The 54,737-nt window shown below is 70.6% G+C and carries 50 protein-coding genes, 1 tRNA gene and 1 pseudogene (1 of these 52 running past the window's edge); 18 read left to right on the top strand and 34 right to left on the bottom strand.

All coding sequences use genetic code 11. From position 1 onward, the window contains the following. Nucleotides 1-897: the 3' portion of a glycosyltransferase family 2 protein gene (locus tag ACIDOCELLA78_RS91635; RefSeq protein WP_283770849.1), read on the top strand. The gene continues 66 nt to the left of window position 1, outside the view; only the last 897 of its 963 coding nucleotides appear in the window; the start codon falls outside the window, past its left edge; it ends in the stop codon at nt 895-897. On the opposite strand, the gene ACIDOCELLA78_RS91630 is transcribed toward ACIDOCELLA78_RS91635, so the two are convergent. From ACIDOCELLA78_RS91630 to ACIDOCELLA78_RS91620, 3 genes are read right to left on the bottom strand one after another with little or no spacing between them, the layout of a single operon-like run. Continuing rightward, entirely contained in the window at nt 892-1,329 is a 438-nt protein-coding gene (locus ACIDOCELLA78_RS91630; protein ID WP_201729124.1) for a SufE family protein, read from the bottom strand. The two genes, ACIDOCELLA78_RS91635 and ACIDOCELLA78_RS91630, sit on opposite strands and share 6 nt — an antisense overlap. After that, nucleotides 1,326-2,579 (bottom strand): tyrosine--tRNA ligase, encoded by a 1,254-nt coding sequence (gene tyrS / locus ACIDOCELLA78_RS91625; protein ID WP_201729123.1) that lies wholly within the window; start codon nt 2,577-2,579, stop codon nt 1,326-1,328. The genes ACIDOCELLA78_RS91630 and tyrS overlap by 4 nt, the downstream gene beginning before the upstream one ends. 43 nt (nt 2,580-2,622) lie before the next feature. Then, nucleotides 2,623-3,864, bottom strand: a complete 1,242-nt coding sequence (locus tag ACIDOCELLA78_RS91620; RefSeq protein WP_249676170.1) for a glycosyltransferase family 87 protein — start codon at nt 3,862-3,864, stop codon at nt 2,623-2,625. Between the two features lie 99 nt (nt 3,865-3,963). Here ACIDOCELLA78_RS91620 and ACIDOCELLA78_RS91615 point away from each other — a divergent pair, with 99 nt between their 5' ends. Next, complete coding sequence (locus ACIDOCELLA78_RS91615; RefSeq protein WP_201729138.1) at nt 3,964-5,040, top strand: anhydro-N-acetylmuramic acid kinase; 1,077 nt, start codon at nt 3,964-3,966, stop codon at nt 5,038-5,040. 24 nt (nt 5,041-5,064) lie between these two features. On the opposite strand, the gene topA is transcribed toward ACIDOCELLA78_RS91615, so the two are convergent. The 6 genes and pseudogenes from topA to ACIDOCELLA78_RS91585 form a co-directional block, all read right to left on the bottom strand. Further along, a complete protein-coding gene (topA, locus tag ACIDOCELLA78_RS91610) occupies nt 5,065-7,731 on the bottom strand; it encodes a type I DNA topoisomerase (RefSeq protein ID WP_201729122.1) in 2,667 nt (888 codons plus the stop codon). Between the two features lie 19 nt (nt 7,732-7,750). Next, entirely contained in the window at nt 7,751-8,872 is a 1,122-nt protein-coding gene (dprA, locus tag ACIDOCELLA78_RS91605) for a DNA-processing protein DprA (protein ID WP_201729121.1), read from the bottom strand. Then, the gene (plsY, locus tag ACIDOCELLA78_RS91600; RefSeq protein ID WP_201729120.1) at nt 8,869-9,447 is read right to left on the bottom strand and encodes a glycerol-3-phosphate 1-O-acyltransferase PlsY; all 579 of its coding nucleotides are present in this window, start codon (nt 9,445-9,447) and stop codon (nt 8,869-8,871) included. The genes dprA and plsY overlap by 4 nt, the downstream gene beginning before the upstream one ends. Continuing rightward, nucleotides 9,444-10,729 (bottom strand): annotated as a pseudogene (locus ACIDOCELLA78_RS91595) (dihydroorotase). The gene plsY and the pseudogene ACIDOCELLA78_RS91595 overlap by 4 nt, the downstream one beginning before the upstream one ends. Then, nucleotides 10,722-11,657 (bottom strand): aspartate carbamoyltransferase catalytic subunit, encoded by a 936-nt coding sequence (locus ACIDOCELLA78_RS91590; protein ID WP_201729119.1) that lies wholly within the window; start codon nt 11,655-11,657, stop codon nt 10,722-10,724. Before ACIDOCELLA78_RS91590 ends, ACIDOCELLA78_RS91595 begins: the two are co-directional and overlap by 8 nt. 45 nt (nt 11,658-11,702) lie before the next feature. Continuing rightward, complete coding sequence (locus ACIDOCELLA78_RS91585; RefSeq protein ID WP_201729118.1) at nt 11,703-12,512, bottom strand: helix-turn-helix transcriptional regulator; 810 nt, start codon at nt 12,510-12,512, stop codon at nt 11,703-11,705. Nucleotides 12,513-12,665: 153 nt separating this feature from the next. Here ACIDOCELLA78_RS91585 and ACIDOCELLA78_RS91580 point away from each other — a divergent pair, with 153 nt between their 5' ends. After that, nucleotides 12,666-12,896 (top strand): hypothetical protein, encoded by a 231-nt coding sequence (locus ACIDOCELLA78_RS91580; RefSeq protein ID WP_201729117.1) that lies wholly within the window; start codon nt 12,666-12,668, stop codon nt 12,894-12,896. Between the two features lie 63 nt (nt 12,897-12,959). Further along, nucleotides 12,960-13,763, top strand: coding sequence for a carbon-nitrogen hydrolase family protein (locus ACIDOCELLA78_RS91575; RefSeq protein WP_201729116.1), 804 nt, complete (start codon nt 12,960-12,962; stop codon nt 13,761-13,763). Here the strand turns inward: ACIDOCELLA78_RS91575 and ACIDOCELLA78_RS91570 are convergent. Continuing rightward, on the bottom strand, nt 13,760-14,971 hold the full coding sequence (locus ACIDOCELLA78_RS91570; RefSeq protein ID WP_201729115.1) for a DNA methyltransferase: 1,212 nt from the start codon (nt 14,969-14,971) through the stop codon (nt 13,760-13,762). The two genes, ACIDOCELLA78_RS91575 and ACIDOCELLA78_RS91570, sit on opposite strands and share 4 nt — an antisense overlap. 520 nt (nt 14,972-15,491) lie before the next feature. On the opposite strand from ACIDOCELLA78_RS91570, the gene ACIDOCELLA78_RS91565 reads away from it, so the two are divergent. Then, the gene (locus tag ACIDOCELLA78_RS91565; RefSeq protein ID WP_214006285.1) at nt 15,492-15,686 is read left to right on the top strand and encodes a hypothetical protein; all 195 of its coding nucleotides are present in this window, start codon (nt 15,492-15,494) and stop codon (nt 15,684-15,686) included. A 27-nt stretch (nt 15,687-15,713) separates the two neighbouring features. Here the strand turns inward: ACIDOCELLA78_RS91565 and ACIDOCELLA78_RS91560 are convergent, their stop codons facing one another. From ACIDOCELLA78_RS91560 to ACIDOCELLA78_RS91545, 4 genes are all read right to left on the bottom strand, one after another. Further along, complete coding sequence (locus ACIDOCELLA78_RS91560; RefSeq protein ID WP_201729114.1) at nt 15,714-16,730, bottom strand: ribonucleotide-diphosphate reductase subunit beta; 1,017 nt, start codon at nt 16,728-16,730, stop codon at nt 15,714-15,716. 299 nt (nt 16,731-17,029) lie between these two features. After that, nucleotides 17,030-17,839: an ABC transporter ATP-binding protein gene (locus ACIDOCELLA78_RS91555; RefSeq protein WP_201729113.1), complete on the bottom strand. Its 810-nt coding sequence runs from the start codon at nt 17,837-17,839 to the stop codon at nt 17,030-17,032. 3 nt (nt 17,840-17,842) lie between these two features. Continuing rightward, nucleotides 17,843-18,823 (bottom strand): ABC transporter permease, encoded by a 981-nt coding sequence (locus ACIDOCELLA78_RS91550; protein ID WP_249676167.1) that lies wholly within the window; start codon nt 18,821-18,823, stop codon nt 17,843-17,845. Next, nucleotides 18,792-18,866, bottom strand: a tRNA-Gln gene (locus ACIDOCELLA78_RS91545). The genes ACIDOCELLA78_RS91550 and ACIDOCELLA78_RS91545 overlap by 32 nt, the downstream gene beginning before the upstream one ends. A 142-nt stretch (nt 18,867-19,008) precedes the next feature. Between ACIDOCELLA78_RS91545 and ACIDOCELLA78_RS91540 the strand changes: the two genes are divergently transcribed. Beyond that, complete coding sequence (locus tag ACIDOCELLA78_RS91540) at nt 19,009-20,211, top strand: pyridoxal phosphate-dependent aminotransferase (protein WP_201729112.1); 1,203 nt, start codon at nt 19,009-19,011, stop codon at nt 20,209-20,211. Between the two features lie 321 nt (nt 20,212-20,532). After that, entirely contained in the window at nt 20,533-22,407 is a 1,875-nt protein-coding gene (locus ACIDOCELLA78_RS91535; RefSeq protein ID WP_201729111.1) for a ribonucleoside-diphosphate reductase subunit alpha, read from the top strand. Between the two features lie 118 nt (nt 22,408-22,525). Here the strand turns inward: ACIDOCELLA78_RS91535 and ACIDOCELLA78_RS91530 are convergent, their stop codons facing one another. The 4 genes from ACIDOCELLA78_RS91530 to argH are packed head-to-tail and all read right to left on the bottom strand — an operon-like array spanning nt 22,526 to nt 27,730. Continuing rightward, entirely contained in the window at nt 22,526-24,847 is a 2,322-nt protein-coding gene (locus ACIDOCELLA78_RS91530) for a DUF4175 family protein (protein ID WP_201729110.1), read from the bottom strand. Continuing rightward, nucleotides 24,847-26,163: a diaminopimelate decarboxylase gene (gene lysA, locus ACIDOCELLA78_RS91525; RefSeq protein ID WP_201729109.1), complete on the bottom strand. Its 1,317-nt coding sequence runs from the start codon at nt 26,161-26,163 to the stop codon at nt 24,847-24,849. The genes ACIDOCELLA78_RS91530 and lysA overlap by 1 nt, the downstream gene beginning before the upstream one ends. Beyond that, entirely contained in the window at nt 26,160-26,288 is a 129-nt protein-coding gene (locus ACIDOCELLA78_RS91520; RefSeq protein ID WP_283770848.1) for a hypothetical protein, read from the bottom strand. Before ACIDOCELLA78_RS91520 ends, lysA begins: the two co-directional genes overlap by 4 nt. Then, nucleotides 26,285-27,730, bottom strand: a complete 1,446-nt coding sequence (gene argH, locus ACIDOCELLA78_RS91515; RefSeq protein WP_201729108.1) for an argininosuccinate lyase — start codon at nt 27,728-27,730, stop codon at nt 26,285-26,287. The genes ACIDOCELLA78_RS91520 and argH overlap by 4 nt, the downstream gene beginning before the upstream one ends. Here argH and ACIDOCELLA78_RS91510 point away from each other — a divergent pair. The 3 genes from ACIDOCELLA78_RS91510 to ACIDOCELLA78_RS91500 all read left to right on the top strand — a co-directional run bounded on the left by ACIDOCELLA78_RS91510 (nt 27,729) and on the right by ACIDOCELLA78_RS91500 (nt 30,473). Continuing rightward, nucleotides 27,729-28,331: a TlpA disulfide reductase family protein gene (locus ACIDOCELLA78_RS91510; RefSeq protein ID WP_201729107.1), complete on the top strand. Its 603-nt coding sequence runs from the start codon at nt 27,729-27,731 to the stop codon at nt 28,329-28,331. The two genes, argH and ACIDOCELLA78_RS91510, sit on opposite strands and share 2 nt — an antisense overlap. 75 nt (nt 28,332-28,406) lie before the next feature. Next, nucleotides 28,407-29,636 (top strand): argininosuccinate synthase, encoded by a 1,230-nt coding sequence (locus ACIDOCELLA78_RS91505; RefSeq protein ID WP_201729106.1) that lies wholly within the window; start codon nt 28,407-28,409, stop codon nt 29,634-29,636. Between the two features lie 276 nt (nt 29,637-29,912). Further along, on the top strand, nt 29,913-30,473 hold the full coding sequence (locus ACIDOCELLA78_RS91500) for a YMGG-like glycine zipper-containing protein (RefSeq protein WP_201729105.1): 561 nt from the start codon (nt 29,913-29,915) through the stop codon (nt 30,471-30,473). Between the two features lie 65 nt (nt 30,474-30,538). On the opposite strand, the gene der is transcribed toward ACIDOCELLA78_RS91500, so the two are convergent. Genes der through ACIDOCELLA78_RS91480 form a run of 4 tightly spaced genes read right to left on the bottom strand, consistent with a single transcriptional unit; the run spans nt 30,539 to nt 33,916 of the window. Further along, nucleotides 30,539-31,894: a ribosome biogenesis GTPase Der gene (der, locus tag ACIDOCELLA78_RS91495; protein ID WP_201729104.1), complete on the bottom strand. Its 1,356-nt coding sequence runs from the start codon at nt 31,892-31,894 to the stop codon at nt 30,539-30,541. Further along, nucleotides 31,891-32,262 carry a PQQ-binding-like beta-propeller repeat protein gene (locus tag ACIDOCELLA78_RS91490; RefSeq protein ID WP_249676177.1) on the bottom strand — a complete coding sequence of 124 codons (372 nt, stop codon included), beginning with the start codon at nt 32,260-32,262 and terminating at the stop codon, nt 31,891-31,893. The genes der and ACIDOCELLA78_RS91490 overlap by 4 nt, the downstream gene beginning before the upstream one ends. Next, entirely contained in the window at nt 32,205-33,251 is a 1,047-nt protein-coding gene (locus ACIDOCELLA78_RS91485; protein ID WP_249676164.1) for a PQQ-binding-like beta-propeller repeat protein, read from the bottom strand. Before ACIDOCELLA78_RS91485 ends, ACIDOCELLA78_RS91490 begins: the two co-directional genes overlap by 58 nt. Continuing rightward, entirely contained in the window at nt 33,248-33,916 is a 669-nt protein-coding gene (locus ACIDOCELLA78_RS91480) for a tetratricopeptide repeat protein (RefSeq protein WP_201729103.1), read from the bottom strand. The genes ACIDOCELLA78_RS91485 and ACIDOCELLA78_RS91480 overlap by 4 nt, the downstream gene beginning before the upstream one ends. 283 nt (nt 33,917-34,199) lie before the next feature. Here ACIDOCELLA78_RS91480 and ACIDOCELLA78_RS91475 point away from each other — a divergent pair, with 283 nt between their 5' ends. After that, a complete protein-coding gene (locus ACIDOCELLA78_RS91475) occupies nt 34,200-34,412 on the top strand; it encodes a hypothetical protein (protein ID WP_249676162.1) in 213 nt (70 codons plus the stop codon). 164 nt (nt 34,413-34,576) lie between these two features. On the opposite strand, the gene rpsA is transcribed toward ACIDOCELLA78_RS91475, so the two are convergent. After that, nucleotides 34,577-36,304, bottom strand: a complete 1,728-nt coding sequence (gene rpsA / locus ACIDOCELLA78_RS91470; protein ID WP_201729102.1) for a 30S ribosomal protein S1 — start codon at nt 36,302-36,304, stop codon at nt 34,577-34,579. 382 nt (nt 36,305-36,686) lie between these two features. Between rpsA and ACIDOCELLA78_RS91465 the strand changes: the two genes are divergently transcribed. The 3 genes from ACIDOCELLA78_RS91465 to ligA are packed head-to-tail and all read left to right on the top strand — an operon-like array spanning nt 36,687 to nt 41,329. Then, nucleotides 36,687-37,595: an outer membrane protein assembly factor BamD gene (locus ACIDOCELLA78_RS91465; RefSeq protein ID WP_249676160.1), complete on the top strand. Its 909-nt coding sequence runs from the start codon at nt 36,687-36,689 to the stop codon at nt 37,593-37,595. A gap of 18 nt (nt 37,596-37,613) precedes the next feature. After that, complete coding sequence (recN, locus tag ACIDOCELLA78_RS91460; RefSeq protein ID WP_201729101.1) at nt 37,614-39,293, top strand: DNA repair protein RecN; 1,680 nt, start codon at nt 37,614-37,616, stop codon at nt 39,291-39,293. Continuing rightward, nucleotides 39,290-41,329: an NAD-dependent DNA ligase LigA gene (gene ligA / locus ACIDOCELLA78_RS91455; RefSeq protein ID WP_201729100.1), complete on the top strand. Its 2,040-nt coding sequence runs from the start codon at nt 39,290-39,292 to the stop codon at nt 41,327-41,329. The genes recN and ligA overlap by 4 nt, the downstream gene beginning before the upstream one ends. 31 nt (nt 41,330-41,360) lie before the next feature. Here the strand turns inward: ligA and dksA are convergent, their stop codons facing one another. Then, nucleotides 41,361-41,777, bottom strand: coding sequence for an RNA polymerase-binding protein DksA (dksA, locus tag ACIDOCELLA78_RS91450; protein ID WP_201729099.1), 417 nt, complete (start codon nt 41,775-41,777; stop codon nt 41,361-41,363). Between the two features lie 121 nt (nt 41,778-41,898). Then, a complete protein-coding gene (locus tag ACIDOCELLA78_RS91445; RefSeq protein ID WP_201729098.1) occupies nt 41,899-42,294 on the bottom strand; it encodes a flagellar assembly protein FliX in 396 nt (131 codons plus the stop codon). Nucleotides 42,295-42,414: 120 nt separating this feature from the next. On the opposite strand from ACIDOCELLA78_RS91445, the gene ACIDOCELLA78_RS91440 reads away from it, so the two are divergent. The 4 genes from ACIDOCELLA78_RS91440 (at nt 42,415) to ACIDOCELLA78_RS91425 (ending at nt 45,463) form a co-directional block, all read left to right on the top strand. Then, on the top strand, nt 42,415-43,569 hold the full coding sequence (locus ACIDOCELLA78_RS91440; RefSeq protein WP_201729097.1) for a flagellar basal body P-ring protein FlgI: 1,155 nt from the start codon (nt 42,415-42,417) through the stop codon (nt 43,567-43,569). Next, a complete protein-coding gene (locus tag ACIDOCELLA78_RS91435) occupies nt 43,566-43,976 on the top strand; it encodes a rod-binding protein (protein ID WP_201729096.1) in 411 nt (136 codons plus the stop codon). The genes ACIDOCELLA78_RS91440 and ACIDOCELLA78_RS91435 overlap by 4 nt, the downstream gene beginning before the upstream one ends. After that, a complete protein-coding gene (locus tag ACIDOCELLA78_RS91430; RefSeq protein WP_201729095.1) occupies nt 43,973-44,380 on the top strand; it encodes a hypothetical protein in 408 nt (135 codons plus the stop codon). The genes ACIDOCELLA78_RS91435 and ACIDOCELLA78_RS91430 overlap by 4 nt, the downstream gene beginning before the upstream one ends. Before the next feature lie 66 nt (nt 44,381-44,446). Next, a complete protein-coding gene (locus ACIDOCELLA78_RS91425; protein ID WP_201729094.1) occupies nt 44,447-45,463 on the top strand; it encodes a glycosyltransferase family 4 protein in 1,017 nt (338 codons plus the stop codon). A 21-nt stretch (nt 45,464-45,484) separates the two neighbouring features. Here the strand turns inward: ACIDOCELLA78_RS91425 and ACIDOCELLA78_RS91420 are convergent, their stop codons facing one another. The 9 genes from ACIDOCELLA78_RS91420 to ACIDOCELLA78_RS91380 form a co-directional block, all read right to left on the bottom strand. Further along, entirely contained in the window at nt 45,485-47,338 is a 1,854-nt protein-coding gene (locus ACIDOCELLA78_RS91420; RefSeq protein ID WP_249676156.1) for an ATP-binding protein, read from the bottom strand. A gap of 95 nt (nt 47,339-47,433) precedes the next feature. After that, a complete protein-coding gene (locus ACIDOCELLA78_RS91415) occupies nt 47,434-48,066 on the bottom strand; it encodes a VC0807 family protein (protein ID WP_201729092.1) in 633 nt (210 codons plus the stop codon). Then, nucleotides 48,063-49,988: a S9 family peptidase gene (locus ACIDOCELLA78_RS91410; RefSeq protein WP_201729091.1), complete on the bottom strand. Its 1,926-nt coding sequence runs from the start codon at nt 49,986-49,988 to the stop codon at nt 48,063-48,065. Before ACIDOCELLA78_RS91410 ends, ACIDOCELLA78_RS91415 begins: the two co-directional genes overlap by 4 nt. 158 nt (nt 49,989-50,146) lie before the next feature. Then, nucleotides 50,147-50,938, bottom strand: coding sequence for an ABC transporter permease (locus ACIDOCELLA78_RS91405; protein ID WP_201729090.1), 792 nt, complete (start codon nt 50,936-50,938; stop codon nt 50,147-50,149). Further along, nucleotides 50,935-51,534, bottom strand: coding sequence for an ATP-binding cassette domain-containing protein (locus ACIDOCELLA78_RS91400; protein ID WP_201729089.1), 600 nt, complete (start codon nt 51,532-51,534; stop codon nt 50,935-50,937). Before ACIDOCELLA78_RS91400 ends, ACIDOCELLA78_RS91405 begins: the two co-directional genes overlap by 4 nt. 4 nt (nt 51,535-51,538) lie before the next feature. After that, complete coding sequence (locus ACIDOCELLA78_RS91395) at nt 51,539-52,942, bottom strand: dipeptidase (protein ID WP_201729088.1); 1,404 nt, start codon at nt 52,940-52,942, stop codon at nt 51,539-51,541. A 63-nt stretch (nt 52,943-53,005) separates the two neighbouring features. Then, nucleotides 53,006-53,293 (bottom strand): 4a-hydroxytetrahydrobiopterin dehydratase, encoded by a 288-nt coding sequence (locus ACIDOCELLA78_RS91390; RefSeq protein ID WP_201729087.1) that lies wholly within the window; start codon nt 53,291-53,293, stop codon nt 53,006-53,008. After that, nucleotides 53,290-53,931 carry a uracil-DNA glycosylase family protein gene (locus ACIDOCELLA78_RS91385; RefSeq protein ID WP_201729086.1) on the bottom strand — a complete coding sequence of 214 codons (642 nt, stop codon included), beginning with the start codon at nt 53,929-53,931 and terminating at the stop codon, nt 53,290-53,292. Before ACIDOCELLA78_RS91385 ends, ACIDOCELLA78_RS91390 begins: the two co-directional genes overlap by 4 nt. Continuing rightward, complete coding sequence (locus ACIDOCELLA78_RS91380) at nt 53,928-54,587, bottom strand: glutathione S-transferase family protein (RefSeq protein WP_201729085.1); 660 nt, start codon at nt 54,585-54,587, stop codon at nt 53,928-53,930. Before ACIDOCELLA78_RS91380 ends, ACIDOCELLA78_RS91385 begins: the two co-directional genes overlap by 4 nt. Nucleotides 54,588-54,737: the final 150 nt, after the last annotated feature.

The following is a 54,737-nucleotide window of genomic DNA, read 5'->3' as shown; positions in this document are numbered from 1 at the left end:
GTGGCGCCGCTTTACGAGCGGCTCGCCGCCGTGCTCGACGGCAGCGGCGAGAGCTGGGAGCTGGTCTGCGTGAATGACGGCAGCCGCGACGCGACGCTCGGCGCCCTTCAGGGCCTGGTTGCGCGCGATGCGCGGGTGCGGGTGATCGACCTGTCGCGCAATTTCGGCAAGGAGGCGGCGCTGACCGCCGGGCTCGACCATGCGCGCGGCGCGGTGGCGATTCCACTCGACGCCGACTTGCAGGACCCGCCCGAGGCGATTCCGGCGCTGCTCGCGAAATGGCGCGAGGGCTACGACGTGGTCAACGCCACGCGGGTCTCGCGTGAGGGCGACGGCGCGGTGAAGCGTTTCACCGCGCATATGTTCTACCGGGTGATGAACCGGCTGAGCGACGTGCCGATCCCGCGCGATACCGGGGATTTCCGCCTGATCGCCCGGCCGGCGCTGGAGGCCCTGAAGCGGCTGCCGGAGCGGCGGCGGTTCATGAAGGGGTTGTTCGCCTGGATCGGCTTCCGCACCACCACCATCACCTATCACCGCGCCCCGCGCCATGCCGGGCGGACGAGCTGGACCTACTGGAAGCTATGGAATTTCGCGCTGGAGGGGGTGACCTCGTTTTCCAGCGCGCCGCTGCGGCTGGCGTCCTATCTCGGCTTCGCCGTTTCGCTGTTTGCCTTCGTCTATGCCGCGGTGACGATCTTTCGCAAGCTCGTCTATGGCAATCCGGTGCAGGGCTATCCCTCGCTGCTGGTCGCCATCCTGTTCCTCGGCGGGGTGCAGCTCATCGCCCTCGGCATGATCGGCGAATATCTCGGCCGGCTCTATGAAGAGAGCAAGCAGCGGCCGCTCTATATCGTGCGCGGGATCAGCGGCGGCGATTCGTCGCCGGGGTCATGAGGCGGCGAAGCGCTGGATGCGCTCGGCCATTGCCGCAACACCGTTGCCGCGATTGCCGGACAGGGCGCCGATCAGCCCCCAGTCCTTGAGGAAATCCGGCGGTGTCGCGCGGATCTCCGCCGGTGTGCGGCCGGAATAGACCTGCAACAGCATGGCGACGAGGCCGCTGACGATGGCGGCGTCCGACGCGCCGGCGAAATAGAGTTTGCCGCCTTCGAGCTTCGGCTCCAGCCAGACCCGGCTCTGGCAGCCGGGCACCAGCCGCTCCTCGGTCTTCAGCGCCTCGGGGAAGGCGGGCAGCGCCTGGCCCAGCTCGATGATGAACTGGTAGCGGTCCATCCAGTCATCGAACAGGAACAGCTCGTCGCGCAGGGCGGCGATCGCCGCGGAAGCACTTTCCTGCGCGGGGACGACGAAGGGCGGCGCGCTCATGCCAGGCGGACCAGGCGGTGATGCTTCTTGCCGGCCGAGAGCTTGGCCGCGCCGTCGATCACGTCGGCGAGGGTGACCGTGTGCGCCTCGTCGGCGATCGGGGCGTCGTTCAGCCGCGCGCCGCCGCCGCGGATCAGCCGGCGCGCCTCGCCATTGCTGGCGGCAAGACCGGCGCGAACCAGCAGGGCGAAGGCGGGAATGCCGGCTGCAAGCTCGGCGGCGGGAATGTCGATCCCCGGCAGCGTCTCCGCCGCCTCGCCGCCCTCGAAGGTGCGGCGCGCGGTCTCGGCGGCGTCCTCGGCGGCCGCGCGCCCGTGGCAGAGCGCGGTCGCCTCGGTGGCGAGGATCTTCTTCGCCTCGTTGATCTCGGCCCCTTGCAGCGCCTCGAGCCGGGCGATCTCGCCGAGCGGCAGGTCGGTGAACAGGCGGAGGAAGCGGCCGACATCGGCGTCCTCGGTGTTGCGCCAGAACTGCCAGTAGTCGAACGGGCTGCGCCGTGCGGCCGAGAGCCAGACGGCGCCGGCCGCGGTCTTGCCCATCTTCGCGCCCGAGGCGGTGGTGATCAGCGGCGCGGTCAGGCCATAGACCTGCTTGCCGTCGGTGCGGCGGACGAGGTCGATGCCCTGGACGATGTTGCCCCACTGGTCCGACCCGCCCATCTGCAGCACCACGCCATGGCGGCGGTTCAGCTCGCGGAAATCATAGGCCTGCAAAATCGAGTAGTTGAATTCGAGGAAGGTGAGGCCCTGCTCGCGCTCCAGCCGCGAGCGGACCGAATCGAAGGAGAGCATGCGGTTGACGCTGAAATGCACGCCGACCTCGCGCAGCAGGTCGATATAGCCGAGCGTGTCCAGCCAGTCGGCGTTGTTGACCATGATGGCGTCGGACGGGCCGTCGCCGAAGCGCAGATAGGCGGCGATATTGTCGCGGATACCGGCCATGTTGAGCGCGATCTGCTCCTCGGTGAGGAGCTGGCGGGCTTCCTCGCGGAACGAGGGGTCGCCGATGCGGGTGGTGCCGCCGCCGAGAATGGCAACCGGCTTGTGCCCGTGCTTCTGCAGCAGGCGGAGCATCATGATCTGGATCATGTGGCCGACATGCAGGCTGTCGGCCGTGCAGTCGAAGCCGATATAGCCGGCGATCGGGCCGGCGCGCATCGCCTCGCGCAGTCCCTCGGTGTCGGTGCACTGGAAAATGTAGCCGCGCGCTTCTGCCTCGCGCAGGAAATCGCCGGTATCGCTCATGGGCATGGTTCCGCCGTGGTCGGGGTGGCCGCAATCGGCCTGTGGGTCTTCAGATGGGCGCGGGGTAGCACGCGGGGGCCGGCGTGCCAATTCCGCCGGCCGCGCGGGCGGCGCGCAGGGCGCCGAGCAGGATCGCGAGCGGGGCGACCTCGGCATGCGCGAGGCTCGCCATCAGCGGGCCGAGCACCGGCCAGAGCCAGAGCAGCGCATCCGCCGGCTCCAGCCGGCCGCGCCGCCAGGCGAGCCACGCGGTCATGACCGAAACCCCGGTCATGTCGTTCACATAGGCATAGGGCGTGACGAGCAGCGTGAGGCAGACGGTGAGTGCGGCGCGGGCAATCGGGTCCGGCGCCGGGATGCGCCAGGCCCGCCAGCACCAGCGCGCGGCAGCCAGCGCGGCGGCGGCCTGGGCCGCGCCGGCGAGCGTCACGCCGGCGCCGAGGCTGCGCGCCATCCAGAACACCGAAACGCCGTTCAGCTCGTAGCCCGCCGGGAACGGGGCGATGAGATGGGCGTGCGCCGCCGCCATGCCCCGGCCGAGCCACGCCGCCCAGATCGCCGGGCCGGTGACCAGGGTGATCGCGCCGGCGAGGGCGGCGGCCAGCGCCGCGCCGGTGGCAAGGCCCCGCCAGTCGCCGCGGGCGAGCAGCACGACCGGGCCGAGCAGCCCGGCCTGCGGCTTGAGCGAGAGCAGGCCGAACAGCGCCCCCGCGTCCCTCCGCCGCGCCGATGCGGCGGCGAGGGCGGCGATGAACAGGCAGCCCGAGAGCGGGCCGAATTCGCCGATCGACACGCCGGTGAGCGAAGCGGGCCCGAGCAGCCCCGCCGCGATCACCGGCCAGGGCGCGCCGGCGCGGCGCAGCAGGAACGGGCAGGGCAGGGCGATCAGGATCGTCCACATCAGCAGGCCGGCGCCGGGCGCGAGCGGGGCCAGCGGCAGCATCGCGAGTAGCGCCGGCGGCGGGTAGAAGAACTGCATGAAGCCCGGCAGCCCCGGTCCCACATGTGCCGCGGTCCAGCCGAGAAAGCGCGACGGCGTGTAGAGCGACGCCGGCGCGGCCGAGACGGCGATATGCGCGGCCGGCCAGAAGGCGAAGAAATCGCTCGGCAGCACCGCCGGCACCACGTGCCGGCCCGCCAGCACGGCGGCGGCGATCACGCCCAGCAGATGCAGCGTCGCCCGCGCCGGCGCCAGCCAGGTGAGGCTGGCGATGCCGAGCACCAGCCAGGGCAGGAAGGTTCGCCCGTTCACCGCCGGGCGGAAGCTGCCGCGCGCCGCGCGAGGGTCCACGTCCGATCCTTTGTTCCACTGCTTGTAAACCCCGCCGCCGCGGCGGATAAGCAAGACATGCCCGAAACAGGTTTCCAGACCGCTAACGACGGCGCCGCGTTGCACGCGATCGGCCTGATGAGCGGCACCTCGCTCGACGGGGTCGACGCCGCGGTGATCCGGACCGATGGCGAGCGCATCCTCGCCACCGGCCGCTCGGCGACTCTGTTCTACGAAGAGCCGCTCCGCGCCCGGCTGCGCGCCCTGCTCGATGCCGCTCCAGGGCTTGCCGCCGACGACCCGGAACTCCGCGCGCTCGACCGCCTGCTGGCCGACCGCCATGCCGAGGCGGTGGCGATGGTGGCGAGCCGGGCGGATGTGGTGGGGTTCCACGGCCAGACCATCCTGCACGACCCCGACCGGCGGCGGACCTGGCAGATCGGCGATGCGGCGCATCTCGCGCACAAGACGCGGCTGAAGGTAGTGCATGATTTCCGCGGCGCCGATGTCGCCGCCGGCGGGCAGGGCGCGCCGCTGGCGCCGCTGTTTCACGCCGCCCTCGCCGCGGCGCTGGAGAAGCCGCTGCTGGTGGTCAATATCGGCGGGGTCGCCAACATCACCTGGCTCGGGCCGCGGGGCGAGGTGCTCGCCTGCGACACCGGCCCCGGCAACGGCCCGCTGGATGACTGGGTGCGGCTGCGCACCGGCGCCGCCTTCGACGCTGACGGCGCCATGGCCGCCGCCGGACGGGTCGATCAGGCGCGGCTCGCGCGGCTGATGGACGATCCCTGGTTCGCGAGGCCGGCGCCGAAATCGCTCGACCGGCTGCACTTCTCACCCCGCCTCGCGCACGCGATGGAGGGATTGTCCGCCGAGGACGGCGCGGCACTGCTCGCTTCCTTCACCGCCGCTTCGATCGCGGCCGCGCCGCTGCCGGCGCCGCCGCTGCGCGTGCTGGTGGCCGGCGGCGGGCGGCACAATGCCGCGATCATGGACGCGCTGCGCCGGCACTTCGCCGCCCCGGTCGAGCCGGTCGAGGCGGCGGGTTGGGATGGCGACGCGCTGGAGGCGCAGTGCTTCGGGTTTCTCGCGGTCCGCGCCCTGCGCGGGCTGCCGCTCTCGCTGCCGGAGACGACGGGCGTGCCCGCGCCGCTCGCGGGCGGGCGGATCGTCCGGCCCGGTCCAGAGGCGGAATAGTAAGCCGAACAGGAAGCGGCCGGCTCAGCCGCCGGAGCGCGCGGCCTTGCGGGCGGCAGGCTTAGCCTTGGTGGCGGCCGCCTTCGGCTTCGCAGCGGCCTTCGGCTTCGCGGCTGGTTTCGGCTTGGCGGCGGCTTTCGGCGCCGCCGCGTCCTTCGACTTTGCTGCCGGCTTGGCGCCCTTGCGGCCGCGCGGCGCCAGCGTCTTGCCCTTCTCGGCGAGCAGGGCGACCGCCTCGTCCAGCGTCACCGCGCCGAGTTCGCTGCCGCGCGGCAGGGTCGCGACCGTCTTGCCGTGCTGGACATAGGGGCCGAAGCGGCCCTTGCGCGCGGTCACGCTCTCGCCGTCCTTCGGGTGCGGGCCGAGATCGCGGATGCCTTCCTGCTTCTTCGCCAGCACCATCACCGCGCGGTTGAGGCCGACGGCCAGCACGTCGTCATCCTTGTCGAGCGAGGCGAAGATCGGGCCCATCTTCACATAGGGGCCGAACCGGCCGATGCCGGCCTGGATCTCCTGCTTCGTCTCCGGATGCACGCCAACCACGCGGGGCAGCGAGAGCAGGCCGATCGCCTGGTCCAGCGTGATCGTCTCGCCGCTCATGCCGCGCGGCAGGGCGGCGCGGCGGGGCTTCGCCTTCTTGTCCTCCGGGTCCGGCTCGCCGAGCTGGACATAGAGGCCATAGGGGCCGCGCCGCAGCGTGACCGGAATGCCCTCGGCGGTCTCGCCGAGCAGCTTCATCCCGTCGCGCAGCTGGTCGCCCTCGTCCTCGCCGCCCTCGACGGCGAGGCGGCGGGTATACTGGCATTCGGGATAGTTCGAGCAGCCGATGAAGGCGCCGAAGCGGCCGAGCCGCAGGCCGAGCCGGCCGCTGCCGCAGGCCTGGCAGACCCGCGGGTCGGACCCGTCCTCGCGGGCGGGGAAGAAATGCGGCCCGAGTTCCTCATCCAGCGCGTCGATCACGTCGGAGATCTTGAGATCCTTGATCTGCTCGACGGCGCCGGAGAAATCGGCCCAGAAATCCCGCATCACCGCCCGCCAGTCGAGCCGGCCATCCGAGACCTCGTCGAGCTTCTCTTCAAGATTGGCGGTGAAGCCGGTCTCGACATAGCGGGCGAAGAAGCTGACCAGGAAGGCGGTGACCAGCCGGCCGCGATCCTCGGGAATGAAGCGGCGGTTCTCCATCCGCACATAGTTGCGCTCGCGCAGCACGGTCAGGATCGAGGCATAGGTCGAGGGGCGGCCGATGCCGAGCTCCTCCATCCGCTTGACCAAGGTGGCCTCGGAAAAGCGCGGCGGCGGCTGGGTGAAATGCTGTTCGGCGGCCACCGGCCCGCCGGCGAGCGGATCGGATTTCGCCATCGGCGGCAGCAGCCGCGCGGTTTCGTCCTCCGGGTCCTCGTCCATCCCCTCGCGGTAGAGCTTGAGGAAACCGTCGAAGGCGAGGATCGAGCCGGTGGCGCGCAGCGTGGTGCCGGCGCCATCGGCAAGCTCGACCGTGGTCTGGTCAAGCTCGGCCGATTGCATCTGCGAGGCCAGCGCGCGCTTGTAGATCAGCTCGTAGAGCCGCGCCTGCTCGGGCGAGAGGTGGCGGGCGGCGCGCTCGGGGGTGAGGGTGAAATCGGTCGGGCGAATCGCCTCGTGGGCTTCCTGCGCGTTCTTCGCCTTCGACTGGTATTCGCGCGGCGCGGCGGGCAGGTAGTTCGCGCCGAACGCGTCCTTCACCTGCTGGCGGGCGGCGGTGATCGCCTCGCGCGCCATCTGCACGCCATCGGTTCGCATGTAGGTGATCAGGCCCACCGTCTCGCCGCCGATCTCCACACCCTCGTAGAGCTGCTGGGCGGTGCGCATGATCGCCTGCGCCGTCATGTGCAGCTTGCGCGAGGCGTCCTGTTGCAGGGTCGAGGTGGTGAAGGGCGGCGGCGGGTTGCGGCGGACGCGCTTCTTCTCGATCGAGACGACGCTGAACGCGCCGCGCTCCACCGCCGCCTTCGCCGCATCGGCGGCCGCCTTGTCGGCGAGGTCGAACTGGTCGAGCTTGCGGCCGTCGAGATGGGTGAGGCGGGCGCGGAACGGCGCGCCGGCCGGGGTGCGGAACTCGGCCTCGATGGTCCAGTATTCGCGCGGGCGGAACAGCTCGATCTCGGCCTCGCGCTCGCAGATCAGCCGCAGTGCGACCGACTGCACGCGCCCGGCGCTCTTGCTGCCGGGCAGCTTGCGCCAGAGCACCGGCGAGAGGGTGAAGCCGACCAGGTAGTCGAGCGCGCGGCGGGCGAGATAGGCCTCGATCAGCGGGGTGTCGAGGTCGCGCGGGGCGCGGAGTGCGGCCTGCACCGCCGACTTGGTGATCTCGTTGAAGGTGATGCGGTGAACCTGCTTGCCCTTCAGCACGTTGCGCGCCTCGAGCATGGCGCGGACATGCCAGGAAATCGCCTCGCCCTCGCGGTCGGGGTCGGTGGCGAGGTAGAGCGTGTCCGCCCCTTTCAGCGCCTTGGCGATGGCGGCCACCTGCCGGTCGCCGCGGGCGTCCTCCTCCCACGACATCGCGAAATCCTCGTCCGGGCGCACCGAGCCGTCCTTGGGCGGCAGGTCGCGGACATGGCCGAAGGAGGCGAGCACGGTGAATCCGTCGCCGAGATATTTGTTGATCGTCTTGGCCTTGGCCGGAGATTCGACGACGACGATGGCATTCATGTTCAGCGCGGTGTCCCGTTCAGCACTCTGAGAGCAGACAGACCCGGTTGCCCGGCAGGGTTTCGAGCCGGCCGGCGAGTTCGAGTTCGGCCAGCACGGCAACGATGACCGGTGTGGAGAACTGGCAGTGCCGTGACAGTTCGTCAACACTGACGGGGCTGGCGGAGAGCAGCTTGCGAATTTCGCGCCGGGCGCGGTCGAGCACCTCGCTGGTCTCGGGCGGTGCCGCCGCCGGTTCGGCGAAGCCCGGCCGCAGGGCGGGTTGCCGGGCGCCGGCAAAGGGCGCGCCGGGGGTGAGCGGCAGGTTGGCGAGGATGTCGGCGGCGGATTCGACGAGGCCGGCGCCCTGGCGGATCAGGTCGTTGCCGCCGCGGGCGCGCGCATCGAGCGGCGAGCCGGGCACGGCGAAAAGCTCGCGGCCGTAATCCAGCGCATAGCGGGCGGTCAGCAGGCTGCCGGAGCGCAGCGCCGCCTCGATGACGACGACGCCGAGGGCGAGGCCGGCGATGATGCGGTTGCGCTTGGGGAAATGCCGGGCGAGCGGCGCGGTGCCCGGTGGTGCCTCGGCGATGACCGCGCCGGCCTCGGCGATCCTCGCCTGCAGGTCCCGGTGCTCGGGCGGATAGATCACGTCGAGCCCGCCGGGAATGGCGGCGATGGTGCCGCCCTCGCGCAGTGCCGCCGCGTGCGCCGCGGCGTCGATCCCGCGGGCGAGGCCCGAGACCACCGGATGCCCGGCGGCGGCGAGGTCGCCGGCGATGTCGGCGGCGATCCGCCGCCCATTGGCCGAGGCGTTGCGCGCCCCGACCACGGCGACGACCGGCCGGCGCAGCAGGGCGATGTCGCCCTTCACCGCGATCACCGGCGGCGCGTCCGGCAGCAAAGCGAGCAGCGGCGGATAGTCGGCATCGCCGAGAAAGAGCAGGCTCGCGCCGAGTTCGGCGTGGCGGTCGAGTTCGCGGCGGATCTCGGCGAGGCTGGGACTGCGCAGGCCGCCCCGCCGCCCGCCCTGGCGGGCGAGGCCGGGCAGCGCGTCAAGCGCCTCCTCGGGGCTGGCGAAGCGCTCGCGCAGGCGGCGGAAGGTCTGGGGCCCCACGCCCTCGGTGCGGATCAGGCGCAGAAGCGTCGCCGGATCGCTCACGCCGAGAGCCTGATCCTCGGCTCGGTGCCGTCGCGCAGCCGCGCGATGTTCGCCCGGTGCTTGAACACGACGAGGGCGGCGATGGCGAGGGCGACCAGCGCCGCGTGGCCGCGCCCGGCGAGCAGGGCGAGAAGCGGGGCGGCGGCGAAGGCGGTCAGTGCTGCGAGGGAGGAAATCTTCCGCCAGAAGGCCATGCCCAGCCAGATCAGGCAGCAGGCGGCGCCGACGGGAAAGGCGAGGGCGAGCAGCACGCCGAGGCCGGTCGCCACCCCCTTGCCGCCGCGAAAGCCAAGCCAGGCCGGGTAGAGATGGCCGATCACCGCGAACAGGGCGGCGAGATCGGCGGCGGCGCTGCCGGCATGACCGGCGAGCAGCACGGCGGCAGCACCCTTGCCGCCATCGAGCAGCAGGGTCAGGGCGGCGAGGCTCTTGCGCCCGGTGCGCAGCACGTTGGTCGCCCCGATATTGCCCGAGCCGATCCGCCGCACATCGCCAAGCCCGGCCGCCCGGGTCAGCAGCAGGCCGAACGGGATCGAACCGAGCAGATAGCCGAGCAGGGCGTAGAGCGCGATCATCCGCGCACCCGCCGCCCGGCCTTCCACGTGCCGGTGACCACACCCTCGACCGGCCGTCCGTCGAAGGGCGTGTTCTGCGCCTTGCCGGGCAGGGCGCCGGCCTCGATCCGCCAGGGGCGCTCGGGGGCGAAGAGGCAGAGATCGGCCGCTTCACCACGGGCGATGCGCCCGGCATCCAGCCCGAACAGCCGGGCCGGCCGGTCGGTCAGCAGCGAGAGCGCCGCGATCAGCCCGAGCCCGCCGGACTGCACCTGCGCCAGCGTCACCGCGAGCAGGGTGGCGAGCCCAGCGCCGCCGGGGGCGGCCTCGGCGAAGGGCAGGCGCTTGTCGTCGGCGTCGCGCGGCTGGTGGTCGGAAACCACGGCGTCGATCGTGCCATCGGCGAGGGCGGCGCACACCGCGAGCCGGTCGGCCTCGCTGCGCAGCGGCGGCGAGAGTTTCGCATAGGTGCGGAAATCGCCGATCGCGTTCTCGTTGAGGTCGAAATAGGGCGGCGCGGTGTCGCAGGTGATCGCGAGGCCCCGGCGTTTCGCGCCGCGGATCAGGTCGAGCGCCTCGCCGGTCGAGACATGCGCGAAATGCACCGCGCCGCCGGTGAGTTCGGCAAGGCGGATGTCGCGCGCGACCATCATCGCCTCGGCGCAGGCGGGGATTCCGGGCAGGCCCATCAGCGTCGCCCGCGCCCCGGCGGTCGCCGCACCGCCGGCGGCGAGGCTCGGCTCCTCGGGATGCTGCACGATCATGGCGCCGAAGCCACGCGCATAGGACAGGGCGCGGCGCATCAGCCCGGCCGGGCCGATCGCCCGCGCGCCATCGGAGAAGGCGACCGAGCCGGCCGCGCGCAGCAGGCCGTATTCGGCGATCATCTCGCCCTTGCAGCCCCGCGTCGCTGCGCCGTAGGGGCGATGGTGAGCCGGCCGGTCGCCGCGCCGGCGCCGGCCAGCGCGCGGACCAGGGCGGGGTCGTCGGTGGCGGGAATATTGTCCGGCAGCACGGCGATGGTGGTGATGCCGGCGGCATTGGCCGCCTCGGCGGCGGTGGCGATGGTCTCGCGGTATTCGTAGCCGGGCTCGCCGAGCGAGGCGCGGGCATCGACCAGGCCGGGGCAGAGGATCTGCTCGGCGGCATCGACGATCACCGCGCCATCCGGCCGGCCGAGGCCGGCGCCGAAATCGGCGATGATGCCGTCGCGGACCAGCAGGTCGCCCACCGCATCGTGGCCGGTGGCGGGATCGACGATCCGCGCGCCGCGGATCAGCGTGTCGGGGGGCGTGTCATGCATGGACGAGCGCCGTCCTGGCCAGCACGTCGAGCACCGCCATGCGGATGGCGACGCCCATCTCCACCTGCTCGCGGATCACCGAGCGGGCGGCGTCGTCGGCGACCTGGCTGTCGATCTCGACGCCGCGATTCATCGGGCCTGGATGCATCACCAGCGCGTCCGGCTTCGCCACGGCGAGCTTGGCGGCGTCGAGCCCGTAGAAGGTGAAAAATTCGCGCGCGCTGGGAATCAGCCCGGCGCTCATCCGCTCGGTCTGCAACCGCAGCGCCATCACGATGTCGGCGTCGCGCAGGCCTTCGCGCATGTCGTGGAACACGCTGGCGCCGAACTGGTCGATCCCCGCGGGGATCAGCGTCGGCGGGCCGACCACGCGCACCCGGCTGCCCATCGCGGTGAGCAGCAGCAGGTTCGAGCGGGCGACGCGGGAATGCGCGATATCGCCGCAGATGGCGACGGTGAGGCCCGCGAGCGTGCCCTTGTTGCGGCGGATCGTCAGCGCGTCGAGCAACGCCTGGGTCGGGTGTTCGTGCATCCCGTCGCCGGCGTTGATCACCGCGGCATCGACCTTCTGGGCGAGCAGGGCGGGCGCGCCGGAGGCCTTGTGGCGGACCACCAGCAGGTCGCAGTTCATCGCGTTCAGCGTCGCCGCGGTATCGAGCAGGGTCTCGCCCTTGGAGACCGAGGAGGTCGAGACCGACATGTTGATCACATCGGCGCCGAGCCGCTTGCCGGCAAGTTCGAAACTCGTGCGGGTGCGGGTGGAATCCTCGAAGAACAGGTTGATCAGGGTTCGCCCGCGCAGCACGTCCCGCCTTGTCTTGCCCGACCGGTTGAGCAGCACATAGCTCTCGGCGAGGTCGAGCAGGGCGGAAATGTCGCGCGGGTGAAGGCCTTCGATTCCCAGGAGATGTCGCGTCGGCAACCGCATGACGGTCTCCTTACAGCCCCGCCGCGCCGGCGGGAAGAGCGCGGTCTACTGGCTGGCCCATATGATGCGCTGGAGTGCGACGACCGCCTCGGCCGGCAAGTCGCGCGGCGGGACGGCGGGGTTGAGCCCGCCAAGGTCGATCCGCGAGATGGTGCGGCGGAGCAGCCGGCCGGGGACGAGGCCGCCCGACGCAAGACGGGCCACCACGAGATCGCCCATCCGCACCGGCGCATCCGGCGAGACGATGACGACATGGCCGCGCCGGCAGACCGGCTCCAGCGACTCGTCCTCCACCGCGAGGGCGAAGAGATGCGGATCATCGACGATGCCGATCTCGGCAATGACCCGTTCCAGACGCCGCCAGCCTGTGCCGCCGGGATAGCCCTCTTCGTCGAAGGCCCCGCCATCGGCCGCGCCGAGGCCGATCACCGGCACCGCGCCACAGACCGTGCCGGGCTGGGCGGCGTCGGACCCTCCGAGCGCTTCGGGCGGCGGTTCGTCAGGCGTTGCGGGCTCTGCTTCCGCCGGCGGTTCGTCGGGGATCATCGCGGCTGGTGCCGCGTCAGTAATCGCGGCTGGTGCCGCGTCAGTAATCGCGGCTGGTGCCGTGTCAGTAATCGCGATGGCGCTGCCGGCGGCCAGTGCCGCGAAGGTTTCGAACCCGGTCTGGCTGGCGGCGAGGATCTTGGCGATGCTCTCGGTCGATGGCCAGCGCAGCCGCCCATCCGGCGCGCGCCGCTTGGAGGGGTTGAAACTGGTCGGGTCGAGCCCGGCGCTGCGCGCGAGGGCGGAGGCCGAGAGCCCGCGCTGCGCCGCCAGGGCGTCGATCGCACGCCAGATATCGTCATGCTGCATCGCGTTGTTCTTAACGGATTTACCCGGTTTGGGAAGAAAGATTTGCGGTAAACGAACAGTTAACTATTGCGTCGAATACAACCTGTGGTTATCTTGTTCTTGTTTTGTTCACATCGGCCAGCCCGGCCGGTGGTCACGCTGAGGAGACAGACCATGGCTTTCATCCTGCGCAACCTTTCCGTCCTCGCCTATGCCAACGGCTTAACCCTCTGGCACTACCGCGCGGGGGAGGGGGCGCTGGACACGCTCGGGGATGTCGGCTTCTTCGGCCCGGCCGCCGACCTGATCGCGCCGGGCGACATCGTGATGGCCTCGGGCGCCGCCGGGGCGCGGATGGGGGCGATCGCCCGCAGGGGCGACCAGCTGGTCCTGGCGCCGATGTGAGCGGGAATGCGGCGCCCCGCGCGCCGATTGCCCCGCTGCCGCGGCGGGTCTATTGAACGGGGCATGGCCATCACGCTCGCCCTCTGCCAGACCGAGGGGCGGTTCGCCGATCCGGTGGCCGCGCTCGACCTGCTCGCCGCCGAGGCGCGGGAGGCCGCCGCCGCCGGCGCCGACCTGCTGGTGCTGCCCGAATTGTTTCTCTCCGGCTACAATCTCGGCGCGGCGCGGGCCCGCGCCCTCGCCCTCGACCCCGAGGGGCCGGAACTGGCCCGGGCGCGGGAGATCGCGGCCGCGCACGGCATCGCGCTCTGTCTCGGCTTCCCCGAGCTTGTGGGCGATGCGGTCGCCAACAGCGCGGCGCTGATCGACGAGGCCGGCGGCGTGCGGCTGATCTATCGCAAGGCGCATCTCTTCGGCGATCTCGACCGCGACATGTTCGCCGTGCGCGGCGAGGGGTTCCCGCTGGTCGCCTGGCGCGGGCTGAGCCTTGGTGTGGCGATCTGCTACGACATCGAATTCCCCGAAACCGCGCGGGTGATGGCGCTGGCGGGGGCCGATCTCGTTCTGGTGCCGACGGCGCTGATGCCGCCCTATCACGTGGTGGCGGAAGCGCTGATCCCGGCCCGCGCCTACGAGAACCAGGTCTACATCGCCTATGCCAATCGCTGCGGCCGCGAGCCGGGCCTCGACTATATCGGCCAATCCTCGATCTGCGGGCCGGATGGCGCGGTGCTGGCCCGGGCCGGGGCGACGCCGACGAGGCTGATGGCGCGGATCGACCCTGGCCATCTGGCCGAAACCCGCCGGCGCGACACGCTGCTGGCCGACCGCCGGCCGGTGCTCTACGGCGCCATCGCGGCCTGCTAGCGCCGGCGCAGCAGGACGACGCGGTTTGAATTCGTGCCGCGGGTGAAATTGCTCACCCCCCAGCAATTCGACGTCTTGGTGAAAAGCTGCCGGTTGACCAGCACGCCCAGCCGCTCGAACGGCAGCTCCGCCGCCGCCTGCCAGACCTGCCGTTCGAGCAGGATGCGCCTGCCCCGCACCTCGCCCACCTCGAAGGCGACATGCCCGCCCGGCCGCACCAGCCGCGCCAGCTCGGCGAGCACCCGCCGGACCATCGCCGTCCAGCCCGCCGCGCCGCGGTGCTGGCCGAGCGCCGCGGCGCCGGCATCGAGCCCGGCGAACCAGCAGCGCAGCCAGTTGTCCGCCGCGTAGTCGACGACATCGAGAAATGGCGGCGAGGTGACGGCGAGCGCGACCGCGCCGGCGTCGAGCGGAACATCCCAGGCCGGTCCGGTGGACAGGCGGGGCCGCGCGCCCTGCGGCACCGCGCCGTCGCGCAGCAGGGTGCGGGATTTGCGCAGGATCAGCGCGGCGATATCGCGCTCCGGCGGCGCGCGGCCGAGCCGGGCGTTGATCCGCAGCTGTGCCGCGACCGACACCGCCTGGTTGGGCGGCATCGAGCGGCCCGAGAAGAAGCCGGGGGAATGGCCGGCGAGCCGGTTGATCGCCACCATGCGAATCCAGTCCACGACCGGATCGGGGCTGTCGTCGCCCGGCGGGGCGCGCTCGCCGATCCAGTCCCGCAGCGCCTCGAGCCGGGCCATGGTCGCCGGGTGGTAGAAGGCGAGCAACTCGGGGCGGCGGACCGCGCCGCGCGACCAGTCGACGCCGCGCAGTGCCGCCTCGACCGCGTCGGTCCCGACCGGTCGCAGCCGCGGGCGGCATAGCATCGCCGCAAGCCCGCTGATGTCGTTGCCGCCGGCCCGGCGGCCCATCAGCGCGGCCTGCAACGGCGTGGTGCCGCGGCCCATGAACGGGTCGAAAACGAGGTCGCCGGGCGCGGTGAGGCGGGCGATGAAGAATTCCGGCAGTTGCGGCTTGAAACAGGCGCGATAGGAAATCTCGTGGATCGCATGCGCCTGGCGCTGCCCGGCGGTCCAGAACGCATTGATGAAATAGTCGATTCCCTCGGCGCGTTCGTGGCTCGTCGCGCTGCCGAGCGCGGCGAAGTCGAGAATGTCGCGAACCAGGGCAGAGTCCGCGGCAGAGGCGGGCTGCGTTTGGCGCATGGCACGACCATATCAGCGCGGCCGCACGGCACCAAGCGGAGAGATCGCGGCGCGCCGCGGCCGACATGGGGCAGCCGACATGGGGAAAATGACATCAAGTCTTCATTTGTCTCCACGATGCCGCCTGTTAGAGCATCATCCGATCAGATGGACTCATCTGATCGGATAAAGATGCTCTGAATATCAATATCATAGAGCACTACATCCGATCCGGATGGATCGGAAAGTGCTCTAGAAGCGCGCGTCACGAACGGCCGCCGCCGTTCGGGGCTCCCGCGACTACCCGATGGGATGATCCTGTCCGTTTTGGCAGGGATACAACCATTATCAACAGGATAAAGTCAGATGCCCGGCAGGCGGGGCCGGACGTTGCCCTAACAAAACAAGAGTGGGAGCTATCCGTATCGTTTCCGGCTCGCGAACCGTTCGCGAAATGGTTTGTTAACGCCGTCCGCCTATTGCTGCCCTGGCCGCGCTCCGGGTTCGCGGCAGCACGTCCACCAACTCACGACAGGTCGCCATGTCAGCTCTTGCCGATAAAACGCCATCGCCCGACCGCCCCGGATCGCGCTCCGAGACGCGATCCCTGCCGCCCGAGGACCGGCTGCTCTGGCCGCAGCTCTTCCCCTATCGCCGCCACCGCGGGCGTGACGCGGGTCTCCCCACCCGTCCAGCGCTCCCGCAGGAGCGCGAGAGCGAGGACACCGCGGCGTAAGGCGTGTTCCCGGCCGTGCCGGTCAGCTCAGGTCCAGGCTTCTTCCCAGGTGCCGACCGTCGACGCCTTGCTGTATTCGGTGGCGCGGTTCTCGAAGAAATTCGCGTGCTCGACCGCGTTGAGCATCTCGTCGAGCCAGGGCAGCGGGTTCTTGTCGACATGGAAGAGCGGGTCGAGCCCGAGCTGCAACAGCCTGCGGTCGGCGATGTAGCGGATATAGCGCTTGACCTCGGCGCCGGTCAGCCCCTCCACCGCGCCAAGCTCGAAGGCGAGGTCGATGAAGGCGTCCTCATGCTCGACGATGGTGGCACAGCACGTATAGAGTTCCTGGCGCAGCGTCTCGGTCCAGATTTCCGGATTCTCGGCGACGAAGGTGCGGAACAGCCGGATGATCGACAGGCAGTGCAGGCTTTCGTCGCGCACCGACCATGAGACGATCTGGCCCATTCCCTTCATCTTGTTGAAGCGCGGGAAGTTCAGCAGGATCGCGAACGAGGCGAAGAGCTGCAACCCCTCGGTGAAGGCGCCGAAGGCGGCCAGCGTCTTGGCGATCTCGTGCTTCGAGTCGACCCGGAATTCCTGCATGTAGTCGTACTTGTCCTTCATCTCCTTGTATTTGAGGAAGGCCGAGTATTCGACTTCGGGCATGCCGATCGTGTCGAGCAGATGCGAGTAGGCGGCGATGTGGATGGTCTCGATGTTCGAGAAGGCCGAGAGCATCATCAGCACCTCGGTCGGTTTGAACACCTGGCTGTAATGCTTCATGTAGCAGTTGTTCACCTCGACATCCGCCTGGGTGAAGAAGCGGAAGATCTGGGTGAGCAGGTTGCGCTCGCCCTCGGTGAGGTTCTTGTGCCAGTCCTTCACGTCATCCGCGAGCGGCACTTCCTCCGGCAGCCAGTGGACGCGTTGCTGGGTCAGCCACGATTCATAGGCCCAGGGGTAGCGGAACGGCTTGTAGACCGGGTTTTCGGTCAGCAGGTCGAAATGCGCCGGCGTCTCCACCGGAATGGGGGCGGCGGTATCGGGCAGGGTGACGGACATTCGGGACGATCCTTGCGGGCGTGAGAGACAGACATCAGGCGGTGCGGCCGGCGGCGAGGGTGGCGAGCGACCCCTGACGGCGGGGCGCGCAGACGCCCTCGCTTCATCGTCAGGATCACTTGGCCGCGATGGCCGACCCTCGTCATCACCGGTCTGATTCGCTGACCCCAGTATGGGGGCAGGGCCATGATCCGGCAACCCGCCAGCGCGAAACTTGATCCGGTTTTTCACCCCATGTTGTAGTCATGGAGTATTTATCCACAAGATGTTGTGGAGAGCGCGGCGGCCCGGGCCAGGGTTCAGTCCTGTGCCGGCAGCCTGTCGGCGGCATTGGTCCGGCCATGCGCGGCGAGCAGCTCGTCATATTGCTGCGGCGGCAGATAGTCGGCGAGGACCTGCATCGGCAGGCCATCGGCGCGGATCCGCCCGCCCTCCAGCCAGAGCAGCCGGTTGCACCATTCCACCAGGATCGAGGGGCTGTGGCTGGCGAGCACGAGAATGTCGGCATGGCGCACCATGCCCTCGACCCGCGCGCGCGCCTTTTCCATGAAGGCGGCGTCGCCGGCGAGAATCCACTCGTCCATCAGCAGGATCTCGGGGGGAAACGCCGTCGCCATCGCGAAGGCGAGGCGCACCACCATGCCGGAGGAATAGTTGCGCACCGGCAGATCGAGGAACTGGGCGAGTTCGGAGAAATCCTCGACATCCGCCTCCAGCCGGTCGATCTCCGGGCGCGGCAGGCCGAGAAAGCGCCCGCGCAGGCGGATATTCTCCCGCCCCGTGAGGTCGGGGTTCATCCCCTGCCCGGGGTCGAGCAGCGATTGCAGCCGCCCCTCCATCGACAGTGCGCCGGCGGTCGGCTGGTAGATGCCCGAGAGCGCGCGCAGCAGGGTGGTCTTGCCCGAGCCGTTCGAGCCGATCAGCCCCAGCCGGTCGCCGGTTTTCAGCGAGAAGGAAATGTCGCGCAGCGCCTGCACCACCGGGCGGCTGCGCCGGTCCTGGGCGAAGCGCGAGGAGGCATGGCCGAGCAGGGTTTTCTTCAGCGACCGGCTGTCCCCGTGATAGAGCGGGAAATCCACCGAGATGTCGAAGGCGGTCAGATATGCCATGGTCTAGACCCAGTAGGCCACGCGGCCGCGCATCCGCGCGAAGCCGATTGCCGCGACCCCGACCAGCAGGGCCGAGACGCCGATCGCAGCGAGCACCAGCCGCGTGCTGACCGGCGTGCCGAGCAGCGGCGCGCGCAGGATTTCGAGGATGGGATAGAACGGGTTGAGATCGACCAGCAGCCGGCCGATCGGGTGGCTGTCCAGCACCTTGGCGTACCAGATCACCGGGGTGATGAAGAAGGCGATCTGCATCACCGAGAGGATGATCTGCGGCAGGTCGCGGAACCGCGCGCAGAGCGCGCCCATCAGCAGCGAGATCGCCAGCGCGTCGATCATCCACAGCGCGAGGGCGGGGATCGCCAGCAACGAATACAGGCTCTGATGCACGCCCATGATGAGGAACACGACGACGATCACGATCAGGTTATGCCCGAGCACGATGGTGTTGCGCACCACGTTGCGCGCGGCATGCACGCTGAAGGGCATGCGCGTGCCCTTTATCAGCGTGTCGGTCTGGGTGAAGCAGGTGCTCCCCTCCGAGATCAGCGTGTTGAGATAGGTCCACAGCACCAGCGAGATCGCGAGATAGGGCAGGTAGGTATGGATGTCGGTGTGGAACAGCACGCCGTAGAGAAACGCCATCGCGCCGACCTGCACGCCGGTCGAGATCGTCAGCCAGAACGGCCCCAGCGCCGAGCCGCGATAGCGCAGCTTGATGTCGTAGAAAGCGAGCGTCCAGACCAGCTGCCAGAGCCGCGCGCCCTCGGCGAGGTCGGCGAGGGCGAGACTGGTCCGCTGTCCCCACCCGCGATCGGCCGAGAGGGTGAAAAACGCTGCGCGGCGGAAGCTGGTCGGGGCCGGTGCGGCCGCTTGCGTGTCGTTCATGTCGGAAACCTGCTCCTGCCCGGTTCGGGCCGTCCTGACCCAGGCCAGAGGCGAGCCCTGCTGGCGCTGGCTGGGGTGGGAGGATTCGAACCTCCGCATGGCGGAATCAAAATCCGCTGCCTTACCGCTTGGCTACACCCCATCCGGGCCTGACTGATATGGCGTTGCCGCCGGCTCGGCAAGTCCCGCCATGTGCGCAATTCGGGCCGGACCGCACGAAGCGCCCATGTTCATCGCCCGACAGTTCGGTTACATCGGGCCGGTTGCCAAGGGGAGTATCGCACATGAACCTGATCGCCGCACGCCTGAACCGGATCAGCCCGAGCCAGACGATCGCCATTTCCACCAAGGCGCGCCAGCTCAAGGCCGAGGGCCGCGACATCATCAGCCTCTCCGCCGGCGAGCCGGATTTCGACACGCCCCATCACATCAAGCGCGCCGCCATCGCCGCGATCGAGGCGGGCGAGACCAAATATACCGACGTCGCCGGCACCATGGCGCTGCGCAAGGCCGCCGCCGCCAAGTTCAAGCGCGACAACGGGATCGACTACACGCCGCAGGAGATCATCGTCTCGACCGGCGGCAAGCAGGTCATCTTCAACGCCATGCTCGCCACCGTCGAAGCCGGCGACGAGGTGATCATCCCCACACCCTGCTGGGTCAGCTACCCCGACATCGTCCAGCTCGCCGAGGGCAAGCCGGTCTTCGTCCCCTGCAGCCAGAACAACGGCTTCAAGCTCCGCGCCGAGGATCTCGAGGCGGCGATCACGCCGAAGACCAAGTGGCTGATGCTGAACTCGCCCTCCAACCCGACCGGGGCGGCCTATTCGGCGGAAGACCTCCGCCCGATCTGCGACGTGCTGCTCCGCCACCCCGACATCTGGGTGTTCACCGACGACATCTACGAAAAGCTCGTCTATGACGGTTTCACGCCCGCCACCATCGTCGGCGTCGAGCCGAGGCTGCGCGAGCGCACGGTGACGATGAACGGCTGCTCCAAGGCCTATGCGATGACCGGCTGGCGAATCGGCTTCTGCGGCGCGCCGGTCCAGCTCATCAAGGCGATGGACAAGCTGCAGAGCCAGTCCACCTCGAACACCTCCTCGGTCAGCCAGGCGGCGGCGCTCGCCGCGCTGGAAGGCCCGGAAGACGCGATCGACGTGATGCGCGCCGCCTATCGCGAGCGGCGCGACCTCGTGGTCGCGATGCTGAACCAGGCGCCGGGCATCACCTGTGCGAAGCCCGAGGGCGCGTTCTACGTCTTCCCCTCGATCGCCGGCTGCCTCGGCAAGACCTCGGCGGGGGGCACCAAAATCGTCGATGACGAGGCCTTCGTCACGGCGCTGCTGGAAGAGCAGGGGGTCGCCGCCGTGCATGGCAGCGCCTTCGTCTATCCCGGCTATTTCCGGGTCAGCTACGCGACCTCGACCGAGGCGCTGCGCGACGCCTGCACCCGCATCCAGACCTTCTGCCAGGGGTTGCGCTGAGCGCGGCCGCCGCCTGCCGCCCGACCCGCCTGCCATCCGACCCGCCTGCCGCCCGACCCCTCGGATGCCGGACCCGCGCGATGCCATTCGCGCGGGTCTTTCGTTCGGCCCGTCTTGCCTGCCGCCCGTCTTGCCGGGGATTCCGCTTGCCGGCGGACGGTTTCGGGGTTAGTTTGGAACAAAAAGTGAACGACAGTCTTGCCGCCGCATCGACTCGGGGCAAGAGAAATTTTTTGGACCAACTTGATCTAGTGTCGATTGCGCGAGGCGTGCCCAATATGTAGTGATAGCGACACGCCGAACCGAGGAGCTGCAACTGCGATGAACGCGATCAACCGACCCGAGCCCGCCCTGCTCGATACCGACGTGCAGATCCGCGGGGGCCATCAGATCAGGATCGACCGCACGCGCGATTCCCTGCTCACCGAGTTCGGCCGCGCCACGCTGAACGACCGCTATCTGATGCCCGGCGAGAGCTATCAGGACCTGTTCGCCCGCGTCGCCTCCTATTACGGCGACGACGCCGAGCACGCCCAGCGGCTGTATGACTACATCAGCAAGCTCTGGTTCATGCCGGCGACGCCCGTTCTGTCGAACGGCGGCACCAAGCGCGGCCTGCCGATCTCCTGCTTCCTCAACGAGGCGTCGGACAGTCTGGAAGGCATCGTCGATCTCTGGAACGAGAATGTCTGGCTCGCCTCCAAGGGCGGCGGCATCGGCTCCTACTGGGGCAATCTCCGCTCGATCGGCGAGAAGGTCGGCCAGAACGGCAAGACCTCCGGCGTCGTTCCCTTCATCCGGGTGATGGACAGCCTGACGCTGGCGATCAGCCAGGGCTCGCTGCGCCGCGGCTCGGCCGCCGTCTACCTGCCGATCTCGCATCCCGAAATCGAGGAATTCATCGAGATCCGCCGCCCCACCGGCGGCGATCCGAACCGCAAGGCCCTCAACCTGCATCACGGCATCCTGGTCTCCGACGCGTTCATGCGCGCCGTCGAGGCGGACGAGATGTGGCCGCTCACCTCGCCAAAGGATGGCGCGCATGTCCGCTCCGTCTCGGCCCGCTCGCTCTGGATCCGCATCCTCACCGCCCGGATCGAGACCGGCGAGCCCTACATCATCTTCGGCGACCATGTGAACAACGCCCGCCCCGAGCACCACAAGCTCGCCGGCCTCGAGGTGAAAACCTCCAATCTCTGCGCCGAGATCACCCTGCCCACCGGGCTCGACCAGCACGGCCAGCAGCGCACCGCCGTCTGCTGCCTGTCCTCGATCAATCTCGAAACCTGGCTCGAATGGCACGACAACCCGCAATTCATCGAGGACGTGATGCGCTTCCTCGACAACGTGCTGCAGGATTTCATCGACAACGCGCCCGATTCGATGGCCCGCGCCAAATACGCGGCGATGCGCGAGCGCTCGGTGGGCCTCGGCGTGATGGGGTTCCACTCGCTGCTGCAATCGCTCAACATCCCCTTCGAGAGCGCGATGGCCAAGGCCTGGAACATCCGCATCTTCCGCCACATCCGCGCCGGCGCCGATGCCGCCTCGCGCAAGCTCGCCGAAGAGCGCGGGCCCTGCCCGGATGCCGCCGAATATGGCGTGATGGAGCGCTTCTCCCACAAGATGGCGATCGCGCCGACCGCCTCGATCTCGATCATCGCCGGCAATTCCAGCCCCGGCATCGAGCCGATCGCCGCCAACGTGTTCCTGCAGAAAACCCTCTCCGGCAGTTTCTCGGTGCGCAACCGCCACCTCCAGCTTCTCCTCGCCGCCAAGGGCCGCGACGATGAGGAAACCTGGTCGAACATCACCGTCAACAAGGGCTCGGTCCAGCATCTCGACTTCCTCACCGATGACGAGAAGGCCGTCTTCAAGACCGCTTTCGAGCTTGACCAGCGCTGGGTGATCGAGCACGCCGCCGACCGCACGCCGCATATCTGCCAGAGCCAGTCGATCAACGTGTTCCTGCCCGCCAATGTCCACAAGCGGGACCTGCACCAGATCCACTATCAGGCCTGGAAGAAGGGCGTGAAGTCGCTCTATTACTGCCGCTCGCTGTCGATCCAGCGGGCCGATACGGTGAGCGAGAAGGTGCAGCGCCACGAGCATGGCGAGGCCGCCCCCGCCGCCAAGGTGCCGCCCGCCGCCGCGGCGAGCACCACCGATTACGAGGAATGCCTCGCCTGCCAGTAGAGAGATTGATAGTCGCAAGATTGGCAGTCGCAAGATCGGCAATAGCAGGATTGGGCCGGAAGCCCGCCCGAAGGCCGCCGCATCCCGCCGGCGGCCTTTCGTGTTTCGGCCGCCCGCCTCATTCGCTCCCCAGCAGCCTGCCGTAATAGCGGCGCGCGTCCGTCGGCAGGCCCGGCCTCTGGTCGCGGTGGATCAGCGCGTTCTCGATCTGCCGCGCCGCCGAATGCAGCCCCGCCTTGCCCAGGCTGACATCGCTGGCGTTCTGGTTGCCGAACGCGCCCTCGCCGCCGGACGCGTTCTGCCCCGCCGCCACCGGGCCTCCGCCCGCCGGGTTCTGCCCCGCCATCGCCGCCAGCGCGCCCGCCGCCTGTTGCAGCGAGGCGATCGCCTGCCGCTCGCCGGAGAGCGCCGCCGGAATGTCGCCGGTGCCAAGCGCGTCGCGCGCGGCGGTCATCGACCGCTGGCCCTGGCCGAGCGTCGACTGGCCCGGCAGACCTTCCCCCTGCATCGCCCGGGCGGCGTCGGCGAGCTGCTGGCGCAGCGTCTCCTGCCGCTGCGCGAGGCCGGCGGCCCCTTGCTGCGCGGGCAAAGCGGGCTGGCCGCCCGGTGCCGGCATCGCGCCGCGCCGCGCGGTCCGGTCCATCAGCTTCGCCTCCTCGCGCATGATCGCGGCAAGCCGGCGCGCGGCCGCTTGCCGCTGCTGCTGTTGCTGCTGCGCCGCCGCCGAACCGCTCGCCTGCGGCGCGGTCAGCCGGTTCAGCATCTGCCCGAGCCTTGCCATGTCGCGCGCGGCCTGCGCCGTCTGCCCGGAGGCCAGCTCCTGCCGGATCTGGTTTGCCAGCCGGTCGATCGCCGTGCGCTGCGCCGCCTGCTGTGCCTGATCGCCGCGCGCAGACCGCTTTGTCGCGTCCTGCCGCGCCTGCATCGCCCGGTCGAGCTGCTGCATCAGCTGTTGAAACCGCGCCCGCTCCATGCGGTGACCGGCAAGGGCGCGCGCCAGCGCCTGATGCAGCGTCTGCGCCGCCGCGTCGAGCTGGCGCGTCGCCTTGTAGGCGGCGCCGAGTTCCGCGCGCTGCACCAGCGTCCACAGCCCTGCCTCGGCCTGTGCGTAATCCGGGGCCGTCGGGCCGAATCCGGCGGCGAACCGCGCAAGCGCCGCGCGTGTGCCCGGCGTCAGCTTGCCCGGCGGCGTGGCGGCGAGGGTGCCGAGCCGGGCGGCGAGCGCCGGGCGACCCGGTTCGCCGCGCGCCAGCGCCTGGCGGATCGCCTCCAGCGCCCGCGCCGTCGGGTCGTGCAGCGCGGGGGCGGGCAGGGCGAGGCGCGCGGGCGCCGAGCGCCCGGTTTGCCCGGCGCGGTTCACCGCGGCGAGCGTGGCATCCACCGTCATGCCCGCGAGCGGGCTGGCCAGCAGGTCGAGCCGGGTGCTGCCGGCGATGCGCTCGCCATGCGGCTTTGCCACCGGCAGCGCGGCGCGGTCGGCCCTCGCGCCCGGCGCATCCACCGGCCGCAGCACGAGGCGCAGCGCAGTTAGCCCGTAGCGGCTGACGCCGCGCCAGGCGAGGGCGACGCGCCGCGCCGCCGCGGTCGGCGCCGGCGGCGCGGCGAAGCCGATTCGCGGCGGCGTCGGCGCGATCACCATGATCCGCTCCCGCGCGATCCGGTTCCAGAACGGCCCGATGCGCAGCGTCGTCGTGCGGTCGAGCGTCTCCCGCGCGCGGAAGCTGCCGGTGCCGATGCCGGCGAACCCCAGCGCCTTGCCGCCGATCCACGCCGCCGGGGCGGCATCGCCGGCGCCGGTGACGATGATGGCGAGCGTCGAGCCGGCAAGCGCCGTCACCTTGCCCGAGCCCGCCCCGATCAGGCGCGGCGTCGCCCCCGCCCAGCGCGGCGGCGTGATCCAGGCCTGCACGGCAAGGCCGGGGCGGGCGAAGGGCGAGGCGAAATCGACACTGGCCGCGAGCCGCGATCCGGCCCGCGATCCCGCGGCGGCCCAGGCGGCGATCAGGCCGAGCAGGAGCAGAAAGCGCAGCGCGAACGGATCATGTGCGGTGAAATCCGGCCGCGGCAGGCCGACCCTGGCGGTGGCGAGCGCGCGATCGGTGCGGGCGCGGTGCGCCTCCCAGAGCGGTGCCGCGCCGGCCAGCGCCGGCGCGTCGCCATAGGCGGCGAGCGGGCGGTGATGCAGGCGGGAATCCCGCTCGATCCGGCGGTCGGCGGCCTCCGCCGCGGGTGGGCGATAGCGGCGGATGGCGTGGCGCAGCGCGAGGCCGAGGGTGATGAGGCCGGCGAGATCGGCCCGCCAGCCGCCGAATCCGGCGAGCCCGACGATCAGGAACACCGCGACCACTCCGGCGGGCGGCATCGCGGCGATGGCGACGGCCTCGGCCACCAGCACGCGGCGCGCCCGCCGCCGCAGCCGGGCGAGGCGCGCCGCCGGCATTACCGGCGCTGCGGCACGATCTCGTCGCGCCAGAGATCGTCGAGCGCCTGCCGCCGGCGGATCAGATGCGGCGCGCCATCGGCGATCATCACCTGGGCGGCGAGCGGCCGGCCGTTATAGGTGCTGCTCATCGTCGCGCCATAGGCCCCGGCATCGAGCAGCGCGACCAGCGCGCCGGGGGCGAGATCGGGCAGGTCGTGGGTGCCGAAACGGTCGCTGCTCTCGCAGACCGGCCCCACCGCCTCGGCCGGCAGCGGCGCGCCCGCGGCATCGGCGGCGCCGATGGGGACGATGCCGTGCCGCGCGCCGTAAAGCGCCGGGCGCATCAGGTCGTTCATCCCGGCATCGAGCACGACGAAGCGCTCCGCCCCGGCGCGCTTGATCAGCGTCACCCGGGCGATCAGCACGCCGGCCGGGCCCACCAGCCAGCGGCCGGGCTCGACGATCAGGTCGAGATCATGGCCGCCGAGCACGCGGCGCACCATCGCCGCCTGCGCCGCGAGCGGGAAGGCGGCGCCGTCGTCATAAGGAATGCCGAAGCCGCCGCCGAGGTCGAAGCGGCGCAGCGCGAGCCCCTCGCCGCGCAGCGCCCCGATCAGCCCGAGCACCCGCCGATACGCCGCCTCGAAGGCGTCGGGGGCGAAGATCTGGCTGCCGATATGGGTCGAAAACCCGACCGCCGCGATGCCGGGCAGGGCGGCGGCGCGGCGGTAGAGCGCGCCCGCGTCATCGAAGCCGATGCCGAACTTGTCGCCCTTGCGGCCGGTGCTGATCTTGTCGTGTCCGCCAGCCGCGACATCCGGGTTCACCCGCAGCGCGACCGGTGCCGCAACCCCCATCGACGCGGCGATGCCGGAGATCATCTCCAGCTCCTCGGCGCTTTCGACATTGATCTGGCCGATGCCGGCGGCCAGCGCGCGGCGCAGCTCGTCCTCCCGCTTGCCCACGCCGGAGAACACCATCGCCCCCGGCGCGATCCCGGCGGCGGCGGCGCGGGCGAACTCCCCCGCGCTGGTCACATCCGCCCCGGCGCCGCCTTCCCGCACCAGGCCGAGGATGGCGAGATGGTCGTTCGCCTTCACCGCGTAGCGGATCGCGGGGGTCAGCCCCTCGGCGGTGAAGGACGCGCGCAGGGCGGCGAGCCGCCCCTCGATCGTTGCGGCGCTGTAGACCCAGCTCGGCGTCCCGTGGCTGGCGGCGATGGCGGCCAGCGGCACGCCATCGAGGCAAAGCCCGTCCATCGCGTGGAAGGACAGGTTCGGCCGGGTGGCGACGAGCCGATGCCAGGCCTGGTCGCGGGTGAGGGCGTTCATCATTCGGAGGGATATTGGTGCGGATAGGTGATCTGCCCCGCCGGGCCGGGCGGCGAGGGCGCGCCGGCGCGGCCGCAGGCGGCGAGGGCGGCGCAGGCCAGCACAACCAGCAGCAGTCCGCGGGTCATGCCAGCGCCTCCTGCCAGCGCGCCGCGGCGCGGGCGACATTGTCGGGCGCGGTGCCGCCGAAGGTGCGGCGCGCGGCGACCGAGGCCTCGATGGTCAGCACATCATACACCGCCTCGGTGATCCGCGGCTCGATCTCCTGCATCACCGCGAGCGGCAGGGCGACGAGGTCGAGCCCGCGCGACTCGGCGGCGCTCACGATCTGCCCGGTCACGTGATGGGCGGTGCGGAAGGGCAGGCCGAGATCGCGCACGAGATAGTCGGCAAGGTCGGTCGCGGTGGCGAAATCGGCGCCGGCCACCGCGCGCATCCGCCCCGCGTCAGGCTCCATGTCGCGCACCATGCCGGTCATCGCGGCGAGGCACAGCTCGGCGGCGTCGGCGGCGTCGAACACCGGCTCCTTGTCCTCCTGCATGTCCTTCGCATAGGCGAGCGGCAGGCCCTTCATCACCGCGAGCAGCCCGGCGAGCGCGCCGAAAATCCGCCCCGCCTTGGCCCGGGCCAGCTCGGCGGCGTCGGGGTTGCGCTTCTGCGGCATGATCGACGAGCCGGTGGTATAGGCGTCGGACAGCCGGATGAAGCGATAGGGCGCGCTGGTCCAGATGATGATCTCCTCGGCGAAACGCGAAAGATGCATCGCGAGGATGGAGAGCGCCGAGAGGAATTCAAGCGCGAAGTCGCGGTCGGACACCGAATCGAGCGAATTCGCGGTCGGCCGGTCGAAGCCGAGGGCGGCGGCGGTCATGAAGCGGTCGATCGGGAAGGTGGTGCCGGCCAGCGCGGCGGCGCCGAGCGGGCATTCGTTCAGCCGCCGGCGCGCATCCGCGAGGCGGCCGCGGTCGCGCCCCAGCATCTCGACATAGGCGAGCAGATGATGCCCGAGCGTCACCGGCTGGGCGGTCTGCAAATGGGTGAAGCCGGGCATGATGGTGCCCGCGTGCTCGGCCGCGCGGTCGGCCAGCGCGCGCATCAGCGAGCGCACCTGCTCGTCGAGACTGTCGATCGCCTTGCGCACCCAGAGCCTGAAATCGGTCGCCACCTGGTCGTTGCGGCTGCGCGCGGTGTGCAGCCGCCGCCCCGCCTCGCCGATCCGCGCGACCAGCCAGGCCTCGATATTGGTGTGGATGTCCTCCAGCGCGGGATCGAAGGTGAAGGCGCCGTCGGCGATCGCCCCGGCGATCTCGCCGAGCCCGGCGCGGATCGCCGTCTCGTCATCGGCCGAGATGATGCCCTGCGCCGCGAGCATGCCGGCATGGGCGAGGCTGCCCTCGATATCCTCGCGCCAGAGCCGCTGGTCGAACCCGATCGAGGCGTTGATCGCCTGCATCACGGCTGCGGGACCGGCGGCGAAACGCCCGCCCCATTGCAGGCTCGATGGTTGCGTTTCGGCCTGTTCGGCACCAGACTTCGTCGTATTCGATTTGGAAGAGGTATCGGCGGTCATGCGTTTCGGGCTTTCTCGGCGGCGGTTCGCGCAACTGGGTGCGGGTCTTGTGCTGCCTGACTTAACTTCGCTCGCCGGGATCGGCAAATCCGCCGCGGCGATGACGCTGCCGGATGTCGGCCCCAATCTCGACGCGACGGTGCCGCAGCCGGAGCCGGATTTCCATTTCCTCGACGCCTCCGGCCGGCGGATGACGCTCGCCGCCTTCCGCGGCGAGGGGCTGGTGGTGAATTTCTGGGCCACCTGGTGCCCGCCCTGCCGCGCCGAACTGCCGACGCTGCTGGCGCTCGACCCGAAAATCCGCGCCGATGGCATGCGCGTCCTGCCGATCTCGGTGGACAGCCAGGGGATCAAGGCGGTGCGCCCCTATTTCGCCCGCCATCACATCACCGGCGTGCCGATGCTGCTCGACCCGAGTTCGAGCGCGCTCGATGCGTTCAACATCGGCGGCATCCCCTTCACCGTGATCGTCGATCGCGCGGGGCAGATGGTCGCCTCGCTGCAAGGGGCGGGGGATTGGGACACGCCGGCGACCATCGCGCGGCTGCGCCGGCTGGTCGGGCCGAAACCGGCCGCCGCACCGCCCACCACGTCGACCTGATCCGCCGCGCCGGCTCTTGCCCCGCCGCGATCCGGCTGATAGGCCGCGCCTGAGGCAGAACCGGGACAGAGAACGATGGCTGAAAACACCGTAAAGAAAGTTGTGCTGGCCTATTCGGGCGGGCTCGATACCAGTGTCATTCTCCGCTGGCTGCAGACCGAGCGGGCGGCGGAGGTCGTCACCTTCACCGCCGATCTCGGCCAGGGCGAGGAGCTGGAGCCGGCGCGGCGCAAGGCCGAGATGTTCGGCGTCAAGGAAATCTTCGTCGAGGATCTGCGCGAAACCTTCGTGAAGGATTTCGTCTTCCCGATGTTCCGCGCCAACGCGCTCTACGAGGGCCAGTACCTGCTCGGCACCTCGATCGCCCGGCCGCTGATCGCGCAGCGCCAGATCGAGATCGCCGAGGCGGTGGGGGCCGACGCCGTGGCCCATGGCGCGACCGGCAAGGGCAACGACCAGGTCCGCTTCGAACTCGCCTATTACGCGCTGAAGCCGGATGTGAAGGTCGTCGCCCCCTGGCGCGAATGGAGCCTGACCAGCCGTACGAAGCTGCTCGAATTCGCCGAGGCGCACCAGATCCCCATCGCCCGCGACAAGCGCGGCGAGGCGCCGTTCTCGGTCGATGCGAACCTGCTGCACTCCTCCTCCGAGGGCAAGATCCTCGAAGACCCCGCCGAGGCGCCGGACGAGATCGTCTACCAGCGGACGATCAGCCCCGAGGCGGCGCCGGACGTGGTCACCGAAATCAGCATCGATTTCGCCCAGGGCGACGCGGTGGCGCTGAACGGGGAGGCGCTCTCGCCGGCGACATTGCTCACCAGGCTCAACGAGCTGGGCCGCGACAACGGCATCGGCCGGCTCGACCTCGTCGAGAACCGGTTCGTCGGCATGAAGTCGCGCGGCGTCTATGAAACCCCGGGCGGCACGATCCTGCTGGCGGCGCATCGCGCCATCGAGAGCATCACGCTCGACCGCGAGGCCGCGCATCTGAAGGACAGCCTGATGCCGCGCTATGCCGAGCTGATCTATAACGGCTTCTGGTTCAGCCCCGAGCGGCGCATGCTCCAGGCGCTGATCGACGCCAGCCAGAACTCCGTCACCGGCCGGGTGCGCCTGAAACTCTACAAGGGCAACGTGATCGTCGCCGGCCGCGAAAGCCCCAACTCGCTCTACTCGGCGCGGATGGTCACCTTCGAGGACGACGAGGGCGCCTACAACCAGCAGGACGCGGCCGGCTTCATCAAGCTGAACGCCCTGCGCCTACGCCTCGGCGGCGCCATCGGCCGGCGCGGCGGCGCGCTTTAGAGCACTTTCCGATCCATCCGGATCGAATGTAGTGCTCTATGGTATTGATAAATAGAGCATCAAGCGGCGGCGCTGCGGGACTCATCTGTCCGACTGGATGTTTCCATCCGGCCGGACAGACCGCTCCGCCCCCGCGGCGCGGGCCGTCTGCTCCACAATCGCCACATTTCCACCATCGCCGGGCCATCTCCCGCCGTCATGACGACGTTATGGCCGCGCGACATCCATTCCGGCAGGGCCGGGACGTCATGCGGCCGATCTGAGGAGGAGCAGAGCATGACCCCGATCCCATCCCGCCTTTTCCCGCGCCGCTCTCTGCGGCGTTCCGGCGCCGCCGTCGCGGTGGTCGCCGCGGCGCTGGCGCTCGCCGGCTGCACCAACCCCTATGATCCCGGCCAGCGCGCCCTGGGCGGGGCGGCGATCGGCGCCGGCACGGGGGCCGCGATCGGGGCAGCCACCGGCGGCAGCCCAGCCACCGGCGCGCTGATCGGCGGCGCGGTCGGCGCCCTCGGTGGCGCGCTGACAACCCCGCAACCCGCCCCGCCGCCCGGCGCCTATGGCGCCTATCGCCGCCCCGACAGGCCGCAAGGCGACCAGTACCGCCACGACAACGAATATCGGCAGGACGGCCAGTATCAGCAGGGCAACCAGTATCCGCAGAACGGCCAATACCGGCAGGGCAACCAGTATCCGCAGAGCGGCCAATACCGGCAGGATCACCGTGCCCCCTACAACAACGGCGCTCCCGACCAGGGCAACCCGTACAATCAGGGGAATCCCTACAATCAGGGCAACCCGTATGACCAGGGCAACGGCTACCAGAACGGGCAATACTAGAGCATCATCCGATCAGATGGACTCATCTGATCGGATAAAGATGCTCTGCCCGCGCGCCGGCCGGCCTATTCGTCGGCGTAGGGGTTCTTGGTGCCGCGCAGTGCAAGGCGGATCGGTGCGCCGTCGAGGCCGAATTTCTCGCGCAGCGAGTTCACGAGGTAGCGCTGGTAACTGTCCGGCGTCAGCTCCGCCCTGGTGCCGAACACCGCGAAACTCGGCGGCCGCGCCTTGACCTGGGTGATATAGCGCAGCTTCAGCCGCCGCCCCTCGACCAGCGGCGGCGGAAACCGCTCCAGCGCGCCCTCGAACCAGCGGTTGAGGGAAGCGGTCGTCACCCGCGTGTTCCAGATCCGGTCAGCCTCGCGCACCGCCGGCAGCAGCTTCCTGACCCCCTCGCCGGTCTCGCCCGAGAGCGGCACGAGCGTGATCCCCTTCATCTGCGAGAGCGAATGCTCCAGCCGTTCGAGAATGGCCCGGCGGGTGCGGTCGCGGTCTTCCACCAGGTCCCATTTGGTCAGCGCGATCACGCAGGCGCGCCCCTCCCGCTCGATCAGCCGGGCAATGGTGAAATCCTGGTCGTGCAGCCCCTCATGCGCGTCGATGGCGAGAACGACCGTATCGGCGAATTTCAGCGCCTCGATCGTCGATGAGGTGGAGAGCTTCTCCAGCCCGGCCTCGACCCTCGCGCGCCGGCGCAGCCCGGCGGTGTCGAACAGCCGGTAGCGCCGCCCGGTGGCATCGGTCAGTTCGGCGGCGATCGCGTCGCGCGTCAGGCCGGGTTCGGGGCCGGTGATCACCCGCTGCTCGCCCAGCAGCCGGTTCATCAGGGTCGATTTGCCCGCATTCGGCCGCCCGACGATGGCCAGATGCATCGGCCGCTCGCCATCCTCATCCTCCGCCGCCCCGCTTTCCGGCAGCGCCTCGATGATGCGGTCGATCAGGTCGGACACGCCCTCGTTATGCTCGGCGGACACCGGCACCGGCTCGCCGAGGCCGAGCGCATAGGCCTCCAGCGCCGCGTTGCTGCCGCCGCGCCCCTCCGCCTTGTTGGCGACGACAATGACCGGCTTGCCCGTCCGTCGCAGCCAGGCGGCGAAATGCCGGTCCTCCGGCAGCAGCCCGGCGCGGGCGTCGAACACGAACAGCACGAGATCGGCCTCGTCCACCGCCGTCCCGGTCGAGGCGCGCATCCGCCCGGGCAGCGTGTCCGGCGGCGCTTCCTCAAGGCCGGCGGTGTCGATCAGCTGGACCTTCACCCCGGCAAGCTCGCCCCAGGCTTCCTTGCGGTCGCGGGTGACGCCGGGCTCATCGGCGACGAGCGCGATGCGCTTGCCCGCCAGCCGGTTGAACAGGGTGGATTTGCCGACATTCGGCCGCCCGCAGATCGCGACCCGCGGGGTGCGGGCAGGGGAGGTGGTCATCGATAGGCTGTCAGCACCGCGTTGCGGGTGAGCGCGAACAGCGTCCCCGCGGCGGCGATCGGGGCGAGGCCGGACTCGCCATTGAGGGCCAGCCCCTGGTCGGGCGGGGTGAGCAGTTTGCCGGCCAGCGCATCGACCACGATCATCCGCCGGTCCGAGCCGGTCAGCAGCAGCCCGGCGCCGGCCACCAGCGGGCCATGCCACGACAGCGGCTGGCGGCGCCGCGCCGGGTTGCCATAGGCAGGCAGGTCGGTCACCCAGCCGACAGCGCCATCCGCGACGCGGATCGCGGCAAGGCGCTGGCCCTCGGTCAGCAGGAACAGCCAGTCGCCGGCCACCGCCGGGGTCTCGCCGCCGCCCGCGCTGATGCTCCAGATCCGCCGGCCCGAACGCAGGTCGAAGGCGACGGTGGTGCCGGCCAGCCCGGTCGCGATCGCCAGCCCCCGGCGATCACCGGACTCGCGACGATGCTGGAGACGTCGAGCGGATTGGTCTGGGCGTATCCCGCCGCCAGGCTCTGCTCCCACACCGCCGACCCGCCGGTCGCGTTCACCCCGGCCAGCACGCCGGAGCCGAAGCCGGCGACCACGATGCCGTCCTGATAGGCGGGCGTGCCGGCGCCGAACATCGACCCGCCGGCGCCGCTCCCGGTCGGGAACCGCCAGGCGAAGGCGCCGGTCTTCGCATCGAAGGCCTGGAGCGTGTTGTCGAGCATGATGACGAAGATCATCCCGCCGCCGAGCCCGGGGGCCGAGCGGAACGGCTGGTCGAGCGTTTTCGTCCAGCGCGGCTTGCCGCTCGCCGGATCGAGGGCGAGGAGCTGGCCGAAGCCCGAGGCGACATACAGCGCCGCGTCATCCGCCGCGAGCCCGCCGCCATAGGCGAAGCTGTTGTCGTGCCGCGGGCGCATCGAATGTCGCCAGAGCCGATGTCCATCGGCGATCGCGCGGGCCTCGACCACGCCATTGGCATCCACGGTGAACACCCGCCCGCCGGCAATCACCGGGGCGGCGTGCAGCGTGCGGCGATAGGTGGCGCCGGCGCCGATATCGTCGTGCCAGGCCATGCGCAGCCGCGCGGGCAGGGCGCTCACCCCGGCATCGTGCGCGGCGGTGGCGCCGGCCTGGCCCCAGCCGGTCCGCGTCTGCGGTGCCGGCAGCGTCACCGGCGGCGCCCCGGCGGCAACCCGCAGCGGGTTGTGCGGCGGCAGCACCGGGATCTTGCGGCCCGGCACCGGCGGCTTCGGCGGGGTGGAGAGCAGGCCGCAGCCGGAGAGCATCGCCAGCGACGACAGCAGCGCGCCGCGCCGCCCGATGGTGGAAAGGGCGCGAAGATCGGTCATGGTCCGGCGGGTCATCCCTTCAGTTTCGCAATCAGGCCCTGGGCGAGATTGCGCAGATTGGGCGCGGAGGCGGGGTTGGCGCTCACCTCCGCCAGCAGGGCGCCGGCGGAGGCGGTCTTGCCGGCGTGGATGTCGAGCAGGGCGAGGTCGAGCTGGGCCAGCGGCTGCCACGGATTGCCCGGCCGGTTCAGCGTCTGCAGCCCGGCGCGGGCGGCGGCGGCGTTCTTGCCGTCCATCTCGTGCTGCGCGCCGAGCAGGATCGCGAGGTCGCGGATCGTCGGCAGCGCGCCGCTGCCCGGTGCCGCGATCGCCGCCCACTGGCGTTGCGCGGCCTTGCCATCGCCGCCCTGCTCGTAAAGTGCGGCGGCGCGCAGCCGGGCGAGATTGGCATAGCCGGCCGGCGCGCTGGCGGCATATCCAGCAAGCCGCTTCGCATCGGCCAGATCGCCCGCCTTGGTCGCCCCGCCCGCCTGCTGGCCGATCTCGGCGATCAGCGCGGTGTAGCCTTCCGCCGCCCGCACATCGAGAAGGTGGCGGTGCCACTGCCACGCCTTCCACCCGCCGATCGCGACCAGCACGACCAGTGCTGCGCCGGCCATCGCGCCGGCATACCGGACGAGGAACTGACGCGTGCGTTCGGCACGCAGGTCTTCGGCGACTTCATCGAAAATATCGGGCACTCGGGCTCTCGCTCGCTTGGCGCCGGGGAGGGTATCCCGCGGGCTGGATCGGGTTTTCGCGGCGGACCATAGCCGCGCGCGGCACGTTGGGCAACGTAACCGGGTCTTCATTTTTTCATGGCATTCTACCGGCAATGCGACGAATGCTTGTCATGCTCTGCGCGGTCCCGCTCGCCGGGTGCGGCATCGGTGCGGGTGCCACCGTGGCCGCGAATGTCGTCACGCTGACCACGATCCACCGCACCGTGCCGGATGCGGTCGTCTCGCTGGTCACCGGGCGCGATTGCTCGATGGTCCGGCTCGACCGGACAAGAGCTATTGCGCGCCGAAATACGTCCCGCCGCGGCCGCCGCCCTACTGCACCCAGACCCTGGGCGACCCCGAATGCTGGGCCGATCCCGAAAAACTGCCGGACCACGCGCCGGAAATCGCCGAAGGCCCCTACCGGCTGACCACCCGCGCCCAGATCGAAAGCGCCGAGGGGCGCTGGCCCTGACCGGCCGCTTCGCCCGACCGCCATCGGCAACCCCCACCAATAACAAACGCCGTCAACAACAAACGCCGCCCCTTGGGGGCGGCGTTCCCGTTGGTCCTGCGGTGCAAAAGCGCCGCCCGGCATGCCCGGACCCGGCATGGCGCCGGAGCCGGGCGCGCGCCGGTTCAGTTCTCGCCCTGCGCCTGCTGGTTGCGGCGGCGGATGGCGGCGCCGAGGATGTCGCCGAGCGAGGCGCCCGAGTCGGACGAGCCGTAATCGGCCATCGCCTGCTTCTCCTCGTCGATCTCCTTGCCCTTGACCGTGAGCTGCAGCTTGCGCGCGGCGCGGTCGACAGCGGTGATCTTGGCGTCGATCTTCTCGCCCGGCGCGAACTTCTCCGGCCGCTGGTCGGCCTTGTCGCGGGCGAGTTCGGCGCGGCGGATGAAGCCGGTGAGAACGTCGTCCACCTTCACCTCGAGGCCGTTCGCCTGCACCGCGGTGATCACGCAGGTCACGATCATGCCCTTGTGGACACGGTCGAGCACGCCGGCGGCGGGATCTTCCTCAAGCTGCTTCACGCCGAGGCTGATGCGCTCCTTCTCGACATCGACGTCGAGAACCTTCGCCTTGACCACGTCGCCCTTGTTGAACTTCGCCATGGCGAGTTCGCCCGGCTCGTCCCACGACAGGTCGGACATGTGGACCATGCCGTCGATCTCCGGCGCAAGGCCGACGAACAGGCCGAACTCGGTCATGTTGCGGATCTCGCCTTCGACGATCGAGCCCACCGGGTGCTCGTCGAGGAACTGCTCCCACGGGTTGCGCTGAACCTGCTTGAGGCCGAGCGAAATGCGGCGCTTGCCGGCATCCACGTCGAGTACCATGACCTCGACTTCCTGGCTCGTCGCGACGATCTTGCCGGGATGCGCGTTCTTCTTGGTCCACGACATCTCGGAGACGTGCACGAGACCCTCGACGCCCGGCTCCAGCTCCACGAAGGCGCCGTAGTCGGTGATGTTGGTGACCCGGCCGGTCGCCTTGATTCCCGGCGGATACTTGACGTCCACGCCTTCCCACGGATCGGTCTCGAGCTGCTTCATGCCGAGGCTGATGCGCTGGGTGTCGGGGTTGAAGCGGATCACCTGCACCCGCACCGGCTGGCCGATGGTCAGCGCCTCGGCCGGGTGGTTGATGCGCCGCCAGGCGATGTCGGTCACGTGCAGCAGGCCATCGACGCCGCCGAGATCGACGAAGGCGCCGTAATCGGTGATGTTCTTGACCACGCCATCGAGGATCTGGCCTTCCTTGAGGCCCTGGATCAGCTCGCTGCGCTGCTCCGCCCGGGTCTCCTCGAGCACGGCGCGGCGCGAGACCACGATGTTGCCGCGCGCGCGATCCATCTTGAGGATCTGGAACGGCTGCTGCACGCCCATCAGCGGGGTGACGTCGCGCACCGGGCGGATATCCACCTGGCTGCCCGGCAGGAACGCCGTCGCGCCGCCGAGATCGACGGTGAAGCCGCCCTTGACCCGGCCGTGGATCACGCCATTGACCCGCGCCTGCTGCTCATAGGCGCGCTCCAGCGCCGTCCAGGCCTCCTCGCGGCGCGCCTTCTCGCGCGACAGCACGATCGAGCCGTCCTTGTCCTCGTAGCGCTCGATATACAGATCGAACGTGTCGCCGGACTTGATCTCCTGCGCGCCGAATTCCTTCAGCGGCACGCGGCCCTCGCTCTTCAGCCCGACATCGACGACGACATAGTCATCATCAATGCGCGACACCCGGCCGGAGACGACCGAGCCCTCGAAGCCGGTATTGCTGCCGAGCGTGCTGTCGAGCAGCGCGGCGAAATCCTCGGTGCCGGAATTATGATCAGCGCCCTGCGAGCGCATGGCAGTTGCGGTTGAACCCATGAAGCGGTTTGAATCCTTGAAACGAGACCGTCTTGCGGCCGGTTTGGCTGGCGCGCCGCCCGGAATTCCATCCGTTGCGGTCACGACTGTCCGGACGGGTCCGGACGGGGTTTCGGGTGCCACCGTTGCGCACCGTTTCGAGGCGGCGCCGGCATGCCGGGATTTCCATGAGAGGGAATTCCGCAGCGCCGCGCGCCGACCCGGCCGGGATAGTCCACGTCGTCCCGGCAACGGTCTGGCGACAAGCCGTGGACACCATGTCCGCGGTTGCCGCGGGAATAGGCTTTTTCACCCGGTTTTGCAAGCTTTCCCGAACCTTTCGCGGCACCCGCGCCGGCCAGAGGCTTCGCGGCGCCGAATCACATGCTATAAGCCCGGCCCGATGACGCATTCGCAGACTCCGGCTCGGCCGGCCCGCTTCTCCCCCTCGCAGCCGCGCACGCGCCGGCGCCGCCCGCGCGCGCTGCCGGCCCTGCTCCTGCTCTCGCCGCTCGCCCTCGGCGGCTGCGGCCTGTTCGGCGGCAGCGCCAAGACCGGCGCCGCCGCGCACAAGCACGCCGCCAAGCCGCTGCAACCGGCCGACGCGCTCTATGCCGAGGGCATCGCCCAGCTGCACAAGGGCGAGAACAAGAAGGCCGCCCAGCTCTTCGGCGAGATCGAGGTAAACTACCCCTATTCGACCTGGGCGAGCCATGCCGAGCTGCTCCAGGGCTACGCGCAATACCGACGGCAGAATTTCGACTCCGCGGTCAGCGCGCTGAACCGCTTCATCGAGCTGCACCCGGCAAGCCCCGAGGCGGCCTATGCCTACTACCTGAAGGCGCTCTGCTTCTACGAGCAGATCGAGGACGTCCAGCGCGACCAGACCTTCACCCTCGAAGCCGCCCAGGCCTTGCAGGACGTGGTCTCCCGCTTCCCCGACAGCGCCTATGCCCGCGACGCCCGGATCAAGCTCCGCCTGGTCGAGAACCGCCTCGCCGGCCACCAGATGGAAATCGGCCGCTTCTACCAGCGGCAGAATCTCTACGCCGCGGCGATCAGCCGCTATCAGGTGGTGGTCCAGCAATACCAGACCACGACCTTCGCCCCCGAGGCGCTCGACCGGCTGGTGGAATGCTATCTTGATCTCGGCCTGGTCAAGGAGGCGCGGCGCAATGCCGCCGTGCTCGGCCACAACTATCCCGGCTCGCGCTGGTATTTGCACGCCTATGACACGCTGCGCCGCCACGGGCTGCTGGCGGGCGCGGCAAAGCCGAAGGCCACGGGCGGGTTCCTCTTCGGCCTGCTCTGACCCGGGGGGCGCGGAGCCATGCTCACGGCGCTGTCCATCCGCGATGTCGTCCTGATCGACCGGCTGGATATCGGCTTCGCCCCGGGCCTGACCGTCTTCACCGGCGAAACCGGCGCCGGCAAGTCCATCCTGCTCGATTCGCTCGGCCTCGCCCTGGGCGACCGCGCCGATGCCGCGCTGGTGCGCTCCGGCGCCGCCCAGGCGGTCGTCACCGCCTCCTTCGCGATTCCCGCCACGCACCCGGCAATGGCGCTGCTGGCCGAGCAGGGGATCGAACCCGGCGATGAAATCCTGCTCCGTCGCATCCTCTCGCGCGGTGGCAAGTCGCGAGCCCTGGTCAACGACCAGCCGGTGAGCGTCGCCCTGCTGCGCCGGGTGGCCGATCTGCTGATCGAGATCCAGGGCCAGCACGCCCAGTTCGGCCTGACCGACCCCGCCACCCAGCGCGACATGCTCGACCGTTTCGGCGTCGCGCCCGCGCTGCGCGACGAGGTGGCCGCCGCCTTCGCCACCTGGCGCGCGGCCGAGGCGGCGCGCGCCGCGGCCGAGGCGGCGCTCGACTCCGCGAGGCGCGACGAGGATTTCCTCCGCCACGCGGTCGACGAGCTGGCGACCCTCGCGCCGCGCGCCGGCGAGGAGGAGGAACTGGCCGCCGCCCGCCAGCGCCTGCAGGGGGCGGAGCGCCGCGCCGAGGCGATCGGCGGCGCGCTCGCCGAGCTGGCCCCGCGCGAGCGCCGCTCCGCCGGCCCGGCGGCGACGCTGCGCGCGGCCGCCCGCGCGCTCGCCCGCATCGCCGAGGCCGAGCAGGGCGCGTCCATCGGCCCCGCACTCGCCGCGATCGAGCGCGCCGAGGAAGCCCTGGCCGAGGCCGAAACCCTGCTCTCCCGCGCGGTTTCCGAGGCCGAGGCCGACCCGCGCGGGCTCGAGGCGATCGAGGAGCGGCTGTTCGCCCTGCGCGGCATGGCGCGCAAGCACGCGGTTCCCGTCATCGAGCTGCCCGCCCTGCTCGAACAGTTCCGCGCCCGCCTCGCCACGCTCGACGCCGGCACCGAGGCGCTCTCCCGCGCCGAGGCGGCGAGCCGCGCCGCCCGCGCCGCCTATGGCGCGGCGGCCGCGGCGCTGAGTGCCGCGCGGCAGGCGGCGGCCGAGCGCCTCGCCGCCGCCATCGCCGCCGAGCTTCCCCCGCTCCGGCTCGACCGCGCCCGCTTCCTCGTCGCCCGCGCCGACCTGCCGGAGGCGCAGTGGAACGCGAACGGCGCCGATTCGGTGCGCTTCCTCGTCGCCACCAACCCCGGCAGCGCGCCCGGCCCGCTCGACAAGGTCGCCTCCGGCGGCGAGCTGTCACGCCTGCTGCTGGCGCTGAACGTGGTGCTGGCCGGCGAATCCCCCGTCGCAGCCCTGATCTTCGACGAGGTGGACAGCGGCATCGGCGGCGCCACCGCCGCGGCGGTGGGCGAGCGCCTCGCCCGCATCGCGCGCGAGACCCAGGTTCTCGTCGTCACCCATTCGCCCCAGGTCGCCGCCCGCGCCGATTCGCATTTCCAGGTCAGCAAGGCCAGCGGGCGCGACCGCGCGATGACGCTCATCAGCCGGCTTGACGCCGCCGCCCGGCAGGAGGAAATCGCCCGCATGCTTGCCGGAGAAACGATTACCGACGCCGCGCGCGACGCCGCGCGCAGCCTGCTGGGCCGCTCGTGAGCGCCCGCCCGCCCGCCCCCGCCGCCGCGGCCGATCCCAGGGCCCGCCTCGCCGAGCTGCTCGCCCGCCTCGCCGCGGCGGATGCCGCCTATCACCGCGACGATGCGCCGATCATGGACGACGCCGCCTACGACGCCCTGCGGCGCGAGGCCGAGTCGCTGCGCGCCCGCCATCCCGAACTCGCCGCGACGCTCGACCAGGTCGGCGCCGCCCCCGCCGGCGCCTTCGGCAAGCTGCGCCACCGCCTGCCCATGCTCTCGCTCGACAACGTGTTCGAGCCGGCCGATTTCGCCGAGTTCTGCGCCAGCATCCGCCGCTTTCTCGGCCTCGGCGCGGCGCCGCTGGCCTTCGTCGCCGAACCCAAGATCGACGGCCTGTCGATCTCGCTGACCTACGAGAACCGCCGCTTCGCCCGCGGCGCGACGCGCGGCGACGGCGCCGAGGGCGAGGACGTCACCGAAAACCTCCGCACCCTGCGCGAACTGCCCGCGACCCTGCCGGAGGACGCGCCCGACTTCATCGAGATCCGCGGCGAGGTCTACATGACCAAGGCCGATTTCGTCGCCCTCAACCAGGGCCAGTCCCGCCAGTTCGCCAACCCGCGCAACGCCGCCGCCGGCAGCCTCCGCCAGCTCGACCCTGCGATCACCGCCGCCCGCCGGCTCTCGCTGTTCGCCTATGCGCGGGGTGCCGCAAGCGCTGCGGTGGGCGAGACCCATTGGGACTATCTGGCGACGCTGCGGCGCTGGGGCTTCCCGGTGAATCCGCTGGCCGAGCGGGTGAGCGAGGCGGGCGCGGAAGCCTTCCAGCGCGCGGTGGCCGAACGCCGCGCCGGGCTCGACTACGATATCGACGGCGTCGTCTACAAGATCGACGACCTCGCGTTGCAGGAGCGTCTCGGCTTCGCCGGCCGCGCCCCGCGCTGGGCGGTGGCGTGGAAATTCCCCGCCGAGCGGGCGCTCACCACGCTGCGCGCGATCGACATCCAGGTCGGCCGCACCGGCGCGCTCACCCCCCGCGCCCGGCTCGACCCGGTCAATGTCGGCGGCGTGCTGGTCAGCCACGCGACCCTGCACAACGAGGACGAGATCGCCCGCAAGGACGTGCGAATCGGCGACACGGTCGAACTCCAGCGCGCCGGCGACGTGATCCCGCAGATCCTCCGCGCCCTGCCCGAGCGCCGGCCGGCCGATTCGGCCCCCTTCGTCTTCCCCGATCACTGCCCGGCCTGCGGCGCGCTGGCGATCCGCCCGGCCGGCGAGGTGGTGCGCCGCTGCACCGGCGGGCTGAGCTGCCCGGCCCAGGTCGTCGAGCGGCTGATCCATTTCTGCGCCCGCGCCGCCTTCGACATCGAGGGGATGGGGGAGCGGACGGTCGAGCAGTTCCACGCCCTGGGCTGGCTTCTGAGCCCGGCGGACATTTTCTCCCTGCGCGACCGCGAGGCCGCGATCGCGGCGCTGGAGGGCTGGGGCGAGGTTTCGGCGCGCAAGCTCGTCGCCGCGATCGAGGCGCGCCGGCGGGTGCCGCTCGCCCGCTTCATCTTCGCCCTCGGCATACGGCGGATCGGCGAGCAGAACGCGAAGCTGCTGGCCCGCCACTATTCTTCCTATGCCACCTGGCGCCAGCAGATGGAGCAGGCCGGCGTGATCGGCTCGGATGCGCGGCTGGAACTCGGCTCGATTTCCGGCATCGGCCCGTCGATCGCCGAGGAACTCGCCGGCTTCTTCGCCGAGCCGCACAACCGCGACCTGCTCGACCGGCTGGTGCCGATGCTGACCATCGAGGACGAGGTTGCGGCGGAAGGCGGCGCGTTCGCCGGCAAGACGATCGTCTTCACCGGCACGCTGGAAACGCTGACCCGCCCGGAGGCGAAGGCCCGGGCGGAGGCGCTGGGCGCGAAAGTCACCGAATCGGTCTCGAAAAAGACCGATTTCGTGGTGGTGGGTGCGGAAGCCGGCTCGAAGGCGGCAAAGGCCGCGAGCCTCGGCGTCACCATTCTGAGCGAGGCTGAATTCCGCGACCTCGCGGGCCTCTGACCCGCCGGCCGCGGATGATTGAAAAGCCCCCTCAGTCGTCCCGCTGGATGCGTTCCTGCCGCTCGTGGCGTTCCTGCGCCTCGATCGACAATGTCGCGATCGGCCGCGCCATCAGCCGCTTCAGCCCGATCGGCTCGCCGGTTTCCTCGCAATAGCCGTAGGTGCCGGCCTCGATCCGCGCCAGCGCCTGGTCGATCTTGCCGATCAGCTTGCGGGCGCGGTCGCGGGTGCGCAGTTCCAGCGCCCGGTCGGTCTCCACGCTCGCGCGATCGGTGATGTCGGGCTCCAGGATGCCGCCTTCGGACAGGCTGGCGAGGGTCCCGTTCGCCTCCATCAGCAGGTCGTGCCGCCAGCGGAGCAGCCTCTGCCGGAAGAACTCGACCTGGGTCGGGTTCATGAACTCTTCATCGTCGCTCGGGATGTAGTCCGGTGCAAGAGTAATTAACATGAATGTCAGTTCCTCCAACGCACGGGCCCCGGGGTCGGTATGGGTGAGGCCACAGGTTGGCGGCTTATACCCGTGCCGCCCGCCGCCGCCAAGGGCGGAGAGGCTGCAATTCACCTTATAGTCACAACCTTCCGTGGCGGGCGAGTTCGACCCGCGCGCGCAGGCGGATCGCGCCGACGATGGCGCGCAGCGCCGGGTCGGCCGGAAGCTCGATCTCCGCCGCGCTCCGCGCCAGCGCGTCGAGATCGGGCGCGGTGCCGCCCAGCACTGCCCGTTGCAGCGCGGCCAGCGCGCCGAGCGCGCGTTCGCCGCCGCGCCGCGCCGCGCCCTGCCGGCGGGCCTCGCCGCTCTCGTCCTGCAGCCCGATCAGCGCGGCGACGCTGACCGGCGCGAGCGCGGGGGTTTCCTGCTGCGCCGGGGCGGCGAGGCTGAAGCTCTCGCCGGCCGGCCTCGCCTTGCCGCCGCGCGCGGTGCCGCCGATGCCGCCCGGCCCGCCCAGTCCTGCAATCCGTGTCATTCCCGCCTCCTCGCGCCCCATGCCGGCGCGCAGCTTTCATCCGGCCAGACCGTCTCTTAGCTGCAAAGTATTAACCTTTTCCTGCGAAACTCCACCGCGTGACCAAAATGATCGCGCCCGATGACCCGAAATTTCCTTGATATCTGTTGCTGCGGCCGGCATCGCTGGCGCGCCGCGATGCTGCTGCTCTGGGCAGCGTGCTATCTGCTGTTCGCCTGCGCGCGCCCGGCCTTCGCCGAGGTGCGGATCAAGGACATCACCGACATCCAGGGGGTCCGCAACAACCAGCTCGTCGGCTACGGCCTGGTCGTCGGGCTCAAGGGCACCGGCGATTCGCTCAACAACTCGGTCTTCACCCGCCAGTCGCTGATCGGCATGCTCGAACGCCTCGGCGTCAACACCCAGAGCCAGGCGGCGAACCTGCAAACCAAGGACATCGCCGCCGTCATGGTCACGGCGAACCTGCCCGCCTTCGTCCATAGCGGCGAGACGATCGACGTCACCGTCTCGGCGATGGGCGACGCGACCGACCTGACCGGCGGCACGCTGCTCGTCACCCCGCTGCTCGGCGCCGATGGCCGGGTCTATGCCGTGGCCCAGGGCTCGCTGGTCACCGGCGCGATCCAGGCGGCGGGGGCGAATGCCTCCTTCACCCAGGGCGTGCCCACCGTCGGCCGGATCACCAACGGCGCCATCGTCGAGCGTTCGGTCAATTTCAAGCTGGCCTCGCAGAAACAGCCCAAGCTCGAACTGCGCAACCCCGATTTCACCACCGCGATGCGCATCGCCCGCGTCATCAACGAGCGTCTCGGCCCCGGCATCGCCACGGTCGATGATCCGCGCACCATCACCCTCGATCTCGAGGGCCGCAACGTCGTGCAGAATCTCGCCGATATCGAGGATCTGCGCGTCCAGCCCTCCACGCCCGCGGTCGTCGTGGTCGACGAGGCGACGGGCACGATCGTGATGGGCGCGAATGTGCGCATCAGCACCGTCGCGATCGACGAGGGCAACATCACCGTGACCGTGAAGAACACCCCGGTGGTCAGCCAGCCCAACCCGCTGGCCGGCGGCAACACGGTCTCGACCGCGCAGACCTCGATTTCCGTCAAGAAGGGCAAGGGCAAGAGAATGGATATCGTCCAGGGCAATATCAGCCTGCAACAGCTGGTCTCCAGCCTGAACGCGCTCGGCGTCGCGCCGCACGACATGATCAGCATCCTCCAGGCGATCAAGGCGGCCGGCGCCCTGCAGGCGCGGCTGGTCGTGCAATGACCCTGACCCCGCTCGCAGGCCCCGCCGGCGCCGCGCTCGATCCGCTCACCCGGCCCGTCGCGACCCCGCCCGCCCGCGGCACCGCGCCGATGAGCGATCAGGCCATCGTCCACGCCGCCCACAAATTCGAGGCGATGGCGATCGCCCAGCTGCTCAAGCCGATGTTCGCCTCCGCCGGCTCCGCAGCGGCGCCGTTCAGCGGCGGCGCGGTCGAGAAATCGTTCCGTCCCTTCTTCATCGACGCGGTCGCGAAATCGATCGAGGCGCGCGGCGGACTCGGCCTCGCGCCGATGATCGAAAAGGCGCTCCTCGCCGAGCGCGACAGCACCAAACCCCAGCCCGCCGCCTCCGCCTCCGTCCCGAGTCCATCCCCATCTCCATCCCCATCCCCAGGAACCGGCTCATGAACACCGAAGCCTCGGCTCGCGGCCCCATCGCCGCCGCCAACGCCCTCGCCGCCGTCCTCGAAGAGGAAAACCGCCTCCTCTCCCTGCAGGATTTCGCCTCCAGCGCCACTCTGGAAGCGGCGAAGCGCGGCGCCATCGCCGATTTCGAGGCCGCCTTCGAAACCGGCGCGGCGCTGCCGCCGCGCGAGCGCCGGCAGGCCGAGGCGGCGCAGCGTCGCCTTGACACGGCGATCAGCGCCAACGGCGCGCTTCTGCGCGGTGCGATCGAGACCCAGCAGCGCGTGATCCGCACGATCATGCAGGCGCTCGACACCAGCCGCGCCGCGGTCGAGCCGCTGCAATCCTACGCGCAGGACGCCGCCGGCCGCCCGGTTGCGCCGGTCGCCTTCAGCCTGCGCGCCTGATCCAGCCGCGTCTCCTCCCAACGCGTATCTCTGGCCAGATCGGGCCGGCTGTGGCATGGCCCGGGCATGAAGCTGATCCTGATCACGGAAGCCCCGTTCGACTCGGTGACCGGGGCCTCGTTCTACCATCGCCGCCTGCTCGCCGCCTGGCGCGAGGCGGGCGGCGGCGCCGAGATCTTCGCGCTCGATCAACCGGTCGGCGCCGATTTCGCCGATCGTCTGCGGCCGGATGGCCCGATCCTGCTGGAGGGCGCGGCCTTCGCCCATGCCCGCGCCGCGATCCCGGCGCTGCAGGCGCGCGGCGCCTTCGCCCTCATCCATCACCCGACCTCGCTCGAGCCCGGCACGCCAGAAGAGCTGCGGCAGGCCTTCAAGGCGCTGGAGCGGGAGGCGCTGCCCGGCTTCGCCCGGGTCATCGCCGCGAGCGCGCCGATCGCCGGGCGCCTGTCCGCCGAATTCGGCGTGCTGAGCGACCGGATCAGCGTTCTCGTCCCGGGAACCGACCGCTACGAATGCCGCACGCTCAACCCGGTCCTGCCCGATGGCAGCCCGTGCACCGTGCTCTCCCTCGGCACGCTGACCTATCGCAAGGGGCATGACGTCCTGATCCGCGCGCTCGCCTCGCTGCACGATCTCGACTGGCGGCTGGTGATCGCCGGCGAAATGCGCGACCCGGCCTATGCCGAGGGGCTCGACCGGCTTGCCGCCGAGCTTGGCGTCGCCAGCCAGGTGGAGCGGCGCGGGCCGCTCGCCGGCAGCGCGCTCGAGGCCGCCTGGGCCGAAGCCGATCTCTTCGCCCTCGCCACAAGGTTCGAGGGGTTCGGCATGGCGATCGCCGAGGCGATGGCGCGGGGTCTGCCGGTCGCCATCACCGAGGGTGGCGCGGCCGGCGAACTGGTGCCGACCGGTGCCGGAATCGTCGCCCCGGTGGATGACGTGGCCCAGCTCGGCAAGGCGATGCGCCGGCTCGTCTTCAGCCCCGCTTTGCGCGCGCAGATGGGAGCCATCGCCTGGCAACACGCGCGCGGCCTGCCGAACTGGCCCGAGCAGGCCCGGGCGCTGCGGCACCTCGCAACGTCCTGACCGGCGCAGCCCCCCGAGGCTTCACTCCGCCCGCCGGTCCATCCGGTCGGCATCGCCGTGCAGCAGGTGGAAGAGCTGCCGGCGCAGGCAGTCGAAGGTGAAGGGCTTGCGCAGCGTCGCCGTCCGCCCCCCCGCCTTGTGCCCCGTCGCCCCGGCGAGGCCGGTGACGAACAGAACCGGCAGGTCCGGCCGCATCTGCCGCGCGCGGGCGGCGAGGGCGAGCCCGTTCATCGCGCCGGGCAGGCCGATATCGGCGATCAGCAGCCCGATCGCCGCATCCGCGCGCAGCCAGTCGAGGCCGGATTCGGCGTCCGCCGCCTGCCGCACGGCGAATCCCTGCTCGCCCAGCATGTCGGCCAGCAGCGTCCGCAGCGCATCCTCGTCATCGACGATCAGCACGACATCGCGCCCCGCCGGCAGCCATGCCGCGTGCGGCGCCGAATCGCCCGCCGCCGCCGCCTCTCCTGTCGTCGCCGCCGCCGAGGCGTCCGGGGCAGGGCAGGGGATGAACAGGCTGACCCTTGTGCCCTCGCCGATCCGGCTGGCGATCTCGACATGCCCGCCCGATTGCTGGACGAAGCCATAGACCATCGACAGGCCGAGCCCGGTGCCCTGGCCGGCGGGCTTGGTGGTGAAGAAGGGTTCGAAAGCCTGTGCCAGCACCGTCTCCGTCATCCCGCAGCCGGTATCGGCGATGCCGATCCGCACATACGCCCCGGCCTTCCGGCTCTGGCCGCGCGGCGGCGGGCCCAGCGCCGCGTTCGCCGCGTCCAGCGTCAGCACCCCGCCCTCCGGCATGGCGTCGCGCGCGTTGATCGCGAGGTTGAGCAGCGCGTTCTCCAGCTGGTTGCGGTCGCAGAAGCCGGGCCGGATATCCGGCGGGCACGATGTCCGCACCGCGATCGCCGGGCCGGCCATGCGGTCGATCAGCTCGCGCATGTCCTCGATCAGCGCGCCGATATCGATCACGTCCGGCGCCAGCGTCTGCCGGCGCGCGAACGCGAGCAGGCGCTGGGTGAGCCCGGCGGCGCGGGATGCGGCGCTGCGCGCGCCTTCGAGATACGACCGCGCGGCCTCGGTCTCGCCCTGTTCGAGCCGTGCCGCGAGCATGTCGAGATTGCCGAGGATTCCGGTCAGGATATTGTTGAAATCGTGCGAGATCCCGCCGGTCATCTGGCCGATGGCGTCCATCTTGTGCGCCTGCCGCAGCTCCGCCTCCACCGCCTCGCGCCCGCGCATCTGCGCCGTGGTGTCGCGCAGCACGACATGCGCGCCGTCGATCCGCCCGGCGCCATCGATGATCGGCACCGAGGACAGGCTCAGCCAGATCCGCTCCGGCGTGCCGTCCCGGTCGGCGACGAGGCAGTGATCCGACAGGATCACGCAGTCGCCCGCAAGGGTGCGGCCGAGAATGTCGCGAACCAGCCGCCGCACACCGCCCGGCGCCTCGCGCGCCGTCCGCCCGAGGCTGCGCGGATGCCACCGCCCCAGCAGCGCGGCGCAGGCGTCGTTATAGATCAGCACGCCCTCGCGCCCCCACATGGTGGCGATGGCGGTATCCGAGGCGCAGATCAGCTCGATCCGGCGGCGGCGGATCGCCGGCCACGACCCGATCGGCCCGAGCGCCGTTGTCTCCCAGTCGAACGCCTCGATCAGCGCGCGCAGCGGCGTCGGCGCGGCTGTCGCCGGCTGCCGCGCGCGCGTCAGGGTCAGCGGAATGGAACCGGCCGTCATGTCCTGCTCGCCTCCATCCTGCGATGCGGGCCAATCCCGCCGCAGGCCTGCCGTCATCGGAATTGCCGTCCAGCCGCGGCGTTCGCGGTCCGGCCGGGTCTCAAGCGCGGTCGCGATGCGCCAGGCACCCGTCCGTGACACCCAGTATATGAGACAAATTTGAAATATTACAAATTAATTAGATAAATTTTAATAAATACCGAATCCCTGCCGCCGGTCCCGCCCCGCCCGCCGCCTTACTCGCCGATCAGCCCGGCTTTTTCGGCGGCGCGGCCATAAAGGAACGTCCACAGCATCAGCAGCCCGATCGTCGCATAGCCGACGACCGGCCCGACGATGAGAAACTGCCCGACCGGCAGCGAAAACACCAGAACGCTGCGCACCGCCGTCTCCGCCACCAGCCCGACGCCCCAGACGATCGTCATCACGCTCATCACCCGCCGGAATCCCGGCTGGTCGCGATGCGCCTCGAATTCCGCGCTGTCCTCGGCCGATTGCCGCTTCAGGCTGGCGCTGGCGAGCACATAGATCAGCGGCCGGCGGATCAGCGCCGAGCCGATGAACACGAGGCCGATCAGCCCGGTGATCAGCGATTCCCGCATCAGCAGCAGCTTGGGCGAGCCGCCGAGCGCGAAGCCGAGCAGCGACAGCGCGATGCCGCCCAGCACCATCACCGAAATCGCGTCCACCCGCCGGTGGCGGGCGAATTCCACGAGACTCCACACGATCGGCGGCGCGGCCGAGGCCATGATGGCGTGAATCTCGCCGATATGCAGCTTGCTGAAGTGATAGACCGTCCAGGGCAGCAGGAAATTGAACAGAATCTCCAGCGCCATCATGACGCGCTTGCGGGTGACGATGCCCGTCATCGCAGGATGTCCGCGCCTTCGAGGAGCTGAGCCGTCGAGCGGCCGATCTCGTCCGCCGCCAGCGCCTCCGCCCGGCCGCCGAGATGGGTCGCGAGGAAATGCTCGGTGATCGCGTTGAAGGCGATGCTGTTCTCCGGCCGCGCGAAGCCGTGCCCCTCGTCGGGGAACAGGACGTAGGTGACGGGAATGCCCTTTTCCTTCAGCGCCGCCACCATCTGGTCGGATTCCGCCTGGTTCACCCGCGGGTCGTTCGCCCCCTGGCCGATCAGCAGCGGCCGGGCGAGGTGCGCGGCAAGGTGAACCGGCGAGCGCTCGCGCAGCAGCGCCGCCCCCTCCGGCGTTGCCGGGTCGCCGAGCGCGCGGGTGAAGATGCTGCGCCCCGCCTCCCAATAGGGCGGAATGGTGGCGAGCAGGGTTTCGAGATTGGACGGGCCGACAATATCCACCCCGCAGGCATAGCGCTCGGGGTGCCGGGTCATCGCGGCGAGCGTCGCATAGCCGCCATAGGAGCCGCCCATGATCGCGATCCGGTCCGGATCGGCGATGCCCTGGCCGATCGCCCAGTCCACCGCGTCCAGCAGGTCGTCATCCATCGCCCGGCCCCATTCGCGGTCGCCGGCCGTGAGGAACGCCTTGCCGAACCCGGTCGAGGCCCGGAAATTGACCGAGAGCACGGCATAGCCCCGATTGGCCAGCCACTGGTGATACGGGTTGAACCCGAAGGAATCCCGCGCCCACGGCCCGCCATGCACCAGCAGCACCAGCGGGCGCGGCGCCGCGCCCGCATCCGGCGGCACGGTGAGGTAGGAGACGAGGGACAGACCGTCCCGTGCGGCGATCACCACCGGGCGCATCGGCGCGAGCGGGGCGGCGGCGAGGTCGGGCCGCGTGTCGTAGAGTTTTTCGAGCTGGCGGTTCTCGCGGTCATACAGCCAGGCGACGCCGGGCGCCGTGTCCGAGGCGGCGCCGACGATCCAGAACCGGTCGTCCTCGCTGCGCGACTGGATGCCCCAATCGCCGATCCCGGCAGCATCCAGCGCGTCGAGATCCGGCTGGATCGCGGGGTCGAGCGCCACGTAGCGGTTGCGCTCGTAATTCACCCCATAGGCGAGCGGCGTGTTCTCGTGCGGCCGGACGATGATTTCGCCGATATCCGCCCGCGCATCCTCGGCGAGCAGCGTGGCCGCGCCGGTCTCGAGGTCGAGGCGGAAGAGTGCTGCGGTATCGCGCCCGGCGCTGCTCAGCATCAGCGTCGTCCGCCCATCGGCGGTGAACAGGCCGAGCACGCCCGAGGTCATCGCGTCTTCCGGCGCGAAGCGCATGAACGGCGCCCAGCCGCCGGCGCCATCCGGGCGCAGCACCGTCTGGCTGCCATCGCCCTCCAGCCGCGCGGCGAGGCGCAGGGTGAAATCCTCGTCCACATCGAAGCCGGCGAGGCCGGGATTCTCCGCGATCATCGTCGCCCGCCCGGTCGCGATCTCGATCCGGTAGAGATCCGGCCATTGCGGATCGCGCGCGTTGTGGCTGACCACCGCCTCGCCGGGATGGCGGCGGGAGAGCTTGACGATACCCGCCTGGATCGGGCCGTGCGGCGTCAGGTCGCGCATCGCGCCGGTCTCGCGGTCGACGGCGTGGAGATGGAAATTCTCATCCCCGTCATTGTCCTTGACCACGAGCAGATGCCGCCCGTCATGCGCCCAGGCGTAGCCCGGAATGCCGCGCCGCCGCTCGTCGGTCAGCGGCCGCGCCGCGTCGATCCGCCCGCGCGGGGCGACGAACAGGTTCATCACCCCGTCGCGCGGCGCGAGAAAGGCGATCGCGCCGCCATCGGGGCTGATCTGCGCCCCCGCCCGGCGCGGATTGCCGAACAGGGCGGCGCGCGGAATGAGGGGCAGGGCGGTGGTGTCTGTCGTGCGGTCCATGCGGACTTCCTATCGGAGATCGCGTCGCGGCGAAACCGCCGCGCCCCGTCAGTGCGGCGAAACCGCCGCGCCCCGTCAGTGCGGCGAAACCGCCGCGCCCCGTCAGTGCGGCGAAACCGCCGCGCCCCGTCAGTGCGGCGAAACCGCCGCGCCCCGTTTCAGTGCAGCCGGTCGAGCCGCAGCCGCTCGCGCCCGTCGGTCAGCCGTCGCGCCGCGAAATAGGCCGCCCCCACGGCGGCGATGCCGGTCGCCCCGGCGAGCAGGAACATCAGCATGATCTGGTATTTCACCGCCGCAACCGGCGACAGCCCGGCCAGGATCTGCCCGGTCATGATGCCGGGCAGCGTCACCAGCCCGGCGGCGGACATGGTGTTGACGATCGGCAGCATCCCCCGGCGCACCGCCTCGCGGAGCAGCGGGCGCATCGCGTCGCGGAAACTCGTCCCGAGGGCGAGCTGCGCCTCGATCGCGGCGCGTTCGCGCGTCACCGCCGAGAGCAGCGCGTCGAGCGAGAGCGAGGCGGCGTTGAGCGCGTTGCCGAGCATGATCCCGGCGAGCGGAATCGCATAGCGCGCGGCATACCACGGTTCCGGGCGGATCGCGGTGGCCAGCGCGAAAATCGCGGTGATGAAGGTGGCCAGCGCCACCGCCGAGAGCCCGGCGATCTGGTTGCCATGGCGCGCGAGCCGCCGCTCCGGCCGTGCCGCGACCTCGCGCCCCGCGATCGCGACCATCAGCAGGATGATGCCGAGCGTGAGCAGCGGCGCCTCGGCGGCGAACACGAAGCGGAGCAGAAACCCGATCAGCAGCAGCTGCACCGCGCAGCGCGCCGCCGCGACCAGCAATTGCCGGTGCAGCCGGAGGCCGAGCAGCACCGAGGCCAGCGCGTCCACCAGCACGAGCGAGGCGGCGATCAGCAGATCCGCCGGGGTCAGGTCGATCGGGGTCATGCGAGGTTCAGCCGCCCGGCTTCGAGATGCATCCGCTGCGCGCCGAGTCGCTGCGCCTGCGCCTCGTCATGCGTCACCATCACGATCGCGGTGCCGGCGGCGAGCCGCAGCGCCAGCAGCGCTTCGACCAGCGCGGTCGCCTTCGGATCGAGCGCGCCGGTTGGCTCGTCGAGCAGCAGCACATCCGGCCGCGGCAGGATGGTGCGGATCAGCGCGAGGCGCATCCGCTCGCCGGTCGACAGCCGGTGGATCGTCTGGTCGAGCAGCGCCGGTGCCAGGGCGAGCGAGGGCATCATCGCCTCGGCCGCCGCGCGGTCGGGGAAATGCGCGGCCGCCCTTTCGTGCCACCAGCCCGGCTCGGCCGGCAGATAGGCGACGCGCCGCCGCCAGGACGGTGCCGGCATCGCCGCGCGATCCGCCCCGCCCAGCGTCACCTCTCCCTCATGCGGGTCGAGATCCGCGATCATCCGCAGCAGCACCGACTTGCCCGCACCGGACGGCCCGGTGATCGCCACCGCCGCGCCGCGCCCGAGGGCGAGGTCGAACGGCCCGCCCGCCGCGCCGCGCAACCCGGATGCCACGAGAAATCCCGTCACCGCGTCAGCCGGCGAAGGCGGCGAGCATCCGCGCCTCGGCGCGCATGCCGCGATGAAAGCACCGCATCTCGAATTTCTCGTTCGGGCTGTGGATACGGTCATCGTCCAGCCCGAAGCCGACCAGCAGCGTCTTCAGCCCGAGCTGCCGCTCGAACGCCTCGACCACCGGGATCGACGCGCCGCAGCCGGCCAGCACCGGCGCGCGGCCGAATTCCTGTTCCAGCGCCGCCCGCGCCGCGCGCACGAAGGGCAGATCGACCGGCACGACCAGCCCGGCCGAGGCGCCATGCACCTCGAAACGCGCCGTCGCGTCGGGCAGCAGCCGCGCGTTGACGAAGTCCCTGAACCCCTCGACCACCCTCGCCGGGTCCTGCCCCGGCACCAGGCGGAATGTGAGCTTCGCACCCGCCTCGGCGGGAATCACCGTCTTGGTGCCTTCGCCCTGATAGCCGCCGAAAATCCCGTTGATCTCGGCGGTCGGCCGCGCCCAGTTCTGCTCCAGCGCCGAATAGCCGCGCTCGCCGCTCGCATGGTGCAGGCCCACCCCGCCGAGCCAGGCCGCCGCATCGAACCCGCTCGCCCGCCACGAGGCGAGCACGTCCGCCGGAATGTCGAGAATCCCGTCATAAAACCCCGGAATCGCGATCCGCCCGTCGGCGTCGAACAACTCGCCCAGAATCCGCGTCAGCGCGCGGATCGGGTTGAGCGCCGGCCCGCCGAACAGGCCGGAATGCAGGTCGCGCGCCGGCCCCGAGATCCGTACCTCCACCGCCGCGAGCCCGCGCAGGCTGGTGGTGATCGCCGGGGTCTGCCGGTCCCACATGTTGGTGTCGGCGACGAGCACGAAATCGGCCTTCAGCGCGTCGCGCTCCGCCTCCAGCATGGCGGCGAGCGAGGGGCTGCCGCACTCCTCCTCGCCCTCCAGCAGCACGGTGAGGTTCACCGGCAGGCCGCCCGTCACGTCGAGCCAGGCGCGCACCGCCTCCAGCACCATCATCACCTGGCCCTTGTCGTCCACCGCGCCGCGGGCGATCACCCGCGGCCCCTCGGGATGATCGGCCAGCACCGGGTCGAACGGATCGCTCTCCCACAATTCCAGCGGATCGGCCGGCTGCACGTCGTAATGCCCGTAATACAGCACGGTCGGCGCCTCCGGCCCGGCCTGGTGATGCGTCGCGATCACGCCGGGCAGACCCGCGGTCTCCGACAGCCGTGCCGCGAATCCCATGCCGCCGAGCAGGTCGCGCATGTGCGTCGCGGCGCGCAGGCAATCCGCCCGATGCGGCGAGGCCTCGGTCAGCCCCTGCGCGCTGATCGAGGGAATCCGCAGCAGCTCGAACCAGCGCCCGCGCGCGCTGTCGAGCTGGCTGTCGATATGGGCGAGAACGTCGTCGATCCTGCTGCTCATCGCTTTCCCCTGGTTGCGCCGCAACGATAGGGGAGGGCGGCGGGCCGGAAAAGGCCGGCGGCGTCAGGCCAGCCGGTCGATCGCCTCGGCCAGCCGGATATCGCGCGCCGAAAGCCCGCCCGCATCGTGGGTCGAGAGCAGGATCGACACCCGGTTGTAAACGTTCGACCATTCCGGGTGATGGTCATGCGCCTCGGCCAGCAATGCGACCCGGGTCATGAAGGCGAAGGCCTCCGAGAAATTCGCGAAGGCGAAGCGCCGCTCGATCGCGTCGCGGTCCTTCGCCAGCGCCCATTCCGGCAACAGGTCGACAAGGGCGGCGCGTTCGGCATCGGTCAGGCGGGGGATCATGTCGGGTCTCCTTGCGGTGAGAGGGCGGCGGCGAAGGCGTCGCGCAGGGCGGGGATCACCTCGGTCTCGAACCAGGGCCGCCGCGCCGCCCAGGCCCGGGTCCGCCAGGAGGGGTGCGGCAGCGCAAACCGCGCGGGCAGGTGGGCGGCGAAGCCGCGCACCCGCGCCTCCATCGATCCCTTGCCGAGATGATAAAGAATCGCGTGGCTGCCGACCAGCAGCGTGAGGCGGATCGCCGGCATCGCCGCGCGCAGCCGCCCCTGCCACAGCCTGCCGCATTCCGGCCGGGGCGGCGCGTCGCCGCCGCGCGCCAGCCGTCCCGGATAGCACAGCCCCATCGGCACGATCGCGATCCGGCTGTCGTCATAGAATGTGGCGCGATCGATGCCGAGCCAGTCGCGCAGCCGGTCGCCCGAGGGATCGTTCCAGGGAATCCCGCTCGCGTGAACCTTCGTCCCCGGCGCCTGTCCGATGATCAGCACGCGCGCCGTCGCCGAGATGCGGAACACCGGGCGCGGGCCGAGCGGCAGCGATGCGGCGCAGACGGTGCAGGCCCGCGCCGCGGCGGCCACCGCCTCGATCGTCTCGCCCGCCGCGCCGCCCCCCTCCGCCACGCCAGGGCCGGCGGCCGCGATCATGCCTCGAACCGGGCGATCTTCCAGTCCTCCGGCTCGGCGGCGGCGGCGCGATACCAGGCATCGACCAGCTCATGCCCCCGCACTGCGGCGATATAGGCCGCGGTCGCCGCCGAGACCTTCGGCCGGTAGGTCAGCAGCCGCGAGACCACCGGCGCATACATCGCATCCGCCCCGGTCAGCGTCGCGCCGAACAGGAACGGCCCGCCGGCGCCGAAACGCGCCCGCGTCTCCGCCCAGATCGCCTCGATCCGGTCGAGATCGGCGCGCACCGCCGCCGCCGGCTCGGCGGGCGGCAGCGTGCGCGTGCAGTTCATCGGCATGCCGAGGCGGAGGTCGCGGAACCCGGAATGCATCTCGGCGGCGATGGCGCGGGCATGGGCGCGGGCGATGCGCGCCGCCGGCCAGATCCGCGGCGCGATCTCGGCGCAATACTCGATGATGGCGAGGCTGTCCCACACGCGCGCGCCCGCGTGTTCGAGGAACGGAACCATGCCCGAGGGCGAGACGGCCTTGACCGCCGGGGTATGCCCGCCGGCCAGCGGGATCACCCGCTCCTCCGCCGCGAGCCCGGCGAGCCGCACCGCCAGCCACCCGCGCAGCGACCACGAGGAATAGCGGCGGCTGCCGATATACAGGATGGATGAGCTGTCGTTCATGGCCGAAGCCTAGAGCATCATCCGATCAGATGGAATCATCTGATCGAAAAAAGATGCTCGATTTATCAATATAATAGAGCACTACATCCGATCCAACCGGATCGGATGTAGTGCTCTAGCCCGGATGCAGCCGCCCCGCCATATCCGCCG

Source organism: Acidocella sp. C78 (assembly GCF_907164655.1).
This window is presented reverse-complemented; position numbering and strand designations above follow the sequence as displayed.

Bases quoted from the DNA above. Each gene is read 5' to 3' on its own strand.
- rpsA (WP_201729102.1), bottom strand. From the start codon at position 36,304: ATGGGTTCAACCGCAACTGCCATGCGCTCGCAGGGCGCTGATCATAAT.
- ACIDOCELLA78_RS91540 (WP_201729112.1), top strand. From the start codon at position 19,009: ATGAACCTGATCGCCGCACGCCTGAACCGGATCAGCCCGAGCCAGACG.
- dksA (WP_201729099.1), bottom strand. From the start codon at position 41,777: ATGTTAATTACTCTTGCACCGGACTACATCCCGAGCGACGATGAAGAG.
- der (WP_201729104.1), bottom strand. From the start codon at position 31,894: ATGACCACCTCCCCTGCCCGCACCCCGCGGGTCGCGATCTGCGGGCGG.
- ACIDOCELLA78_RS91520 (WP_283770848.1), bottom strand. From the start codon at position 26,288: ATGACCCGCGGACTGCTGCTGGTTGTGCTGGCCTGCGCCGCCCTCGCC.
- ACIDOCELLA78_RS91435 (WP_201729096.1), top strand. From the start codon at position 43,566: ATGACCCTGACCCCGCTCGCAGGCCCCGCCGGCGCCGCGCTCGATCCG.
- ACIDOCELLA78_RS91590 (WP_201729119.1), bottom strand. From the start codon at position 11,657: ATGCGGTTGCCGACGCGACATCTCCTGGGAATCGAAGGCCTTCACCCG.
- ACIDOCELLA78_RS91440 (WP_201729097.1), top strand. From the start codon at position 42,415: ATGACCCGAAATTTCCTTGATATCTGTTGCTGCGGCCGGCATCGCTGG.
- ACIDOCELLA78_RS91505 (WP_201729106.1), top strand. From the start codon at position 28,407: ATGGCTGAAAACACCGTAAAGAAAGTTGTGCTGGCCTATTCGGGCGGG.
- ACIDOCELLA78_RS91430 (WP_201729095.1), top strand. From the start codon at position 43,973: ATGAACACCGAAGCCTCGGCTCGCGGCCCCATCGCCGCCGCCAACGCC.
- ACIDOCELLA78_RS91415 (WP_201729092.1), bottom strand. From the start codon at position 48,066: ATGACGGGCATCGTCACCCGCAAGCGCGTCATGATGGCGCTGGAGATT.
- ACIDOCELLA78_RS91395 (WP_201729088.1), bottom strand. From the start codon at position 52,942: ATGAGCAGCAGGATCGACGACGTTCTCGCCCATATCGACAGCCAGCTC.
- ACIDOCELLA78_RS91445 (WP_201729098.1), bottom strand. From the start codon at position 42,294: ATGACACGGATTGCAGGACTGGGCGGGCCGGGCGGCATCGGCGGCACC.
- tyrS (WP_201729123.1), bottom strand. From the start codon at position 2,579: ATGCCCATGAGCGATACCGGCGATTTCCTGCGCGAGGCAGAAGCGCGC.
- lysA (WP_201729109.1), bottom strand. From the start codon at position 26,163: ATGATGAACGCCCTCACCCGCGACCAGGCCTGGCATCGGCTCGTCGCC.
- ACIDOCELLA78_RS91565 (WP_214006285.1), top strand. From the start codon at position 15,492: ATGTCAGCTCTTGCCGATAAAACGCCATCGCCCGACCGCCCCGGATCG.
- ACIDOCELLA78_RS91390 (WP_201729087.1), bottom strand. From the start codon at position 53,293: ATGATCCCCCGCCTGACCGATGCCGAACGCGCCGCCCTTGTCGACCTG.
- ACIDOCELLA78_RS91410 (WP_201729091.1), bottom strand. From the start codon at position 49,988: ATGGACCGCACGACAGACACCACCGCCCTGCCCCTCATTCCGCGCGCC.
- recN (WP_201729101.1), top strand. From the start codon at position 37,614: ATGCTCACGGCGCTGTCCATCCGCGATGTCGTCCTGATCGACCGGCTG.
- ACIDOCELLA78_RS91380 (WP_201729085.1), bottom strand. From the start codon at position 54,587: ATGAACGACAGCTCATCCATCCTGTATATCGGCAGCCGCCGCTATTCC.
- ACIDOCELLA78_RS91385 (WP_201729086.1), bottom strand. From the start codon at position 53,931: ATGATCGCGGCCGCCGGCCCTGGCGTGGCGGAGGGGGGCGGCGCGGCG.
- ACIDOCELLA78_RS91500 (WP_201729105.1), top strand. From the start codon at position 29,913: ATGACCCCGATCCCATCCCGCCTTTTCCCGCGCCGCTCTCTGCGGCGT.
- ACIDOCELLA78_RS91550 (WP_249676167.1), bottom strand. From the start codon at position 18,823: ATGCGGAGGTTCGAATCCTCCCACCCCAGCCAGCGCCAGCAGGGCTCG.
- ACIDOCELLA78_RS91425 (WP_201729094.1), top strand. From the start codon at position 44,447: ATGAAGCTGATCCTGATCACGGAAGCCCCGTTCGACTCGGTGACCGGG.
- ACIDOCELLA78_RS91630 (WP_201729124.1), bottom strand. From the start codon at position 1,329: ATGAGCGCGCCGCCCTTCGTCGTCCCCGCGCAGGAAAGTGCTTCCGCG.
- ACIDOCELLA78_RS91510 (WP_201729107.1), top strand. From the start codon at position 27,729: ATGCGTTTCGGGCTTTCTCGGCGGCGGTTCGCGCAACTGGGTGCGGGT.
- ACIDOCELLA78_RS91485 (WP_249676164.1), bottom strand. From the start codon at position 33,251: ATGACCCGCCGGACCATGACCGATCTTCGCGCCCTTTCCACCATCGGG.
- ACIDOCELLA78_RS91570 (WP_201729115.1), bottom strand. From the start codon at position 14,971: ATGCGCCAAACGCAGCCCGCCTCTGCCGCGGACTCTGCCCTGGTTCGC.
- argH (WP_201729108.1), bottom strand. From the start codon at position 27,730: ATGACCGCCGATACCTCTTCCAAATCGAATACGACGAAGTCTGGTGCC.
- ACIDOCELLA78_RS91560 (WP_201729114.1), bottom strand. From the start codon at position 16,730: ATGTCCGTCACCCTGCCCGATACCGCCGCCCCCATTCCGGTGGAGACG.
- ACIDOCELLA78_RS91535 (WP_201729111.1), top strand. From the start codon at position 20,533: ATGAACGCGATCAACCGACCCGAGCCCGCCCTGCTCGATACCGACGTG.
- ACIDOCELLA78_RS91405 (WP_201729090.1), bottom strand. From the start codon at position 50,938: ATGACCCCGATCGACCTGACCCCGGCGGATCTGCTGATCGCCGCCTCG.
- plsY (WP_201729120.1), bottom strand. From the start codon at position 9,447: ATGATCGCGCTCTACGCCCTGCTCGGCTATCTGCTCGGTTCGATCCCG.
- topA (WP_201729122.1), bottom strand. From the start codon at position 7,731: ATGAATGCCATCGTCGTCGTCGAATCTCCGGCCAAGGCCAAGACGATC.
- ACIDOCELLA78_RS91555 (WP_201729113.1), bottom strand. From the start codon at position 17,839: ATGGCATATCTGACCGCCTTCGACATCTCGGTGGATTTCCCGCTCTAT.
- ACIDOCELLA78_RS91580 (WP_201729117.1), top strand. From the start codon at position 12,666: ATGGCTTTCATCCTGCGCAACCTTTCCGTCCTCGCCTATGCCAACGGC.
- ACIDOCELLA78_RS91575 (WP_201729116.1), top strand. From the start codon at position 12,960: ATGGCCATCACGCTCGCCCTCTGCCAGACCGAGGGGCGGTTCGCCGAT.
- ACIDOCELLA78_RS91465 (WP_249676160.1), top strand. From the start codon at position 36,687: ATGACGCATTCGCAGACTCCGGCTCGGCCGGCCCGCTTCTCCCCCTCG.
- ACIDOCELLA78_RS91530 (WP_201729110.1), bottom strand. From the start codon at position 24,847: ATGCCGGCGGCGCGCCTCGCCCGGCTGCGGCGGCGGGCGCGCCGCGTG.
- ACIDOCELLA78_RS91585 (WP_201729118.1), bottom strand. From the start codon at position 12,512: ATGCAGCATGACGATATCTGGCGTGCGATCGACGCCCTGGCGGCGCAG.